The organism is Arthrobacter sp. UYCu712 (assembly GCF_040547005.1).
GTDB lineage: Bacteria > Actinomycetota > Actinomycetes > Actinomycetales > Micrococcaceae > Arthrobacter.
The window spans coordinates 57,175-114,845 of record NZ_JBEPOZ010000009.1 but is presented as its reverse complement, the minus strand read 5'-3'; the positions used below and the strand labels follow the sequence as shown (position 1 = coordinate 114,845).

The following is a 57,671-nucleotide window of genomic DNA, read 5'->3' as shown; positions in this document are numbered from 1 at the left end:
CGCGCTGGCCGCGGACTGCGGCGCCCTGGCGGGCTCAGTTTCCCTTCGCGATGACCTGTCCCTTGAAGAACTCGGGCCGGACCTTGTACATGACCAGCATGAGGACCACACCCAGCAGGATCACTCCCATGCCGAGGACGAAGACCAGGCCCAAGCCGCCGACGGACGACCCGGAACCGTATTCCGGGTCCATGGAGTCATAGGCGGTCTTGAAGAACATCACCAGCAGGATGACGCCGCCGACGAGCGGAGAGAAGAACTTGAAGAAGAACGCCCGGGCCCCGCTGAAGGCCTCGGCCCGGAAGAACCAGACGCAAGCCAGGGCGGTGATGCCGTAGTAGAAGCAGATCATCATGCCGAGGGCGGTGATGGTATCCCACAGGGCGTTCTCCGAGGTTGTCCGGGTGATCACATAGAACGCTGCAGCGGCGATCGCTGCCGCAATTGTCGCGTAGCTCGGGGACTTGTACGTGGGGCTGATCTTGCCGAACTTGGCCGGCAGCGCCTTGTAGTGGCCCATGGAGAGGAGCGTCCGGGCCGGTGAAACGAAGGTGGACTGCAAGGACGCGGCCGAGCTGCTGAGGATGGCCAGGGACATCAGGATGGCGAAGGGCCCCATCACGGGCCCGGCCAGGACGGCGAAGATGCTGCCCTGGTTCTCCGGGTTTCCGGCCCCGAGCCCCTCTTCACCGATGCCCGCGTAAGCCAGGGTGGCCAGCGCAACCGTCATGTAGATGACGACGATGACCAGCACCGTGACGGTGGCGGCTCGGCCAGGCGTCTTTTCCGGGTTCCGGGTTTCCTCGTTCATGGTCAGGGTGACGTCCCAGCCCCAGTAAATGAAGATGGACAGCGAGACGCCGGCGGCGAAGGACGAGAAGGAACTGACCGCGAAGGGGTTGAACCAGTCCGGCGAGATGGCAGTGGCGTCGAAGGCCGTGCCGTTGGCGACGTGGCTGAACGCTGCCACGGCGAACCAGCCCAGCACCAGGAGCTGGAAGGCGACCAGCACGTACTGCACGCCCTTGGTGGTTTCCATGCCGCGGTAGGAGATCCAGCAGGCCAGCGCGATGAACACCAGCGTCGTGGCGATGTTCAGGGGCAGGTTGGTGGTCAGCTCGGCCAGTTCCGGGTTCCCGAACAACTGGGCCAGCATGAGGTAGAAGAAGTCCACCGCCACGGCCGCCAGGTTGGAAAGCACGATGATGGTCGCCGCGATCAGCCCCCAGCCGCCCATCCACCCGATCCAGGGGCCGAAGGCCCGGGAGGCCCAGGTAAAGGAGGTTCCGGCGTCGGGCATGGCGTTGTTCAGTTCGCGGTAGCCGAAGGCCACCAGCAGCATGGGGATGAACCCGACGAGGAAGATCGCCGGGAGCTGGACACCCACCTCGGACACCGTGGGGCCGAGGGCGGCAGTCAGGGTATAGGCGGGAGCGATGCAGGATACGCCGATGACGACGGCGCCGATCAGCCCCACGGATCCGGCCTTCAGGCCCTTGGCGCTCAGTCCTTTGTCCTGTTCGTGTTGCGAGGCCTGGGCCATCGCGCGTTCGGTGCTCATTTCTGTGCCTCTCCAAGGGATACATCCGATGCCAATTGCGACGGTGAAGACGGTGAATAACCGGGCTGTTTCAGTGCGTAGTCGCTGGGGACAACCACCATCGGCACGGGCAGGGCGCGGAGGATGCGGTTGGCCGTGCTCCCGAGGAAGATGGACCGGCTCCTGGCAAGCCGGCTGGATCCGATCAGCAGGACCTCGCCGTCTTCCCAGTCCAGCCGGTCCACAGCCTCCTCGACGCTCCGGCCCTGGGCGACGACGACCTCCGTCTTCGCCTCCACCTGCACTCCGGCCTCAGCGGCGGGCAGGGCGGCGGCGAGGTGCTTCGCCGCGTAGTCGCGGGCCGCTTCGGCCGCCCCGTCCGAATCGCCGGCGTGGAGCGTCAGGAGCGACACCACGCGCAGCGCGACTTCCCGGTTCAGAGCCATCCCGAGGGCAAAGCCAAGGAGCTTCTCGGCGCCCGCCCGGGTGCCGAGTCCGCAGCTGATCCGGGTCAGGGACTCCTGGCGGTGGTAGCCGTGCGGGGCGAGGGCCACCGGAACCGTGGCCGCGTGGAGCAATGCGCTGGCCACCGAACCGATGGTGAACCGTTTGAACAGCCCGTTGCTGGTGGCGCCGATGATGAGCATGTCCGCCTCCAGCTCCTCGGCCGCCTCGATCAGCGCCTGGGCGTCGGACTCACCGCCGCGGATGTGCGCCTGCGCCGGCACATCGGACGGCACCAGCGCCAGCGCTTCGTCTAGCCATTGCCGGGCCTGCTCGTGGAGCAGCGTCTCGAATCCGGTCTTGGGCGCGTGGGCGGCCCCGAACTGCGACACTTCAGGAACCACCAGCACAAGAACCAGGCCGGCGCCCCGGCCGCGGGCGAGCGAGACGGCCAGGTTGACCGCATCGTGGCCTCTGGCATTGGCGGAATACCCTACTACGTAGCGCATCTGGCCGGTCCTTTCTGAGCTCTTGGCTGGGTTTCTAGGGCGTGACGGACGCGCGGTCCGCCGCGGTGACGATCCGGGCCGCCGTCAGGCGTCCCATCCGCACCGCGCCGTCGACATGCTGGTAGCCCTCGGCGGCGAGGTCAGAGGAGGACCAGTAGATCGGCCCGACAGGCGCGTGCTGGTCCTTGCCGTAGCGGTGCAGGCCGCCGAGGTCATAGCTGGAGGCGTAGGCTCCGCGCGTCCATTCCTCGGATCCCCAGTCCGACTCGTAGTAGACCTCGGGCTCGAGGGCCTTCGGACCGAGGAATCCGGCGATGGATTCCAGGATGGCGCGGCGGCGGTCCTCGGCGCTTAGTTCGAAGACGGCATCGGCTTTCTCGTCCGAGATGAAACCCACCAGCGTGCCGCGGGGATCCTCATGGTTGGTGTTGTCGTAGACCTCCTGAACCAGCGCCTCGGCGCCGAAACCGGTTCCGGACAGGCCCTCCTCCCGCCAGAACGGTGTGCTGTAGACGGCGTGGACCTTGATGACCAGGCCCAGGGACTGGTGCTGGTGCATCTGGTGCTGGCGGCGCGGCAGCGGCGGGTTGAAGGAAACGCGGGAATACAGGTTCGGCGGCACCGCCATGATCACGAACCGTGCGTTCACTGTGGCGCGGTCCGAAACTGCGGTCACCCGGTAGCCGGCGGCGTTTTCGCTGCCGTTGCCGTTGCCGCCGCTGCCTCCTGCGGGGGCCGGCGCCCAGTTGATCGTGCGCACCGGGCTGCCGAGGACGACGTCGTCGCCCAGTTCGGCTGCCTGCAGCAGGGATACCTGCTGCATCCCGCCGATGACCCTCTTGTCGAGGATGAAGTCCTCGTCAGTGAGGTGTGTGAAGGACCCGGCGGAGGCCGCCATCAGCACGGCCTGCAGGGCCGAGAAGGCGTGGGCGGGCTTGGTCAGCATGCCGCCGGCGATGAAGAGGCCGATGTTGTTGCAGGCTTCCTCGTCGGAGGAGTTCTGCCGCAGCCAGTGATGGAAGGAGATGGTGTCCAGCTCCCGGGCCTTGGGGTGCGCCCAGGGCTCGGTGGGCCCGATTTCCGCGGCGAGCCGATCCAGCAGGGCGGTCAGCTTGTCCATTTCAGCGGCGGTGGTGCCGCTGACCGGGAAGGTGTCCCCCGTGTACAGGGTGCGTTCGCCGTCGGCGCCGACATAGACGGACTGGCCTTCGCGGAAGCGCGAATAGGTCTTCAGGCCGAGCTCCTCGAGCAGCGCCAGCAGTTCGGTCTGGTCCGGGGAAACCCACTGGCCGCCGATTTCGAGCATGGCGCCGTCGATGGTGTCCGTCCAGGTCCGGCCGCCCACGCGGTCCCGCGCCTCCAGCACGGCCACGCTCAGGCCGGCCTTCTGCAGCACGCGGGCTGCGGTGAGCCCGGCGGGGCCGGCTCCGACGATGACGACGTCGCGGTCAAGTTCCAGCATAATGTCCTCTCTGTGGTCGCAAGAGTGATGCTGACCACTAAATGAATGACGTTCATTTAGTAGCGACTATAGCCCTTTCCGCTGCAGCGGGGAAGAGCGTGGGGCAAAGAACTTCGCTGGCGGAAATGGCGGCGCCAGGAGGGCACAATGGAGACACCCCTGCACACCGCCGCAGAAAGGCCAGGAATGCCGGCAGCCACGAGTGCCCCCACGGACCCGCACCGACCCGACGCCAAACCACGCCGCCGCGCGGGCAGGCCGCCTGCTGCAGTCTTGGATCAGGACGGCATCACCGAAGCTGCCCTCCGGCTGATCCGCAAGAGCGGCTACGACGGCTTCACCATGGCCGCCCTCGCCCGGACGCTGAACGTGGCGCCGTCGGCCTTGTACAACCACGTCTCCTCCAAGCGGGTGGTCCTGGTCCTGGTCGAGGACCACCTGACCTCCCTCGTGGATGTCTCGGCGTTCGAGGCGGAGCCCTGGGACCAGGCGGTCCGTGACTGGGCCTGGAGCTACCGCGACGTGTTCTCCAAACACACGCCGCTGATTCCGGTCATCGCCGTACTCCCTGTGACTGACGCGCCGAAGACCCTGGCCATGTACGAGGCCGTCAGCACCGGATTCAGCCGTGCCGGATTCCCGCAGGAGCGAATCATCTCCGCGATTGTGGCGCTCGAGTCGTTCATCTTCGGCTCCGCCTACGACGTCACGGCACCGGCTGACATCTTCGATTCCGGCACCATGGCCGAGTCGACGCCAAACTTCACCTCCGCCGTCGACCGCTTGGCGGAGAAGGGCTACGAGAAACCGGCCGACGTCGCCTTCAGCCTGGGCCTCGAGGCGCTGATCGCGGGCTTCGGCGCGCTGCGGAAATAGCGCCGGCAGGCCGCTGCAGATTCAGCGGATGGCGGGACCCTGCCGTTTCAGCTTCTGACGCCAATGCCGTAATTGACCACCCGATAGCCGACCGGGCACCAGACCCATGCTGTCTGGTGGCTGCCAGCGGGTTTCCAGTCGCTCTCGACAAACTTCCCGTCGTACGGCCAGAAGTTCTGCTTGCACGCCGCCCAGACCTGGTAGGAGCCCGTCCCGCCGGAACAATATGCCGTGGCGTACGGGAACCAGACGCCATCATTCGCCCAGCAGCCCGTTGGTGCGGCGGTCGCCGGCGCGGCGCTCAAAGGCAGCAGCAGCAGGCCAAGCGCAGTGGCGGTCAGCGCCATTCGTTTCGTTCGTTTTTTCACAGCTGACCCCATTTACAGGCTGGCCGAGGCGTCGCATCAAGTCCCAAGTAGGCACATGATATGGCCCTGACCGGTCGTCGGCAATAGGCCAGACCAGATTTCACCGAAGATGCACGGGTGAAGGAAAACCGGCCGGTGTTCGGTTAAACCAAAAGAACCCCGGTCCCAAGACCGGGGTTCTTTCATTTGCGTGCGCGAGGGGGGATTTGAACCCCCACGCCCTTTCGGACACTGGCACCTGAAGCCAGCGCGTCTGCCGTTCCGCCACTCGCGCGCAACTTCTTTTACCCGGAAGTGGCCCGATTTCCGGACCGCCAACCTCGTAAAAGCAGCGAGATCAAGCATAACGGACAACCGCCGGAAAACACCAATCGGCGCCTGCGGTCACGGTCCGGCCGCACTTTTGGGGGCATTCCGGCCGGTCCCGTACACCCCGGACCGGCTCAGGCAAGGTCCCGCCGCCCCTTCCGCGGCCACGCCTGCGGCGTTGGCATCACCGCACGTCAGGACGCGTCCTCGGCAGCTTTCCCGCGCGGAGTGGCTGCGCTCATTAGGGTCATTCCCAGCCTTGCCCAGTAGTATCTGATGTATGAGTGCCCGTCTACGGCGGGCTCCAGAAATGTTGGAAAGCGAGTTCCGGAACGAATGCTGCCCTGCAGCCGTCAGGAAAGGAGAAGGACCATGGGATTGCTGGACAAAGTCGAGCGCGGCATCGAAAAGGCCGTCCGCGGAGTCTTCTCCACCGGTTCCCGCGCCCAGGTTGAGCCCGTCGAGATCGCCAGCCGCCTCCGCCGGGAAGTGGACAACAAGTCCCTCACGATCGCCGCGGGACGCACCCTTGCCCCCAATGTTTTTGATGTCCTCCTCAGCGATGACGACTTCCAGCGGGCCCAGGAATGGGGAACCCCGCTCGCGGAGGAGCTGTGTGATGTGGTCATCAACCACGTCCGCAGCCAGGGCTACACCCTGCAGGGACCGGTCCGGATCAGCTTCCGCCGGGACGACGAGCGCCGGGCCGGCGACTTCGAGATCACCTCCCGGACCGAAAAGGCCTCCGCCCCGTCCGCCCCGGTTCATCCCGGAACGCAGGGCGCCATGCCGGCCGCTCCGACCCGCCAGCCGTCCCGGCTCCAGCCGGTGCTGGACATCGATGGCCAGCGGTACTCGCTCAACGCTCCCTCTGTTGTCCTCGGGCGGTCGTCCGAGGCGGACATCCTTGTCGACGACACGGGCGTATCGCGCCGGCACCTGGAAATCCGCACCGGCCCGGGCACGGCACAGGCCGTCGACCTGGGTTCCACCAACGGCAGCTACGTCAACGGCCACAAGATCGTGGGCAGCTCGGAACTCACGGACGGCTCCACGATCACGATGGGACGGACTAAAATCATTTTCCGCCTTCTGCCCGCCAACCCAGGCGGTCGCCCGTGAGTGAACTGACAATCACCGCCCTGCGCTTCGGGTTCCTGCTGCTGCTGTGGGTGCTGATCTTCAGCATCGTGTCTGCCATGCGCCGGGACCTGATGATCGGGCGCAAGGCAGCAGCCGGCGCCCCCACCGCCCGGCAGGTCCGCAAGAACCCGGCACTGGCCGAATCTGCCCCTGCCCCCGTGAAGCAACAGGCCCGCCAGCTCGTGGTGACCGAAGGTCCGCTCAAGGGCACCACTATCGCCCTGGCGGCCAGCCCCATCCTGCTCGGCCGGGCCCAGGAAGCAACACTTGTCCTGGAAGATGACTACGCCTCCGGCCGGCATGCCCGCCTGTTCCCGCAAGGCAGCCGCTGGTTCATCGAGGACCTGGGCTCCACAAACGGCACCTATCTGGCAGACCAGCAGCTGACCCGGGCCCTGCCGGTAGAGCTTGGTGTCCCCGTGAGAATCGGCAAGACGGTCATCGAATTGAGGCCGTAGCCATGGCTGCCCCCGAGATTCCCGCCGACGAGTTGCGCGCCCCGAAGCGGCCCCTCATCATGCGCTACGCCGCGCGTTCCGACGTCGGACGCGTGCGGGCAAAAAATGACGACTCGGCCTATGTCGGGCGGCACCTCGCCGTCGTGGCCGACGGCATGGGCGGCCACGCCGGCGGTGACGTCGCGTCCGCGGCCACCGTCCTGGACATGATCCATCTCGATCACGACAACTACGACGGCGACGCCGGCACCGTCCTGGCGGACGAGATCCAGACCGCCAACTCGCTGCTCTCCGAACTGGTCCACATCAATCCCAAGCTGGCGGGCATGGGCACCACGGTCACGGCGCTGCTGCTGGCAGAGGGCAAGCTCCATTTCGCCCATATCGGCGACTCCCGCGCCTACCGCCTGCGGAACGGCGAATACGAACAGGTCAGCATCGACCACACTTTCGTCCAGCGCCTCATTGATGAAGGCCGCCTGCGTCCGGAAGAGGCGGAAACGCATCCGCACAAGAACGTCCTCATGCGTGTCCTGGGCGACGTCGACGCGAGTCCGGAGCTGGACCTCGCCACCCTTGAGGTCCACGCCGGGGAACGGTGGCTGCTGTGCTCCGACGGCCTGAACTACGTTGCCGGGCACGTCGTCGAACGCACGGTGCGCGAGACCAAGGACCTGCGCGAGTGCGTCGAACGCCTGGTTGAGCTGACCCTCGAAGCCGGCTCGCCGGACAACGTCACGGTCGTCATGGTGGATATCGCGGAACAGACGACGGACGATGTGCGCACAGCCGCCGTCGACATCGTCCCGGCACCGGCGACGGCCGCCGCGGTTACGGCCGCCGCCACGCCCGGCCAGCACACCGGGAGCACGTACGGCGCCCCGGAAGCGCAGAACCCGGACGACGCCGGCAAGTCCGCGAAGGCCGCGGACAGCACCAAGACCGGCGACGGCGAAGAATCCGACGCCGGGGCGAAGTCCTCCCCCGCGGCCGGATCTGCAGACAGCAACAGCAAGTCCCCCGGTGCCAACGGGACCAAGGCAGAACCCGAACCGACCACCGACCCGCACCTTGGCGAGCACCTCTCGGTCGCAGTGTTGAAGGAAGAACTCTCCAGCCGGCCCCACGAACTCGTCGGCGCCGCCGCGGCAGCCGCGGAATCAGGCTCCATTCCTTCCATTGCCGGACGCACCGTGGCGCGCCGGGCAGCGACGGTCCTGACGCACAAGTCCGAACAGACCCGCGACGACGCCGAGGAATACCGGCCGCCCGTCCGTCCCCGGCGCTGGCTGACCTTCTCCATCGCAGCGGCCATCGTCGCTGTCCTCACTGTCGGCCTCTGGCTCGGCTACGCCTGGACCCAGACGCGGTACTACATCGGGGAGCATAACCAGCACGTGGCCATCTTCAACGGGGTCTCCCAGCGCCTGGGGCCCATCCAGCTTTCCACCCTCGAAGCGGAGACCGAAATCCGGATGTCGGACCTGCCCGAATTCTCCCAGCAGCGTGTCCGCCAGACGGTGCCCGCGCGGGACCTCTACGACGCCCAGCGCATCGTCAAGAACCTCGAGCGCACCGGCACCACCGCCCCGGCGGACGAATGCCTCACGCCCTCGCCATCAGCAACAGCAACAGCGACAGCGAGTGCCGCCGCCACGCCCAGCCCAGGGGAAAGCAGCATAGCCCAGCCGTCCGCCTCACCCACGCAGACAACTCCAATTTGTGAGGGGGCCAAATGACACAGATCGAGTCGACGCCCAAGCCGCGTCGCAACGTGGAACTGGTCCTGCTCATTCTCGCCCTCGGCGTGGGCATCGGGGCCAACGCCCTCGTCGGCGTGGACCGCGAAAAAGCCTTTGACACCGACTTCTGGTTCCAGTCCGGCCTCCTGACGGCCGCGGCACTGGCTTTCCACCTTGTGCTGCGCATCCGCGCCAAATATGCCGATCCGGTAATACTTCCGATCGTGGTGGCGCTCAACGGGCTGGGCCTGGCCATGATCCACCGTCTGGACCGGGTCGGGGAAGACACCGGCAACAACCAGCTGCGCTGGACCCTCGTGGCCATGGCCGTGGCGATCGCCGTGATCTGGTTCCTCAAGGACCACCGGATCCTCCGCCGCTTCACGTTCATCTCACTGGCCGTGAGCGCGGTCCTGCTGATCCTGCCCCTGGTTCCCGGCATCTCCGCCGGTGAGATCCTGGGCGCAAAGGTGTGGATCAGGATCGGCTCCATGACCTTCCAGCCCGGCGAAATCGCCAAGATCACGCTGGCCATATTCTTCGCCGGCTATCTTTCTTCGAACCGGGACCTCATCCTGCTGGCCGGGCGAAAGGTCGGGCCGCTGCAGTTCCCCCGCTTCAAGGACATGGGACCCATGATCGCGGCCTGGCTCGTGAGCATCGGCGTGCTGATCTTCCAGCGGGACCTCGGCTCCTCGATCCTGTTCTTCGGCCTGTTCCTGGTCATGATCTACGTCGCCACGAGCCGCATCAGCTGGGTGATCATCGGCGTCGTCCTCATCTCCGTCGGCGGCTTCGTCGCCTCCCGCGTCTTCTCGCACGTGGCGCTCCGGATCGACGGCTGGCTCAATGCCTTCACCGACGAGGTCTACGGCCGTGAATTCGGCGGCAGCCTGCAGATCGTCGAGGGCCTGTTCGGCATGGCCAACGGCGGGCTCGTCGGCACCGGTCTCGGCCAGGGCCGGCCCAACCTGGTGCCCTTCGCCAACAGCGACATGATCATTGCCTCCTTCGGCGAGGAACTGGGGCTGATCGGGATCTTCGCAATCGTCCTCATGTACCTGTTGCTGTTCACCCGCGGCTTCCGCGCTGCACTCGGCACCCGGGACGCGTTCGGCAAGCTTCTGGCCTGCGGCCTCTCCTTCGCGATCGCGCTGCAATGCTTTGTGGTGATCGGCGGCGTCACCCGGCTGATCCCGCTGACCGGCCTCACGACGCCGTTCCTCGCCGCCGGCGGCTCCTCGCTCCTGGCCAACTGGATCATCGTCGGCCTGCTGCTGATGATTTCCCACACGGCACGCGGACCGGTGGACACGACGCCGCTGGCTCCCGGCCAGGAACCGAGCGCCCGGAAGGATGTCCCCGCCATGCCCTCGAAGCCGGCCCCGACGCCCGGCCCCCGTACCAGTACCGACGCACCTACCGAGGCGGTGAAGCAGCTGTGAACCAGGCCATCCGGAACTCATGGATTGCCGCGATCGCGATGTTCGCGTTGATCTTCGGCGCGCTCAGCTACGTGCAGGTGGTGGGCGCCGACGAGCTCAAAGACAATCCCTGGAACAAGCGCACCCTCCTGCAGAACTACTGCAACGACCGCGGTGCGATCATCGTCGGCGGCACCCCCATAGCAGAGTCGGTGGCCGCCACGGAGAGCTGCAAGTTCCAGCGCACCTACACGCAGCCGCAGCAATACGCCGGGATCACGGGCTATTTCTCCAGGAGCTTCGGTGTGACCGGGCTGGAGAAGGCGATGAACAAGGAGCTTGAAGGCAGCTCGGACCAGCAGTTCCTGGACCGGATCGGCCAGCTCTTCCTGGGCAACCAGCCCAAGGGCGCCTCGGTGGAACTGACGCTGGACCCCAAGATCCAGAAGCTCGCCTACGACCTCATCCCCGATGGCCAGCGCGGATCGATCGTCGTCACGAACCCGAAGACCGGAGCCATCCTGGCGATGGCCTCCAAGCCGTCCTACGACCCCAATCTGATCGCCAGCCAGGACCCGGTGGCCGAGGCCGCCAACTTCGCCGAGCTGAACAAGGTCCCCGGGATCAACCTGAACCAGAACGTCAGCGGGCCCACCGGCGCACTGCTGGCGCCCGGATCGGTCTTCAAGCTCATTGACACGGCGGCGGCCCTCAACTCGGGCAAGTACAACAAGGACAGCGAGCTGCCCAACCCGGCGGAGATGTCCTTCCCCGGTATCCAGTACAAACTCCCCAACTACGCCGGCGGCAACTGCTACACCCGGGACACGGCGTCGTTCGCGTTCGCCCTGCAGCAGTCCTGCAACACGCCGTTCGCCAGCATCGCCCTCGACCTGGGGCAGGCGGCCATTGCGGACCAGGCGGAGAAGTTCGGCTTCGGCCAGGACTTCGGCGACCAGCTGAAGCTGGACTCCGCTCCGAGTCTCTTCCCGACCGATCCGCTGGACGACGCGTCGCTGGCGCAGTCTGCGATCGGCCAGCGAGACGTCCGGGCCACCCCGCTGCAGATCAACACGATGACTGCCGCGATCGCCAACGGCGGAGTGCAGATGCAGCCGAACCTGATCAAGGCCGTACGCTCCCCGGACCTGAGGCCCATCAGCGAGCCGAAACCCCAGGCCCTGCGGACGTCCACCACGCCGGAGATTTCCCGGCAGATCACCGAGTGGATGACCAGCGTTGTCAGCCAGGGCATCGGGCGCGGCGCGGCGGTTCCCGGCGTCCAGGTCGCCGGCAAGACCGGCACCGCGGAACTCGGGGATGGCTTGAACAACTCATGGTTTACCGGGTTTGCCCCGGCGAATGACCCGCAGGTGGCTGTCACGATCGTCATGCAAGGCGTAGACATCACCACCGGCGCAAAGCTAACCAGTCCGAACGCGAAGAAGATTTTTGAGGCGGTGTTGAATAAGTGAGGCCTTCATCAGGAATCACCCTCGGCGGCAGATTCCAGCTGACCACGCGCATTGCGATCGGCGGCATGGGAGAAGTCTGGAAAGCCAAAGACCTGATCCTTGGCCGCATCGTCGCCATCAAGGTGCTCAAAGAGGAGTACACCGGCGATCCGGGCTTCCTCCAGCGGTTCCGGGCGGAGGCCCGCCACACTGCGCTCCTGAACCATGTGGGCATCGCCAATGTCTTTGACTACGGCGAAGAGGACGGCTCCGCCTACCTCGTGATGGAGCTGGTGCCCGGCCAGCCCTTGAGCAGCATCATCGAACACGAGCAGGTGCTCTCCCCCGACCGCACGCTGTCCATGATCGCGCAGACCGCTCGGGCCCTCTCGATCGCCCACGCGCAGGGCCTGGTGCACCGTGACATCAAGCCCGGCAACCTGCTGATCACTCCTGACGGACGGGTCAAGGTCACCGACTTCGGCATCGCCCGCCTGGCCGACCAGGTTCCGCTGACCCAGACCGGGCAGGTGATGGGCACCGCCCAGTACCTGGCGCCGGAGCAGGCCACCGGGCAGACCGCGACGGGCGCCTCGGACATCTATTCGCTCGGCGTGATCGGTTACGAGTGCCTCACCGGGCACCGCCCGTTCTCGGGCGAATCCCAGATCGCCATCGCGCTGGCCCAGGTCAACGATGCTCCGCCGCCGCTGCCGGATACGCTGCCCAAGCCGGTGCGGGCCCTGCTGATGTCGATGCTCGCCAAGGACCCGAAGAACCGTCCGGCCGATGCCATCAAGCTGTCCGAAGCCGCCGAGGCCATCCGCAACGGCGACATCTCCGCGGCCCACGCCGCGGTACCCGGCATGCTGCTTTTCGAGGCGACCACCGGGCCCATCACGGCGCCCGTCGACGTCCCGACGGCCGCGACCGGCGTCATCGGCGCCAGCGCGGCTGAGGACCGGTCGACGTCGGCCACCTCGGCACTGCCGGTTGTCGGCGCCGCGGGCGCGGGCGCCGCAGCCGGGCTGGCTGCCGGTGCGGCAGCGGCCAGCGCCTACGGCGCACGCAATACCCTCTCCCGCGCCGATGCCCTCGCGGTGGAACGCCAGTGGGTGCAGGAGGACGACGACGAGTTCGACGAGCCGGTCGACGAGCCCGCCCGCCGCGGCCGGAGCCCGTGGACGTGGCCGCTGATTGCCTTGATCCTGCTGGTGCTCTTCTCCCTTGTGGGCGTCATCCTCACCCAGGCCGGCATTCTGTTCCCGCCGCAGGCACCCGCCAGCAGCAACGCCGCATCCACGAGCGCCGGACCCGTCAGCTCGAGCCCCAGCACCTCGCCGACGTCCACCAGCGCCACCCCCACCACCAGTTCGGCGACGCCCACAGAGTCCACGCCGGCGGCCATCAACCTGATCCCGGACGCCTACCGCGGGCAGCAGTACAACGACGTCCGCAACAAACTGATTGGAATGAATCTCCAGGTCGAGGGCCTGGAGATTGCCAATGCGGCGGCGCCCGGGACGGTCATCGACATCAATCCGTCCGGTCCCGTCCAGCCGGGCACCACCATCACCGTGAGCTACTCCAAGGGGCCGGAAATGGTCTCGGTTCCCGCGATCCCCTCCGGTTCCTCGGAGGCAGAAGCACAGCAGGCCATCCAGGCCGCCGGGCTGCGCTGGGTCAAGGGCGCCGACGTCGCGCCGAGCACCAAGAAAGAGGATGCCGGAACCTTCGTCAGCTCTGAACCTGGCCAGGGGCAGAAGGTGGCCTCAGGCTCCGTGGTGACCTACCACCTGGCGGCCAAAACGGCGTCCCCGAGCAACTCCGCTTCAAAGGGACCGTAGGTCACCGTGTCTAATTCACCCCGCACACCGTCACACAGGGAGGACCGCGGGCCCGTGAACACGCAGCGCGTCCTCAGTGGGCGCTACGAGCTGGGTGAGCTGATCGGGCGCGGCGGCATGGCTGATGTGTTCCGCGGAATGGACACGAGGCTGGGGCGCACCGTGGCCGTCAAGCTGCTCCGCCCCGACCTCGCCAGGGACCCCCAGTTCCAGGCCCGCTTCAAGCGCGAGGCGCAGGCCGTGGCCGCGTTGAACCACCCCTCGATCGTTGCCGTCTACGACACCGGGGACCACGCTGTCCCAGGTGACCACGACGACAGCGTCAGGGTGCCGTACATCGTGATGGAGTTCGTTTCCGGAAAGACGATCCGCGACCTCGCCCGGGCCAAGGAAGTCAGCATCGACCAGGCGATCGACTTCACCCTGGGCGTCCTCGGGGCCCTCGACTACAGCCACAAGGCGGGCATCGTCCACCGCGACATCAAGCCGGCGAACGTGATGTTCTGCCCGGACTCGAACAGCATCAAGGTCATGGACTTCGGCATCGCCCGGGCCATGGCTGATTCGTCCGCGACCATGACGCAGACCCAGGCGGTCGTGGGGACGGCGCAGTACCTCTCGCCCGAGCAGGCCCGCGGCGAAACGGTGGATGCCCGCAGCGACCTCTATTCGGCAGGGTGCCTGCTGTACGAGATGCTGACCGGACGTCCGCCCTTCGTCGGGGACAGCCCCGTTTCCGTGGCTTACCAGCATGTCCGGGAGATTCCGGAACTTGCCAGCAGCCTGAACCCGGAAATTTCCGAGGCCCTGGACAGCGTGCTGATGAAGGCCCTGCAGAAGAACCGCGCAGACCGTTTCCAGGACGCGGCGGCTTTCCGCCGTGCCCTCCGCGCGGCCCGCAGCGGCGTGGGAGTGGCTCCGCTGGCGGCCAGCGAGGCGCCGACCGATCCGAACGACACCGTTCCTGCGCGCGACGGTACTCCGACCGCAGCCTTCCCGATGACCGGCGCCAAGTTCCTCGATGATGTACCCGGCGGCAGGCTGCGGCCGACGCAGGAATCCCTCGGCCAGGACGACGCCCTGACAGCCCAGTCCGCCGCCTATGACGACGCGGACACAGGCAGCCTTCCATTCGTACTGCCGGCCGAGCGGGAACACACCACGCGGCAAAAATCCCGCCGGCGGACCTGGATCGCCACCCTGATGGTGCTCACTTTGCTGGTGCTGGGTGGCGGTGGCCTGTGGCTCTACAACATGACGAACCAGGCCCCGCCGCCGGTGGTCAAGGTCGATGTTCCGCCCGTAGCGTCCCTGACAGAGTCCGAGGCACTGCAGAAGCTCTACGGCGTGGGCCTCAGGCCGCGGATCACCCGGTTACAGCACGAGACAGTGGCCAAGGGCATCGCCATCGGTACCGCACCCGTACCGGGCACTGCCCTGGACCCCAATTCGGAGATCACGCTCAACATTTCCGAGGGTCCCAGCGTCGTCGTGATCCCTGCGGACCTGCCGGGCCGGACGGAGGCTGCGGCCCGTGACGTCCTGCGGCAAAAGGGCCTGACAGGGGCCCCGGCCACCATCATGAACAACAGCCCCACCGTGCCGGCCGGCATCGTCATCACCACCAATCCCGCCCCCGGACAGGCTGTTGCGGTCGGAAGCGCGGTGGAACTCGTCGTCTCCACCGGCAAGGTTGCCATGCCCCAGCTGATCGGGCTCCCGCAGGCCGAGGCTGAGGCGAACCTGAAGGCCCAGGGGCTGCTCATCAGCGTGACGGAAGCCGAGAACTCCCAGGTGGAACCGGGCAGGGTCACCGCCCAGAGTGACGCGGCGGAGGCCCTGGTGGAGCAGGGGAAGACCATTTCCGTGATCGTCGCCAAGGCCCCTCCGCCGCCGCCAACCACCACACCGAGCCCCAAACCGAGCTCCACGAAGGGGTCCAAGGAGAGCGGGACGTCAGGTCTTTTCCCTTAACCCATCAGGTTGCCCGGACCTCCGGTCCGTGCTCGGCGTCTGATCAGTGTTTGATGAGCGGGCTCAGCGCCGCGGCACGGTGGGCGGCACCGGCCATACCGAGCGACTCCAGCCAGTTTCCCAGCATCTGGTAGCCACCTTCCGTCAGCACGGACTCCGGGTGGAACTGGACCCCGTGCAGCGGGGCATCGCGGTGCTGCAGTCCCATCACGACGCCGGTGCCGGTCTCCGCGGTGATCTCCAGGATGTCCGGGATGCTTTCCCGGACAGCGGCCAGGGAGTGGTAGCGGGTTGCGGTGAACGGGGACGGGATTCCGGCAAACACACCGGTTCCGTGGTGCTCCACGAGTGAGGTCTTGCCGTGCATCAGCTCCGGGGCGTGTGTGACCGTTCCGCCATAGGCTTCGGCCAGGGCCTGGTGTCCCAGGCACACGCCCAGCATCGGTTTGCTGTGGCTGCCGCACCATTTGATCAGCTCAATGCAGACGCCTGCTCCTGCCGGGGTTCCCGGGCCGGGGGAGATGAGGACGCCGTCGCGCGCTTCCGCCATTTCGGTCGCCTCGGCGAGCGTGACGTCGTCGTTGCGGACGACGGTGGTCTCCGCGCCGAGCTCCTGGAGGTATCCCACCAGGGTGTACACAAAGCTGTCGTAGTTGTCGACGACGAGGATTTTGGTTGTGCTCATGGGTGCCTTGCTGAACCAATCGTTGAATCAGTGAACTGGGTGAATTGTGCCATCCAGGGAAAAAGGAACTGAACCATCAATACCAGCCCGCCGGTGACAAGCACCAGCGCGGTGGCAATGCGGAGCCATAGTGGGCCTGGGAGATGGCGGAGGATCCATGCGTACACGGTTCAGGCCTTCCCGATGGCGAGCTGGACCTGGCCGGCAATTTCGGCCGGCGGCCCCGCCGGGGCCGGCTGCCAGTGTTCCATCAGCGCGTAGGCAATGAAGCGTTCCTGCGAGCCGAAGCGCGGATTGCAGCTGGTCATGGTGAGGTAGCTTTCCGTGGGTGTTGCCGCTGGCTGCGTCGGGACCGGCAGCAGCACGTCCGTGCGGCCGGGGAGGACGATCTCGCTGTTCCGGAACACGTAGACGTAGTAGCCTTCCCGGGTCTGGATGTAGATTCTGTCGCCGGGGACCAGCGCATCTATGTTGTCCAGGACGGCGCCGTGGGTCTGCCGGTGGCCGGCAACCGCAAAATTCCCGATCGCACCCGGCATGGACGTGCCCTCGTAGTGGCCGATGCCCAGGCTGTCGAGCACGGCAGGGCCGGTTCCCTGGACGATGGGCCGCGTATAGTCCGCACCGAACCTGGGAACGTACAGGATGCCGATGGTTGCGCCGTCGACCGGCTCCGCGGAGACAGCCGGCGCCCCGTAGCCCACGCCGGGGGCGGACGATGGCGCAGCCGGGGTTCCCTGCGGCACCGTGCTGTCCGGCTCCAGGGGGCCGTTGAATTGCCGGGCGAAGTCCTTTACGGCCCCGCGCTGGCTCGCGTCGGACTCGACGTTGGTCCACCACAGCTGCCATGCAATGAAAAGCAGGAGGACCACGCCGGCCGTGATGAGCACTTCGCCCAGGACGCCGACGGTGCGGGTGATCCGGCCGGCGTTGCCGGCAGTCCCCGGATCGGCTCTATCCTGCAGCGGCAGCACTGTGGCTTCTCCTCCTGGTCGTTCGCGGCGGACGCCTGTGTGGCCTGAACTACAGCTAGAATTGGCTGCGAGCAAGAATTCACACTTGACCAAGAGCGCGTTGACCGCCGGCGTTTTCCTTCTTGCAGGATATCAAGCCAAGGTGCCGCTCCTGGTCCCGCCCGCCAAGGAGGACCCGTGCCCGAGTCGAAACCGCGAAAAAGGACCGTCCGCGCGTCGCAACAGGCATCCGCCGCGCAGACCGACAAGCCGAACGCGGTGTGGTTCAAGCCGGTGATGTTCGGCCTGATGATCATCGGCCTGCTGTGGATCATCACGTTCTACATCAGCGAAGCCACTATGCCGGTCGGCGCATGGGGCTCGTGGAACATCGTGGCAGGCTTCGGCATCGCCATTGTGGGATTCCTGATGACAACCCGCTGGCGTTCCTGAACCACACCGAAAGCCCTCATTCAGGGATCTGGATGAGGGCTTTCGCGCTTAATGCTCCCGGGACGGCAGCACTCGGAGCAGACTGCCGGTTCCTGGGCCCGAGGCGATGCTTCTTCCGGGAACTTCAGTCGCCAAGGAGGCGCCTTTCGTGGGCGAATGCGATCAATTGCAGCCGGGTGCGCAGTTTCAGTTTGTCCAGCACGCTCCGCAGGTGGGTCTTCACGGTGGCCTCGGAGACGAACAGGCTCTCCGCCATTTCGCCGTTGCTGAGTCCCTTCGCCGCGAGCAGGAAAACGTCCCGTTCCCGCGGGGAGAGTACGTCGAGGATGGCCAGGTCCGGCCCTGATGCGCACCCGGTGCGGGCGGCATGTTCGAAGAGGGAATGCACAGATCCCGGTGCGATGACGGAGTATCCGGAGTGAACGGTGCGGATGGCTGCGAGCAGGAATTCCGGCTCGGCGCTCTTGAGGAGATACCCGCTGGCCCCTGCCTGTACTGCCTCGACAACCGCCTGATCCCGGTTGAAAATGGTCAGCGCAATGATCTTTGGCTTCTCAGCGCCGGCAGCATCGGCGTGCCGAACGATTTTCCGGGTGGCCGTGACCCCGTCCATGACTGGCATGCGAAGGTCCATCAGCATTACGTCCGGCCGCCGCTCGCTCGCCAGTGCCACCGCCTGCTCCCCGTCGCCGGCCTCTCCGGATAGTTCCATGTCCGCCTGGCTTTCAATGAGCATACGGAGACCTGCGCGGAACAGGGGCTGATCATCCACAAGGGCCACGGTGATCCGGGAGCCTGCATCAGCCACGGTGACCCGCATCCCGTTCCAGCATTGCCGCCCTCGGCAGGCTTATACCGGCCAGAATCGGCTGAATCTGGAATCTTTCGGCCGCTGCAGCGAAGTCCCCGGTTGCAGCCACATCGGCAAGGTCGCCCGGGCTGGCTTCCCGTCTTCCATACGGGATAAGGACAGTCACCCGGAAGTGGTCCCCGTCAGGTCCTGCTGTCATCCAGCCACCGGCCATGTGGGCACGTTCGCGCATGCCGGGAATTCCACGGCCGGTTCTGGTCCGAGCCGGGTTCCCGTCGCCGGCCTGGTCGGCTCCGGCCAGCACCGAGGCCACGTGCAGGGTCAGGCCCGGCCCGCTCCAGTCAATGTGGAGCCGCACTTCAGTGCCGCGGCCGCCGTGTTTGAGGGCATTGGTCAGGCATTCCTGAACGATCCGGAATACCGCCATCTGCTGTCCCGTGGAGAGCTCCACGGGCGGCCCGGACTCGCTGGCATGGATCGTCAAACTGCCCCGCTGCATACCCTCAATAAGCGCCTTGATGTCGCTTAGCCTCGGCTGCGGGGTCACCATTCCGTCGTCGCGGACCCCCTCAATCACGCGTTGAGCATCCACCAGAGCGCTGCGGGCCGACCGGGCGATGGTGTCGAGTGCGTTGAGGACGGCCTTGGGCTGGTCCTTGCTCAGGTACCGGGTGCCGTCGGCCTGGGCGGCGATGACCGCGAGGGAGTGGGCGAGGACGTCGTGCAGATCCCGGGCAATGCGCGTCCGTTCCTGCTCCACGATCAGGTCGATCTCGGTTTCCTTCAGGCTGCTCTGGGCCAGCTCCCGGGCCCGGAACAGACTGCCCCGTTCCTGGTACAGCGCCAGCAGGAGTCCGGCGGCGGCACAGGCCCCGGCGATCAGCAGGAGGAGCGCAAACAGCTGCCAGCCATAGTCCTGCAGCATCCACCGGTCACCGGCGTAGGCAGGGCGGTACCAGCCGACACCGTCGCCGTATCTCCATGAAAGCATCAGGAACGCCATGATGGCAGCGGCGACCACGTTTGTGCCCGCAGCGATGTACCGCAGCCGTGCCGGGGCAGTCCACAGCATAAATCCAAGAGAGACAAAGGAGCCCAGGTAGATGGCCCAGTGATTGGAATACATCGGCGGCAGGGCATGACTTAGCTGTCCGGCCAGGAGTGCAACGGTGAACCCAAGGGAGACCAGGGGTTTCCAGGCGGCCGTAGCAATTGCCAATGTCATCAGCACCAGCGGCCAGTTCCCTGACCATGTCAGCCAGGACCCTCCCATCCTTCCTGCCTCGGCCACACACCACAGGGAGAAGAAGATGGCGGCCGTCACAGGGGCGCCCCACCGCCGGACATATTTCAGAACTGGTTCCATGCAAGTCACCATATCCACGGCACTCCCACGCACCCTCCGCGACAGGGCAATCTCAACCTAAAAGCCAGAAGTTTCATCCATCGAGCCAGCTCGGGGTGGATATCCTCGGGACGTTGGGCCGGACTGTGCTTGCCCGCGGGTGTTAGCCCACCGCTACCGGTGACAGATAATGCTGGGAAGGGCACAACCACAGGAGAGGACCCCAGATGACCCCGGCTGTCACCACCGGCTCGATCATTGGCGACGACGGATTGGCGCGCCCGCCGTGGGCCGCCGTCGACCCTCTGATGCGCGAGTACTACGACACGGAGTGGGGTCTGCCGGTCCGCGATGAGCAGGGCCTGTACGAGCGCATCAGCCTCGAGGCGTTCCAAGCGGGTCTGTCCTGGGCCACTATTCTCCGGAAAAGGCCCGCCTTCCGGGCCGCTTTCCACGACTTCCACCCGGAGACGGTCGCCGCCTTCGGACCGGCCGATGTTGAACGCCTCATGCTGGACGCGGGCATTGTCCGGAACCGGCTCAAGATCCAGGCCGCGATCACAAACGCCCAGGCAACCATCGCGCTCCGGGACGACTGCGGCCTCGTGGACTTCGTCTGGCAGTTCCAGCCGGTGACTACCCCGGTGCCCACCATGCACGAGCACATCCCCACGACGTCGCCGGAGTCGATTGCGCTCTCCAAGGCGCTCCGGAAGCGGGGCTTCGCCTTTGTGGGCCCCACCACCATGTATGCGCTGATGGAGGCCATCGGCATGGTTGACACCCACCTGCTCGACAGCCACCGGCGCGGCAGCTCGGGTGTGTGGCCGCACTGAGCGGTTGTGCACAACTCGCCCAAAGTTATCCACAATGTGGATAACGTACGGCCTTGTTCGGGCCGGAACCCCAGAAATCCGGCCGCACGGCGCCGTTGTGGAGCCGATCCGTTTTCTCGGCACTGTGAATATCAGGCCTGTAAGTTATTAACAGTGTGGATTGCCTGTGGATAAGTAATCCGGCTGGCCCCGCCGCACCGCCGCCGCCGGCGAAATCGCCGGAAGGCTGCGAATTCGCCGGAATGTTACGGCGAATTCGGCCGTTTCCGGCGACCTCGGCGGTCCGGGCGCGGGCCGGAAGCCTGGATGCGTGAAAAGCGGCCGTGGCGGTAGTTATCCACTTAACAACAAGCAACTACCCACAAGTTATCCACAGTTGGGGATAACGCCTAACGTCGACGCCCGAGAAAGCCGATCTGAGCGCCCGAGGCGGGACTTCCGGTTCCTGATACTCAGAGCATCAAGTTATTAACAGTGTGCATAAGGCTGTTGAAATCAGATGTAACTTCTCGGTGCTGCCGGAGGGGCTGTTTAGCCAGGCACTGCCGGTTCTCTCCGCGCCATGCGGAACGCCGGGTTCCACGGTCCGCGGCGCGTGGAGTTGTCCACTTAACCACAGGGGAACCCACAGCTGTTATCCACAACTGTGGAGATCTGCGAGGCCCCGAGGGGAAAATCGCCAGCACGGGCGGACAGAACGGGATAGCCGGCTTGAACTACATCGATGTAAGTTACCAACAGTGTGGATAACCCCTGTGGACAACTTCCGGCTGGGGAAGGGGTGGCGGCAATCCAAGATCCCACGGACAGGGGAATCAGCCGAGGCCCGTCGAAGAAGCCCCCTGAAGGCAGGACAATGGCCGGGCATGGGTGGCGCGCAGGTCAAGACATGCACGTCAAGAGCGCAGGCCCAGAGCGCGCTGACCCGTGCAGGGAAGCGGCACGTAGGGGGCGCGAAGGGCTGAACGGGAGCGAAAGGCGGCCACCGGGGAAGCGGCGCGTAGGGGCGCAAAGGGGCGCAACGCGAGCTAGAGAAGCCCGCCGGGAACGCAGCACAACGGCCGGGGCCGGGCGAAGGAACAGATGGGGCGCCCCAACGGGCGCGCCGGATGCTGCGGGGCGGGCTTAGGCGCTTGCCACGCGCAGGGCGGACACGGCGACCAGCAGAGCGAGCACCAGCAACAGGCCGCTGGCCTGCAGGAGGCCCTGCCGCGGTCCCCGGGGCGTGTACGCGATGACGGCGGCGCACAGGGCGCCGGTTATGGCGCCGCCGAGGTGGGCCTGCCAGGCAATCTGAGGTACCAGGAATCCGATCACGCCGTTGATGGCGATCAATACCCACAGTTGCCTGGTATCGCCGCCACGTTGGCGCTGGACCACCAGCATGGCGCCGAAGAGGCCGAAGATGGCGCCGGAAGCGCCCACAACGCCGCTCAGCGGCTGGCCCGGGACGTAGCCGGGCGTCAGCAGGAGGTAACCGACCGATCCGCCCAACGCGGAGAGAAGATAGACCGCCAGGAAGCGGATGCGGCCCAGCAGGGGTTCCAGGGCCTGGCCGAACATCCACAGCATGTACATGTTGAGAACGATGTGGAGGATAAAACCCTGGGAATGAAGGAAGGCCGAGGTCACCATGCGCCAGGGTTCGAACACGCCGAACTCCGGGGACGCATATACGGTGGCGAACGCGAAGTCCTGGTAGATCCCGTCATTGGGGACCAGCCACTGGAGTACGAAGACCACGGCACACACCGCGATGATCGTGAAGGTCACTAGGGGTTTGCCGGTGGCCACGGCGCCGCCGTAGACCGTCTTGACGTCCGGCGTCGTACGTTTTGTTTCGTTGACACAGTCAACACACTGGAATCCGACGGCGGCCGCCCGCTGGCAGTCGGGGCACGCAGGGCGCCCGCACCGCTGGCAGCGCACATAGGCGGGCCGGTCCGGGTGCCGGGGGCACACCGGGATCTGCGCGGACGGCTCTGCCGCCGGAATTCCGTAGCTCATGGCTGGAGCTTAGAGCTTTTCTACGTCAATGCTGTTGATGGTGACGTCCTCGACGGGGCGGTCTCCCGTGCCGGTGCGGACACCTTCGATGGCGTCAACAACCTTTTTGGATTCCTCGTCGGCCACTTCACCGAAGATGCTGTGCTTGCCCTGCAGCCAGCCGGTGGGGATGGTGGTGATGAAGAACTGCGAGCCGTTGGTGCCACGGCCCATCTGGATGCCGGCGTTGGCCATGGCCAGTTTGTACGGCTCGTTGAAGGTGAGTTCCGGGTGGATCTCGTCGTCGAATTTGTAGCCCGGTCCGCCGACGCCGCGGCCCAGGGGGTCGCCGGCCTGGATCATGAAGTCTTTGATGATGCGGTGGAAGATCGTGCCGTCATACAGCGGCGTGCCGGTCTTGTCCTCGCCCGATTCGGGGTGCGTCCAGGCCTTCTCGCCGGTCGCCAGGCCGACGAAGTTTTCGACGGTCTTGGGGGCGTGGTTGCCGAAGAGGTTGACGACGATGTCGCCCTGGCTCGTGTGGATGGTTGCTTTTGCAGTTGCGATGGCAGTCATGGGCCTATTCTTCCATGACAGGCCCATCCAGAGGGGGCCTGCCATGGAGTTCCGCGCTGGGTGAAATCCGCCCGAAATCGGCCCGAGGAATAGCCGGTGAGGTCTGGGACACGTAGGCTAACTCCAGAACCGTCACATTAATCGGGAGGTAGTTGTGAAAAAAACGGATCGTATTGCCCGTGAGCTGGAGCAGTCAGTCAGCACCGGAGTAGAGAACGCCAAGGACTGGGCAACCCCGCGGGTGGAAGCGGCAGTCAACTGGGCCGTTCCGCGTCTTCAGCAGGGCCTGGATACCGCTTCTCCCAAGATCCAGGAGGGGCTCAAGTCGGCAGCCCACAATCTGGCCGACGGCGTTGCCACCGTGACCCCGCGACTCCAGGACGGTCTGGCCCAGCTCGCTCCGAAGATCCACGACGCTGTTGAAGGCGCCACTCCGCGCCTCCACGAGGTGCTGGACAAGGCGACTCCGGTGATCGCAAACGCACGCGACCGCGTGGTCGTCGAGTACCTGCCCAAGCTGTCGGACCAGATTGGCTACGCCTCCGAAGCCGTGCACCGCACGCTGGAAAGCGCGCCGGCTCACGTTGATGCCGTCGCCCAGAAGCTTGGCGAGGTGGGGATTATCCACAGTGTCCAGGAGCAGGCGAAGACGGCCGGCAGCCACATCAAGGTGGCAGCCAACGAGGCCAGCAAGGCTGTCAGCGGCCAGCTGGCCCAGCCGAAGAAGCCCAAGCACCGCGGGCTGCTCATCTTCGGTGTGATCGCCGCGGCCTTCGCCGCAGGAGTGGCGGCCTGGAAGGCCTCCAAGCCCGCCGAAGACCCGTGGAAGACCCCTGCGCCCGTAACGCCCGCCCCGGTACCGGCCACCACCGTCCACGAGGTCAAGGACACCGCCGCCACGGCCGGCGCGGCAACAGTTGCCGCGGCCGACAAGGCAGCGGATGCTTCCGGCGATGCTGCAGGCTCCGTGGCAGCGGCCTTCTCCGACGCCACCGAGTCCGCCAAACACGTGGCGGAGGATGTATCCGAAAACGTCAAGGACGCCGCCGCCACGGTGGCTACCGATGCGAAGACCGCAGTGCGTAACATCGCCGCGAGCCTGAACAACGGCGCGGACAAGAACACCGGCAGGTAGTCAGCCGCCAGGCCGCCGAACGGCAGCCAACGAGGGAGGGATTCCGCCACCGGCGGGATCCCTCCCTTTGGTTTTCCGGGCGGGGCTGGATTCCCCGCCGCCGGAGAGCCCGCCGCCGGAGGGATTAAGTGCCATGGGTGCTAAATTTGAGGGGATGTCACCCGATAGATCCTCCGAGGATGCTTTACGCGATGCCGTGCCCCTACCGGCCGTATCCATTGTCATCCCCGCGTACAACGAGGAAAGCGTCATCCGGCAGTGCCTGATCGCAGCGGTCTACCAGTCCGTTCCGGCGCACGAGATCATCGTGGTGGACAACATGTCCAAGGACCGCACCGCCGGGATTGTGCAGCAGATGCAGCTCGAATACCCGGAGAGCCCCATCATCCTGCTCAGCCAGGACAAGGACCAAGGGCTCATTCCCACCAGGAACTTCGGTCTGGACCACGCAACCGGAGATATCCTCGGCCGGATCGACGCCGATTCCGTGCTTGAGCCGGACTGGGTTGAACAGGTCCAGAAGGCGTTCACTGACCAGTCCGTACACGCCGCCACGGGTCCGGTGGTCTATTACGACATGCCGATGCGCCGCTTCGGCCTTAAGGCTGACGACAAGATGCGCCAGCTGATGCTCAGGCTCGCCAAGCACCAGTACCATTTCCTCTTCGGCTCCAACATGGCACTGCGCCGTTCAGCCTGGGAGGCCATCCGCGCGGAGACCTGCCGGGACGAGAAGGATGAGATGCATGAGGACATCGACCTCTCGCTGCATCTGGCCGACCATGAACTCCGGATCCAGTACTGGCCCCAGATGGTCTCCGGGATGTCGGCGCGGAGGCTGGAAGATTCCCCCCGCGACTACCGCTATTACGTGACCCGCTTCGACCGCACCTACAAGGCCCACAACGTGAAGAAGATGGCCCTGAAGGCACCCATGGTGGTGTTCTTCTCGGTGTACTTCCCCGCGAAGCTCCTGCGCGCCATCCACACGGTCAACACCGCCCAGCCGGCCCGCCGCGGCGGACAGTAGCCCCTGGCCCCGTCGGCCTAGTCCGTCCCGAGCTCGGCGAGCCGGGCGGCGTCGCGGCGCGCGGAGCGTGAGCTCCGCTGCCCCAGGACCACAACGGCGAGACCCACGAGGATCAGGCCGAGGCCGGCGTAGGTCCCCGCGGGCAGCTTCTCGGCCAGGAACGCCGCAGCCAGCAGGGCGGCTCCCGGGATCTCCAGCAGGATGATCATGGACACCAGCAACGGGCTCATCGTGGCCAGCAGATGGTTGAACGCGGTGTGGCCGATCAGCTGGGCGCACACAGTGATGGCCAGGATGCCGAGCCAGCCGGCGGCCTCGAAGCCGGCCAGCGGCTGCTGGGACACCAGCGCCAGGACCGCGACGACGGCCGCGCACATCCCATAGCAGAGGGTTGTGTAGACCCCTGTCCCCATCGTCTGGCGGGCCTTGCCGCCAGCGAGGGTGTAGATCCCGGCGAGGGCGCCTCCCGCGAGGGCCAGGAGGTCCCCCAGGAGCGCATCCGGGGATGTGCCCATGTCGAATCCGGTAATCGCGATTACGCCGCCAAAGGCGATCCCCAGGCCCGCCAGGACCTGCCACCGGTGCCGCACGCCCCTGAAGAGCTGGAACACGGCGATCCATCCGGACTGGAGGCAGACCAGAGCGGTGGCAGCCGCTACCGACGTCAGCTGCAGGGAGGTGATGAAGCAGGCGAAGTGGAGTGCCAGCGCAACGGCGGCGGCGAGGGACCAGCGGAACTCGTTGCCTGTCACCCGGGAAAACTGACGCGGATCCCGGACCAGGACCGGGCCCGCCATCACGGCTGCCCCGATCGCATTGCGCCAGAAAGCGATGGCCAGGGCGCTGACGGACGTGGCACCCAGGGTGGCGGCGATGAGGGGCCCCGAGGAGGCCACACCCAGCACTCCGAGGGCGGCAAGGAAGAAGTTCACGGTCCAACACTAGTAGGGCCGGGAGGGCGGCAGCGGACAGCGCATTCATCCTTGACCGCGGCAGGTGGCGGTGCCACTCTTAAATCCGGCCTCACCCACCCACAAAGGAGACCATGATGGCGTCGATCATCCGCAAGAGCCTCGATAAGCCGGAAGAAACCCGACCGGTCAAAGACGGTAAGGGCCAGGTGGAGCTCGTCAACCTCGACGCGGGCGCCGTGGCACGTGCGACCTTCCTGCCGGGGTGGAAATGGTCCCAGCACGTCAAGCCGATCGCGCAGACGGAGAGTTGCATGGTTGCTCACAAGGGATATACCGTCTCCGGCCACCTCAAGGTTGTAATGGATGACGGCGAAGAGAACGAATTCGGTCCGGGCGACTTCGGCATCATCCCGCCAGGGCACGACGCGTGGGTGGTCGGGGACGAGCCCTACGTCTACATCGACTGGCAGGGTATGGAAGAGTACGCCAAGGCCAAGGAGTGAGTTGACCCCATTTATGGTCCGGGGACGGGCATGCAAAAAGCCCCGGACCGCGTTTCCGCGGTCCGGGGCTTTTCTTATGGTGGAGGCACGGGGACTCGAACCCCGAACCCCCTGCTTGCAAAGCAGGTGCGCTACCAATTGCGCCATGCCCCCATAAGAAGCAACCCGTCAATCATACCCTAGTCTGGGGAGCTGCTTTCCAGCTCCCGTACCGGGTGTCCGCGCTAATCAACCGTGTCGGTTGACTCGCTCCAGACCGTTTTCCGGGCTTCAGACTCCTGCACCTTCCGGTAAAGCAGGACGCCTGCGATCGTAGCTGCAACAACCAGCAACTTCTTCACATGCACACCGTTCCGGTCCCGGGAAAACCCGGACCATCACTAAACTTCCACCGAAACCTGTACAGGTTCCGTGGGCGTACCAGGACTTGAACCTGGGACCTCTTCGTTATCAGCGAAGCGCTCTAACCGCCTGAGCTATACGCCCCGATGCCTCATCGGGCCGAGATACGACTTTACAGCACATCCCGGCCCGATCTCAAATCGAGGCATTTCCCGGGAAAATATCCGGGAAAAGTGCGGGATTTAGTCGTCCGTCAGCGTGACGCCGATGCCGCCCACGAGAGTGGCGGAGATGTTGTACAGCACGGCCGAAAGCATCGACAGGGCCGTCAGCAGCACGACGTTGATCACGGCGATGATGGTGGCGAAGGACGCCACCTGGCCCAGTGAGGCCACCTTCTTCAGTTCGAAGCCGCCGCCCTCGGAGCCGGCCAGGGTGCCCAGCAGGCTGTCGACTTGGTCAAAGATGCCGGTCAGGTCAAGAACGGTCCAGAGCACGATCGCTGCCACTACCGTGACGATACCCAGGGCCACGGACAGCAGGAACGCCATCTTCAGCACGGACCAGGGCTCCACCTTGCTGACCAGCAGCCGGGCGCGCCGTACCTTGGCCTTCGGGGCGGGCTTGATCAGGCCGGCGGTGTTTTGCCCGGTGCCCGTCGGACGGCCCTGTGCGGGGCGCTGCCCGGGCGCCGGCGGGCGCTGTGCTGTGCCAGCCGCTCCGCCCTGCGCGCCCGGGCGCTGCTGGGGGCGTGACGGCGCGCTTACGCGCGGTGCGGATGCTGGCTGCCGCGTTCCGCCGGGACTGCCGCTGTTCGGCGTGGGATATGAGTCGGGATTACTCACTCGTTACCTCCGGTGTTGTCTTCGTCCAGCTCGGCATTGCCTGATGACTCATCTGACTCCGGGGCCGGTACTGATTCTGCCTCTACGGACCCTTCGTGCGATCCGGTATCTTCAGCCAACGTTACGTCATCCTCGGCGGGTGACTGACTTTCCTCTTCAGTTTCGAGGCCTCGTTCGCTGTTGCGGGCGACCTCAATGATGCGGTCATTCTTGTCCGGCTTGGCAAAGATTACGCCCATCGTGTCGCGTCCCTTGGCCGGAACACCGGCCACCGAGGAACGGACGACCTTGCCGCCTTCCATCACGACGAGGACCTCGTCTTCGGCCTGCACAATCAAGGCGCCGACGAGGTGTCCGCGCTCCTCCTGGTACTTGCCGACCTTGATGCCGAGGCCACCGCGGCCCTGGAGCCGGTATTCCTCCACGGCGGTGCGCTTGGCGTAGCCGCCCTCCGTCACGATGAACACGAAGGAGCCGTCCGTGACGACGTCGGCCGCGAGCAGCTCGTCATCCTCGCGGAACTTCATCCCGGTGACGCCGGAGGTTGCCCGGCCCATCGGGCGCAGGGCTTCATCCGTCGCGGTGAAGCGGATGGACTGGCCCTTGCGGGACACCAGCATGAGGTCGTCCGTTTCCGAGACCAGCTGGGCGGAGACGAGTTCGTCGCCGTCGCGCAGGTTGATGGCAATCACGCCGGCGGACCGGTTGGTGTCGTAGTCCTCCAGCCGGGTCTTCTTGACGAGGCCGCGCTTAGTGGCGAGCACGAGGTACGGTGCGTGCTGGTAGTCCCGCAGGTCCAGCACCTGGGCGATGTGCTCGTCCGGCTGGAAGGCCAACAGGTTGGCCACGTGCTGGCCCTTGGCATCACGTCCGGCCTCGACCAGTTCGTACGCCTTGGCCCGGTATACACGTCCCAGGTTGGTGAAGAACAACAGCCAGTGGTGCGTCGTGGTGACGAAGAAGTGCTCGACGACGTCGTCGCCGCGCAGTTGCGCCCCCTTGATGCCCTTGCCACCGCGCTGCTGCGAACGGTAGTTGTCGCTGCGGGTGCGCTTGACGTAGCCGCCGCGGGTGATCGTGACGACCATTTCCTCTTCAGGGATCAGGTCCTCCATCGACATATCGCCGTCGAAGCCCAGCAGGACCTTGGTGCGGCGTTCATCGCCGTGCTTGGCCACAATCTCGCCCAGCTCCGTGCTGATGATCCCGCGCTGCCGTTCCTCGGAGGCCAGGATCGAGTTGTACTCGGCGATCAGGGTTTCCAGTTCCGAGTGGCGGTCCTGGATCTTCTGGCGCTCGAGGGCCGCGAGCTTGCGCAGCTGCATGTCCAGGATGGCGCGGGCCTGGTCTCCATCGATGTCCAGCAGCTGCATCAGGCCCTCGCGGGCGGCCTCGGTGGTGTTGGACGCACGGATCAGGGCAATGACCTCGTCCAGCATGTCCAGCGCCTTAAGCAGGGCACGCAGGATGTGCGCTTCCTCTTCGGCCTTGCGCAGCCGGTAGCGGGTCCGGCGCGCAATGACGTCCATCTGGTGCGTGACCCAGTGCCGGATGAAGGCATCGAGGCTCAGGGTGCGGGGCACCCCGTCGACGATGGCCAGCATGTTGGCCGCAAAGTTGTCCTGCAGCTGGGTGTGCTTGTAGAGGTTGTTCAGCACCACCTTGGCGACGGCGTCGCGCTTAAGCACGATCACGAGGCGCTGGCCGGTGCGTCCCGAGGTTTCATCGCGGAGGTCGGCGATGCCGGAGATCTTGCCGTCCTTGACGAGTTCGGCGATTTTGATGGCCAGGTTGTCCGGGTTGGCCTGGTACGGCAGTTCGGTGACCACGAGGCAGGTCCGGCCCTGGAGTTCCTCGACGTTGACGACTGCCCGCATGGTGATGGAGCCGCGGCCCGTGCGGTAGGCGTCCTCGATGCCCTTGTGGCCCAGGATCGTGGCGCCGGTCGGGAAGTCGGGGCCCTTGATGCGCAGGAGCAGCTCTTCGAGCAGTTCCTCGCGGCTGGCGGTCGGGTTGGACAGGTACCACTGGACGCCGTCAGCCACTTCGCGGAGGTTGTGCGGCGGGATGTTGGTGGCCATACCGACCGCGATGCCCGAGGATCCGTTGACCAGGAGATTGGGGAACCGCGCCGGCAGGATGGTCGGTTCCTGGTTCTTGCCGTCATAGTTGTCCTGGAAATCGACGGTTTCCTCGTCGATGTCCCGCACCATTTCCATGGCCAGCGGAGCCATCTTGGTTTCGGTGTACCGCGGTGCTGCCGCGCCGTCGTTGCCGGGCGAGCCGAAGTTGCCCTGGCCGAGGGCCAGCGGGTAGCGCATGGTCCAGTCCTGGATCAGGCGGACCAGCGCATCGTAGATGGCGGTGTCGCCGTGCGGGTGGTACTGGCCCATGACCTCGCCCACCACACGCGCGCACTTGTTGAAGGAGCGCTCCGGGCGGTAGCCGCCGTCGAACATGGCGTACAGCACGCGGCGGTGCACAGGCTTGAGCCCGTCGCGGACGTCCGGCAGGGCACGTCCGACGATCACGGCCATGGCGTAGTCGAGGTAGGAACGCTGCATTTCCGTCTGCAAGTCCACCTGTTCCACGCGGTCCGTCAGCACATCGCCATTCAGGACAGTGCCTTCCAGCACGGGCTCGCCGGCGGCAGAGCCGGCCGGGACCTCGGGTGTTTCGTCACTCATAGTCTATATTTTCCGTTTCAGGTATATATCAGTCCGGGAATATTCAGGGCGGCGGGCCGCTAGATATCGAGGAACCGAACGTCCTTGGCGTTCTGCTGGATGAAGTTTCTGCGGGATTCGACGTCCTCGCCCATCAGGGTGGAGAAGGTCTGGTCCGCGGCGAGGGCATCGTCCATGGTGACCTGCAGGAGGGTCCGGTGGTCCGGGTCCATCGTGGTGTCCCAGAGCTCGGTGTAGTCCATCTCGCCAAGGCCCTTGTAGCGCTGGATTCCGTTGTCCTTCGGAATGCGGCGGCCGGCGGCCTGGCCGGAAAGCAGCTTGGCGTCGCGTTCGCGGTCGCTGTAGACGTAGTCGTGCGCGGCGTTGGACCACTTGATCCGGTACAGCGGCGGCTGTGCAAGATAGACGTAGCCGTTTTCAATCAGCGGCCGCATGTAGCGGAACAGCAGCGTCATCAGCAGCGTCGTGATGTGCTGGCCGTCCACGTCGGCATCAGCCATCAGGACGATCTTGTGATAGCGCAGCTTGGCGATGTCAAAGTCCTCGCCGATTCCCGTGCCGAAGGCCGTGATCATGGACTGGACTTCGGCGTTGCCGAGTGCCTTGTCCAGCCGGGCCCGCTCCACGTTCAGGATCTTTCCGCGGAGGGGCAGGATGGCCTGGGTCTCCGGGTTGCGCCCGCGCTTGGCGGAACCGCCGGCCGAGTCGCCTTCCACGATGTAGACCTCGCACTTGGCCGGATCCTTCGAGGAGCAGTCCGAGAGCTTGCCGGGCATGCCGAAGGATTCCAGCGGGCTCTTGCGGCGGGCGTTGTCGCGGGCCTTGCGAGCGGCCATCCGGGCCTGGGCCGCGGAAATGGCCTTGCGGATGACATCGCGGGCGGGGCCGGGGTTGCGTTCCAGCCAATCGCCCAGACCGTCGGTGACAACGCGCTGCACGAAGCCCTTGACCTCGGAGTTGCCGAGCTTAGTCTTGGTCTGGCCCTCGAACTGCGGCTCGGCGAGCTTGACGGAGATGACTGCCGTCAGGCCTTCGCGGATGTCGTCACCGGTGAGGTTGTCGTCCTTTTCCTTGATGATGCTCTTCTCGCGCGCGTAGCGGTTGATGAGCGATGTCATCGCGGCTCGGAAGCCCTCTTCGTGGGTGCCGCCCTCATGGGTGTTGATCGTGTTGGCGTAGGTGTGGACACTCTCGGAATACGCGTTGGTCCACTGCATCGCCATTTCCAGCGCGATGTGCCTTTCCGTGTCCTCCGTTTCGAAGGCGATGACGTCCTCGTGGACCACATCAACCTTCTTGCCGGAGTTCAGGTGCTTGACGTAGTCCAGCAGGCCGTCGTCGTACTGGTAGACCACGGTGTGGAACTCGGCCGGGACTTCGCCCTCGGTGGGGACAGTGTCCAGGTCCAGGTCGTCGTCCTCGGACGGTTCCGCCGGCGCGCGGCGCTCATCGGTCAACGTGATGCGCAGCCCCTTGTTAAGGAAGGCCATCTGCTGGAAGCGGGCGCGGAGGGTTTCGAAGTCGAAGTCCGTGCTCTCGAAGATGCTGGCGTCGGGGTAGAACGTCTGAGTGGTGCCGGTCTCGGCGGCCTCTTCGCCCTGGATCAGGCCGCCTTGGGGCTTGCCTCCGTCGGCGAAGGACATCCGCCAGACGTGGCCCTGGCGGCGGACCTCGGTGTCGACGCGGCTCGAGAGTGCGTTGACCACCGAAATGCCGACGCCATGCAGGCCGCCGGAGACGGCGTAGCCGCCGCCGCCGAACTTGCCGCCGGCGTGGAGGATCGTCATAACGACTTCCACGGTGGGTTTGTGCTCGGTGGGGTGCATGTCCACGGGGATGCCGCGGCCGTTGTCGACCACCTTGACCCCGCCGTCGGCCTGCAGGACGATTTCGATGTGCGTGCAGTAGCCGGCCAGGGCCTCGTCCACGGAGTTGTCCACGACCTCGTAGACCAGGTGATGCAAACCGCGGGGGCCGGTGGAGCCGATGTACATACCCGGACGTTTCCGGACAGCTTCCAGGCCCTCGAGCACCGTGATGTCGCTGGCGCCATATTCACGGGGGGTCACGGCCTCGGGCGGGGCTTTGGCCGTCATGGCTTCTTCCGCTTCGGGTTCCGTTGCCGGGATCTCTGCATTGTCGTTAGCCACAGGCGCTTTCGACTCCTCTATGTTCGTTGAAGGCCGGCTGTTGCCGATCCGGAAGGATGGCTTCTGCCAACAGGCACGTCACTGACCGCCGGTGAGGCGATTGAGCCGAGGAGCCGTCTGCCGCGCGCAGAAATTGCGTCGGAAACGGACTCAGTCAACGTTTCACCGGCGCCCAGTTATCTACCATGATTCTACCGTGTCAGGGTGTGCAAACCCGCATTCAGGAGGCCCAAACGAGGAGGAATATGCCGCTGGGAGGCCGTTGACTCTGCCTGCAAGCCTCCGGGGGTACCGTCCTAGGGTTCCTATACGCCCCCGGGGCGTCGGAGCGCCCTACACACCGTTTCCAGATTTTTCAATAGTTTTGCAAGGAGTGCTTCAGATCCGGCGGCCGCCAGGGGTCCGTGCCCTATCCGTACGTGTCGCGGGGGCCGCGTCCGTTGACCGTGCGCGCGCCCTTCCGCCAGCTCGGGGCGGCCGGTCCCAGCACCTGGATTTTGGTCACGACGCCGTCGCCGAGTTCGGCACGGAACTTCTCCAGCAGGCTGATGCTGAGCAGCCGGAGCTGGGTGGCCCAGGCAGTGGAATCGCACCGCACGTGCAGGGTGGTGTTCTCGAAGCTCTCGGGCGTGCAGTGCGCTGAAATTTCGGGCCCCACCAGGGCTCCCCACTGGGCCATCACCGAACCCACTGCCACCGGTGAGCTCCAGCCGCGTTCGGCGACGAGCCGGCCCACCACCTTCCCCAATCCGAGCGGGTCGCGGCCTGTGCCATGGAATTGCCCGAATCCCCGGGTTCCCCCGGCGCTGCGGGCGGGTTTCTGCGGGCTGGTGCCGGGGCGCGGCGGTGCTTTGCGCCGGATTTCCCCCCGCGCCGCGGCGGCATCGCGCATTCTGTTCAGTGCTGACTGGGCAGCGTCGATGTCATCGGGGTCGCGGCCCGGCTGCAGACCGCCGTCGGTATCCTTATTCATCGATATTCCGGCTCATCGATTCCTCCCGGGATGACCTTCACCCGCCGTCCGGTCAGTTCCACCGGGATGTCATCCTCGACGGCGGCCGTCACGAGCACCTGCTCGGCACCGGATACTATTGCCGCCAGTTTACGCCGTCGCTGCACGTCCAGCTCGGCAAAAACATCGTCCAGGATCAGGATCGGAGCCGATCCACCGGTACGGGCGTCGTCCAGCATCACGTAGTACGAGGCCAGCCGCAGGGACAAACACATGGACCAGGTTTCGCCGTGCGAGGCATACCCCTTGGCCGGAGCCTGTCCCAGCACGAGTTCGAGCTCGTCACGGTGCGGCCCGACAAGGGAAATCCCGCGTTCCACCTCTTTGCGGCGGGAGGCCGCGAAGGCCTGGATGTAGCGGTCCGTCAGTTCGTCGACGGACAGCAGGCGCAAATCCTCCACCGCTGCAGCCGCTGTACCGTCCGGTGCCGCGAGGCCGGCCGGCGACGCGGCGCCGTCGTCCTCGATCATGTCCTGCAGCGTCGAACGGTAGACGGCTCCGGCCTCTTTGGATCCGTCGGTGAGCTGCGCGTAGGCGCTGTTGAGGTGCGGCCGGAGCCGCTCCACGAGTTCAAGCCTGGCGTGAAGCAGCGAGGCGCCGGCGCGCGCCATGTGCTGGTCCCACACATCGAGCGTCGCCTCGTGCCCGGCGGTGAATTTTCCTGCCCGGGCGGATTTGAGCAGCGCATTGCGCTGTTTAAGCACCCGGTCGTAGTCGCTGCGGGTCGCGGCATGGCGTGGCATGAGGCTCACCAGCAGCTCGTCGAGGAAGCGACGGCGGTTGGCCGGATCCCCCTTCACGAGGGCCAGGTCCTCCGGCGCAAAAAGCACGGTCTGGCAGATGCCGAGGATGTCCCGGGCACGGACCGGATTGCTGCGGTTGATGCGGGCACGGTTGGCGCGGCCCGCGTTGATTTCGAATTCCAGCACCGTCGACTGTTCGCCGCGGACCAGCCGGGCCCGGATGAGTGCCCGTTCCGTGCCGAAGCGCAGCAGCGGGGCATCCGTGCTGACCCGGTGCGAGCTGAGCGTCGCCAGGTAGCCGATCGCTTCCATCAGGTTGGTTTTGCCGATGCCGTTGGATCCCACGAGAACCGTGACACCGGGCTCCAGGCTGAGGTCCACCTGGGCATAGCTGCGGAAATCGGTCAGCGAAAGGTGTTCTAGGTACACGCCGGGTTCAGGATTTCAGGGCAGGACTATTTAGCCGGACGGGTGGCATGCCCGCCGAACTGGTGGCGCAGCGCGGAGACCATCTTCATGGCCGGCGAGTTGTCCTCGCGGGAGGAGAAGCGGGCAAACAGTGCTGCCGTAATGGCCGGGGCAGGGACGGCGTTGGCGATCGCTTCCTCCACGGTCCAGCGCCCTTCGCCGGAATCCTCGACGTAGTCGTCGATCGATTCCAGTCCGGGATCTTCATCCAGGGCCTTGACCATAAGGTCCAGCAGCCAGGACCGGACCACTGTGCCCTTCTGCCAGGCCCGGAACGTGCCGGGAAGATCGGTGATAATGTCCTTCGCCGCCAGGAGTTCGTAGCCTTCGGCGTAGGCCTGCATCAGGCCGTACTCGATTCCGTTGTGGACCATCTTGGCGTAGTGCCCGGCACCGACGGCACCGACGTGGACGAAGCTGCCGGCGCGGTCACCTTCGGGGCGCAGGGCATCGAAAACCGGCAGGGCCCGTTCGATGTCGGCGGAATCACCGCCGGCCATCAGGCCGTAGCCGTTCTGGAGGCCCCAGACACCGCCGGAAACGCCGCAATCGGCAAAGCGGATGTCCTTTTCGGCCAGGGCTGCCGCGTGCTTCTGGTCTTCGGTGAACCGGGAGTTCCCGCCGTCAATCACCAGGTCACCGGCGTCGAGCTTGGTGCCCAGTTCGTTGATCACAGCGTCAGTAATGTCTCCGGACGGAACCATGACCCAGATCAGGCGCGGCGCGGGGACGGCGGCAATGAGCTCGTCCACGCTGGCCACGTCCGTGATGTCCGGATTCCGGTCAAAGCCGGTGACTTCGATTCCACCCTTTCGCAACCGTTCGCGCATGTTGAAACCCATTTTTCCAAGGCCGATCAGTCCGATATGCACGGTGGGAACTCTTTTCTGCGCTGGGTTTTTCGGATGGATCGCTACTGGCCCGCTCTAGTTGCCGTTCCGGGTCGCAGAACGGCAACAGCTGCCGGCTAGTTGGGCAGGCGGACCGGCATGACGAGGTAGCGGTAGTCGCCCTGGTCATCGCCGTCGGCGTCATGCTGGGCCGTGATCATGGCGGGCTTGGGTGCCGAGGTGAAGGAGAACCGCACGTATTTTGTTTCGATCACGCTCAGGCCCTCGACCAGATAGTGCGGGTTAAAGGCGACCGTGATGTCTTCGCCGCTGAGCTGGGCCTCGAGCTCCTCGGAAGCCTGGGCATCCTCACCGGTGCCGGCATCGAGGTGCAGCTGGCCCTGTGTGAAGGCGAGGCGGACCGGGGTGTTGCGTTCGGCAACCAGCGAGACGCGTCGTACGGCCTCGACGAGTTCCTGGGTCTGCACCACCGCGTGGATCGGCGTGGAATCCGGGAACAACGAGCGGATCTTGGGGTAGTCGCCGTCGACCAGGAGGGACGTGGTGGTGCGTCCGCCGCTCTCGAATCCGATGAGGCGGCTGTCGTCATCGGCAAGGGCGAGGTTGATGTCGCCGCTTCCGCCGAGCGTCTTGGCTACTTCGCTGAGCGTCTTGGCCTTGACCAGCGCACTCGTGGAAATGCCGGGGGTTACGGGCTTCCACGGGACTTCGCGCATGGCAAGCCGGTAGCGGTCCGTGGCCAGGAGGGTGATGAGGTCATCCTCGATCTCCATCCGCACGCCGGTGAGGATCGGCAGGGTGTCGTCCTTGCTCGCGGCGATGATCACCTGGGATACCGCCTGGGCGAAGGAGTCGCCCGGAACGGTTCCGCTGATGGGCGGCAACGCCGGCAACGGCGGGTATTCGGCTTCCGGCATCGTGGCGAGGTGGAAGCTGCTTCGGCGGCAGGTGAGGGTGACTCTGTTGCCGTCCGTCTCAACATCCACGGGTGCCGAGGGAAGGCTGCGGCAAATATCCGCGAGCAGCCGCCCCGAAACGAGGATGGTGCCCTCGGTGGTGATGTCAGCGCCGATTTCCAGCCTGGCTGACGTTTCATAGTCGAAGCTCGAGAGGCTCACAGTGCCGGCTTCGGCTTTGAGGAGCAGCCCGGAAAGTACGGGTACTGGCGGCCGCGGAGACAACGACCGGGCGGTCCATGTCACGGCTTCTGCCAGGACGTCCCGTTCGACTCTGAACTTCACGGAAGGGTGCCGCCTTTCATTACTGCTGATATCGCAAAATCGCCGGACTGTCGCGGGTTCCGGCGGGGAAGCCGGACTCCGTCAACAAAGGATGTGCTTGTTCCCCGGGCTCCATGGCCCAGCTGGGAACCACAAAAGAAGTCCGGGACGGACGCACTGCAGACAGCTTAGCCCCAAGAAGCGGGTTTCTCCCATCCCCGGGTTACATCCGTGTGGTTCGGCCCGGTTGCCCGGCGCCTGGTTTCCAAGCCCGGTCCGGAACGGTCCTGGGCTGCGTGAGTCGGTCGGATCGAAACTGTTATTTGAGGGGATTTCATTTTCTTGGGATTAGTAGTGTTAATAACTGCTGTGGAAACTGTGGATAACCCTGTTTCGTGGTGCCGTTCCGGGGTTAAGCCCTGTTCATGGACTGTGGGCGGAGCAGGTCTTAAACAGGGTGTGGATGGGGATAACATTTTTGGCCGTTTCGCTGATCCACAGATGCCTTTAGGGTTTTAAGCCCATTAAGCGCAGTTGTCCCCTTAACTATCCACAGGGTTGTCCACAGCCCCCTGTTAATAAGGTAGGAGTACGCGGCCGGATGGTTCAGGAATTGCGCTGCTGCTGCTTGATCCGGTTGGTCAGCTCGGTCACCTGGTTGTAGATCACGCGACGCTCAGCCATCAGTTCACGGATCTTGCGGTCGGCGTGGATCACCGTGGTGTGGTCCCGGCCTCCGAGCTCCTGGCCGATCTTGGGCAAAGACATGTCCGTGAGCTCACGGCACAGGTACATGGCGATCTGCCGGGCGGTCACCAGTGTCCTGGTCCGCGACTTGCTGCAGAGCTCTTCCATGCTGAGCTTGAAGTAGTCGGCCGTCTGCGTGAGGATCTGCGCCGAGGTGATTTCCTGGGCACCGTCATCGGTGATGAGGTCCTTGAGGACCATTTCGGCCAGGGCCACATCCACCGGCTGGCGGTTCAGGCTGGCGAACGCGGTCACGCGGATCAGGGCGCCCTCAAGTTCGCGGATGTTGCTGGAAATCTTCGACGCGATGTACTCCAGGGCATCGTCCGGGGCTGAGAGCCCTTCGCTGAGCGCCTTCTTCCGGAGGATGGCGATACGGGTTTCGAGTTCCGGCGGCTGGATATCGGTCAACAGGCCCCACTCGAACCGTGACTTCATCCGGTCCTCGAAGCCCGCGAGCAGCTTCGGCGGCTGGTCCGAGGTGATGACCACCTGCTTGTTGTTGTTGTGCAGGGCGTTGAACGTGTGGAAGAACTCCTCCAGCGTGCGGTCCTTGCCGGCCAGGAACTGGATGTCATCGATGAGCAGGACATCGACGTTGCGGTACGTGGTCTTGAAGCTCGTGCCTTCATCGTCACGGATGGAGTTGATGAAGTCGTTGGTGAATTCCTCGGAGTTCACGTACCGGACCCGGATGCCGCTGTAGAGCCTGCGGGCGTAGTGGCCGATCGCGTGCAGGAGGTGGGTCTTACCCAGTCCGGAGTCGCCGTAGATGAACAGCGGATTGTAGGCCTTGGCCGGAGCTTCAGCCACGGCGACCGCGGCCGCGTGGGCGAAGCGGTTGGAGGAACCGATGACGAAAGTGTCGAAAACATACTTCGGGTTGAGGCGGCCAAACTCGTGGGAAGTGCTCGGCAGCATCGGCTGCGGCTTCAGTTCCACGGTCGGATCGGCGGCGAGGGAGAGCTCGACGGCGGGTTCCGGCTCGGTGTGCAACGGCACCAGATCAGTGTCGACGTCGATGGCGCAGCGGATCTCGTCTGAGAAGACATTGCGGAGGGCGTCGTCGAGGGCTTCCTTCACCTGGGTCTGCAGGACCTCGCGGGTGAGCTCATTGGGAACTGCGACCAGGAGGGTCGAACCGATCAGTCCCTGCGCCTGGGCGAGGACAACGAAGCCGCGCTGCCGGGGAGAAACACGGTGGTCGTTCTCGAGAAGGCTCACTACCCGCCGCCAGGAACTTCCGACAGTGTTGGCTTGGTTGGCTTCGTCTACTGTCATCAATCAGTTCCTCAAACTTGCTTGCCTGCATTACCTGCAGCCACAAGGCCCGAACCAGTGCGCTGGCGCCGGCTTAATCCACAGGGTTATGCACAGTCCGTGGATAATTGGCTACTGGGACACTCTAGGGGATGAAAAACCCAGAAGATAGCTAGGGTATGTCCTGTGGATAATCACACGGCTGTAGTTCGAAATTGGGGGTCGTGGCGCAGTTCATCCACAGGCTCGGGCGCAGGTTAGCCACAGCTGGGGAAACTCTGCCAAGCGTCCCCCGGTTTGACTCTGGAGGGCTGTAACCCCTAACGTTGTGAAGTCCCATGTGTACGCTTTTCGCCTCATCTGAATCTCTCCCGACGCCCCGCGTCTTGCGAGTCCGAGGGAAGCGGAACATACAAAACTTAGCGTCGACCAGTTCTTCCCCTTGATCGGGTGGGCGCACCTTTGATCCACTGGAGTAACTAACGTGAGCAAGCGGACTTTTCAGCCGAATAACCGCCGTCGAGCCAAGAAGCACGGCTTCCGCCTTCGTATGCGTACCCGTGCCGGCCGCGCCATCCTGGCAGCCCGTCGTGGCAAGGGTCGCACCGAACTGTCGGCCTAGATACTGACTCGTCGGTCCACCCCCTGTGCGAGTTGAACGGTGCTAGCCACCCGGAACCGTCTGCGGACATCAACCGATTTTTCAACAACTGTACGTTCCGGCGTCCGAAATGGACGCCGGAACTTAGTGTTATATACGGCAGCTCTCGCTGCCGATGAACCAAGCCGGATCGGATTCATCGTTTCCAAGAGTGTTGGGAACGCTGTTGCCAGGAATCTCGTTAAGAGAAGACTGAGAGAAGCCGGCGCATTGTCCTTGCGCAAGTACGACAGTGGGCTCGCCATCGTAGTCCGGGCCCTGCCCGCTGCGGCCGGCGCCAGCTGGGATCAGTTGCTCTTGGACTATGACGCCGCTTTGGAGGCAACTCTGAAACGGCTGGGCAGCCGCCTTCCACAGGCTGGTTCTTCAGTTTCTAACGAGACAACACAGGAAGGGACACCGCGTGCGTAACTCTGCTGCCGCCGTCGTCCCGCATCCTGAACCTGCCCTGAAATCGGGAGCGGTGTGGCTGGGCCGGGCAATCTGGAACCTGCCCCGCAATGTCCTTATTCTGCTGCTCTTGGCCTACCGCAAGGTGATCTCACCGCTGTACGGCCAGGTCTGCCGCTTCTTCCCCACCTGCTCGGCCTACGCCCTCGAGGCGATTACGGTGCACGGCGCGGTCAAAGGAAGCTGGCTTGCGGCCAAGCGTCTGTTGCGCTGCCATCCCTGGAACGCCGGCGGAGTGGACCATGTCCCCGCCGGTACATGCGAGTGGCCCGCGGACCGCACCCCCACAATTGTTGTGCTGAACAATCCGGACAAGTACCTGGCTGCTCAGACTGATGGAGCAGGCCGCTCAGCGGCCTAACGAATAGGGATATCGTATGGACTTCTTTGAAACAATTATGTTTCCGTTCAAGTGGCTTGTGTCTGCCATTATGGTGGGCTTCCACGATGGCCTGAGCGCCATCGGCATGCCGCCTGCCAATGGCTGGACGTGGACGCTGTCCATCATCGGGCTGGTGTTGGTTATCCGTGCCGCCCTGATTCCCGTGTTCGTCAAGCAGATCAAGGCCCAGCGCGGCATGCAGCTGCTGCAGCCTGATCTGAAGAAGCTGCAGGACAAGTACAAGGGCAAGACCGACCAGCTGTCCCGCCAGGCCATGGCGCAGGAACAGATGGCGATGTACAAGAAGCACGGCACCAACCCGTTCTCCGCATGCCTTCCGATGCTGATCCAGATGCCGTTCTTCTTCGCACTGTTCCAGGTGCTGTCCGGCATCACCACGAGTGCGGTGGCGGGCAAGGGCATCGGCGCCATGAGCCACGAGCAAGTGGTGCAGTTCGACCAGTCGAGCATCTTCGGCGCCCCGCTCTCCGCATCGCTGCTGCACGGCGGCATCCCCGGCACCAACCAGGTTGCGGTCACCATCCTGACGATCGTGATGATCCTGGCCATGACGGCTTCGCAGTTCATCACGCAGAAGCAAATTATGGCCAAGAATATGTCCGAAGAGGCCATGGCCAGCCCGTTCATGAAGCAGCAGAAGATGATGCTCTACGTCCTGCCGATCGTCTTCGGTGTGGGTGGCATCAACTTCCCCATCGGTGTCCTGATCTACTGGACCACCACCAACCTCTGGACCATGGCGCAGCAGTTCTTCGTGATCCGCCGCATGCCGACGCCGGGTTCCCCCGCCGCCAAGGCCCTTGCTGAGCGACGCGCTGCCAAGGGCCTGCCTTCCCTGCCCCTGTTGGGTGCGAAGAAGGTTGACGCCGAGGCCGCGGAGGCTGCTGCTGCCGCCGCCGCTGTTGCCGAGGCCAAGACCCAGCGCGTCCAGCCGCAGCGCAAAAATAGGAAGAGGAAGTAATGTCCGCCGAGAGCACCGAACACGCTATTTCCACTGAGGCCATCGAGGACCAGGACGAGTCCCAGCCGGAAGTGCTGGACTCCGAAGTCAACCCGGAGAAGGGTGCTTCCGCCAGCCGTCTGGAAGAAGAAGGCGACGTTGCGGCGGACTACCTTGAGGAACTGCTGGACATCGCCGACATCGACGGCGACATCGACATAGAGGTACGCAGCGGCCGCACCTACATCTCCATTGTTGCCGAGGAAGAGTCGGCCGGCCTGGAGAACCTCGTGGGCACCGACGGCGAGGTCCTCGAGGCCCTCCAGGAACTGACTCGGCTGGCCGTTCTGTCGGCAACGGAGAACCGCTCCCGCCTGGTGCTGGATATCAACGGTTACCGCTCGGAGCGCGCCGGTGAGCTGCAGAAGATCGCAGATGATGCTGTCGCATCCGTCAAGGAGTCCGGAGAGGCCGTGGCCCTCGCCCCGATGAGCGCCTACGAGCGCAAGATTGTGCACGACGCCGTGGCTGAGCTCGGCTTCGTCAGCGAATCCGAAGGCGAAGGTGCCGACCGGCACATCGTCGTGTCCGCAGACTGAATCCGATAGTTTGATGGTTGAAATTACCGCGGCCGAACTCAAGGCCGCAGAGTCCATCTTCGGCGACCGGCTGGACCTGGCGAAACGCTACGTGGAACACCTTGCTACCTCCGGCACCGAGCGCGGCCTGATCGGGCCGCGTGAAGTGCCCCGGCTGTGGAGCAGGCATGTCCTGAACTGCGCTGTCATCGAGAGCCAGATTGCCCAGGGAAGCCGCGTGGCCGACGTCGGAAGTGGTGCCGGGCTGCCCGGCCTGTGCCTGGCGATCGCCCGGCCGGACCTTGAACTGACCCTGATCGAGCCGCTCGAGCGTCGCGTGATCTGGCTGCAGGAAGTAGTGGATGACCTGGGGCTCGCAAATGTCACCATCATGCGCACCCGCGCCGAACTTGCCGTGGGTATGGTCGATGCCGACGTCGTCACCGCCCGGGCCGTTTCCGCGCTGACGAATCTTGCAGGACTGACCATTCCGCTGTTGGCCGGCGAGGGCGAAGTCGTTGCCATCAAGGGACGCAGCGCGGGTGAGGAAATTGAGAAGGCTGCCAAGGTGATCCGTAAACTTGGCGGCACGCAGACGTCGGTTGTGGTGGTAGGCGAGGACGTCCTCGAGGAACCGACAACCGTTGTTCGAATCGTTGTGAATAAGCCTCAAAAGATTTCCTAGCATCCGCCCGGTGCCGTCGGAGTTCAAGGGCAAGAGGTTAGGCTAGTAACCGGCAGCAAAAGCCGAATGAGAGTGAGTGTGTCACAGTGACAAGTAGCGAAGCCTCCACACAACGGATCCCCCCGTTTGTGTCCCTGGGGTCCGCACGGTCCTTTGTTGCGCCCACTACCGCTTTTGGTTTTTCCGGTAATCACACCGCATCGGTTGTGAAGGGCGCCGGGATGGCCAGCGTTTCACGTGAAACCGCCGTTTCCTCCAGCGGCAACGTGTTGGATTCCATCGATGATTCCAGTCCCATCGCCCGCGAGCTCGCGCACGAGAACAAGCGCCGCGAACGCCTCCTGGGCCGCGAACTTCCCAAGCCGGAGAAGACCCGGATCTTCACCGTCTCGAACCAGAAGGGCGGCGTGGGCAAGACCACCACGACCGTCAATATTGCCGCCGCCTTGGCCGCCGCGGGCCTGAACGTCCTCGTGATCGACATCGATCCGCAGGGCAACGCCTCCACCGCCCTCGGCATTGAACACCACGCCGACGTCGACAGCATCTACGACGTGCTGATCAACGATCTCCCGCTGAAGGACGTCGTGGCACCGTGCCCGGATATCGACAAGCTGATCTGTGCCCCCGCCACCATCCACTTGGCCGGCGCCGAGATCGAACTCGTCAGCCTCGTGGCCCGGGAGCAGCGCCTTCGCCGCGCGATTGACGTATATGCCAAGGAGCGCGCCAAGAACGGCGAGGAGCGGCTCGACTACATCTTCATTGACTGCCCGCCGAGCCTGGGCCTGTTGACCGTCAATGCCTTTTGCGCGGCCAACGAGGTCCTCATCCCCATCCAGTGCGAGTACTACGCGCTGGAGGGCCTGAGCCAGCTCCTGAAGAACATCGAAATGATCCAGAAGCACCTGAATGCTGATCTGGTTGTATCCACCATTCTTCTGACCATGTACGACGGCCGCACCAACCTCGCGGCCCAAGTGGCCGCCGAAGTGCGCGAACACTTCCCGGAACAGGTCCTCGGAGCAGTTGTCCCCCGCTCCGTCCGCATTTCTGAAGCACCCAGCTACCAGCAGACCGTGATGACGTACGACCCGTCGTCGAGCGGCGCTCTGTCCTACCTGGAAGCCGCAGCGGAAATCGCTGAACGTTAGACTCTGTTCAAGAATTGCACTAACTAGAGCCCGGCAACGCCCGGCTCTTCCAATGGAGGGATGTAGCCATGAGCGATAAGCGACGCGGCCTTGGCCGTGGACTTGGGGCACTCATTCCAGGTTCCGCCTCGGTTAACGGTTCCGGAAACGGTTCAGCGCCGTCTCGTCCCGTGGATCTCTTCTTTCCCGAATCCAGGAAGAGGAATGCCCCGCCCGAGACTGCCGGCACCGACGCCGTCCTTCTGGCGGAAGGCGCAGCTGAGTCACAGGCCGCGACATCCTCTGCAGACTCCAACGGGGACTCCGGCAACGCCGCTCCTGAGGCTCCGGCCAAGAAGTCGCCGGCTCGCAAGCCGGCCGCCAATAAAGCACCCGCGAAGACCGCCGTCGACGCGGCTGCCGTTGAAGAGTCCCCCGCGCGGGAATCCGAGCAAGAAGCGGACGATGCGGACACCGGCGTGGAACTCGTTGAGGTGCCCGGCGTCCGTTTCGCGGAAATCCCGGTCACTGACATCCACCCCAACCGCAAACAGCCGCGTTCTGTCTTCGATGAGGACGACATGGCTGAGCTGGTCCACTCCGTGCGGGAAATCGGCGTGCTACAGCCAATTGTGGTCCGTACTTCAACCGAAAAGGGTGGAGAGCCCTACGAACTGGTCATGGGTGAGCGCCGCTGGCGTGCAGTGCAGGCCGCGGGTCTCGAAACTATCCCCGCGATTGTCCGTGACACGACTGATGACGACCTCCTCCGTGATGCCCTGCTGGAAAACCTGCACCGCAGCCAGCTGAACCCGCTGGAAGAGGCGGCCGCGTACCAGCAGCTACTCGAGGATTTTGGCACCACCCACGAGCAGCTCGCAGACCGCATCGGCCGCTCGCGCCCGCAGGTCTCCAACACGCTCCGCCTGCTGAAGCTGCCCCCGCTTGTCCAGCGCCGCGTGGCCGCAAGTGTGATTTCGGCCGGCCACGCACGTGCCCTTCTGGCCCTCCCTGACGCAGCCGCCATGGAGCGCCTCGCACAAAAGATCGTTTCCGAGGGCATGTCCGTCCGCGCCACGGAAGAGGCCGTGACGCTTTACCAGAGCCCCACTGCCAATACGAAGAACAACATTCCCCGTCCAGGTGCCAGGCACGAGCGGCTGGACTACCTCGCTTCGTCACTTTCCGACCGGCTGGACACCAACGTCAAGATCTCCTTGGGCGCACGGAAGGGCCGCGTGAGCATTGAATTTGCGAGCGTGGAGGATCTGAACCGGATCATGGACGTCCTCAGCCCGGGTGAACCCGGCTAGTACGACGCCATTGCGCACTTCCCAGAGGGGCCCTGTTTCACGTGGAACAGGGCCCCTCTATTGTGGGTGGCTGTACCGTGCGGTGTCGGATACCGGACGCTGCCTGGCCTGTAGCCGCAGGAGGGTCCCGTAGTTCTTTTGGTGGTCTGCCCCGGCCGGAACTGCGGTCTTGAACATCCCGAGAGAGAACTTGGGTTGATACTCGGCGTCCGCTCGTCTCTCGTGGCGGATATCAAGCGACCCAGGGTGCCAGCGCCCGGCAGATGGTTCAGTCCCAGGAACCGGAAATGACCAATCAAACATCTCCCAGCGAACCATGCAACCCTGTCGGAATGCTGGACTATGCGAGGACGTCCTGGCTAGACGTTCGTGGCAGGCGGCAGAGTGATTTCGCCGTCCAGGACTCAGAGTGTTGTCGGTACGAGTCGCCGCGATCGAGGTGGTGCTGGCCCCTTGTGGGCGTTGATGTGCATCCCGAACCCGCGGTTCGGCGCTACCCGGTTGCTGCAGTGAACCTGTCAGGTGCTTGTTTGCGACGCGCCCTCGTTACACGACCACGCGGCTGACTGCTGCCCTAGGAGTTCCAAATGATGGTGGGGGGCTTGTGCGGTCAGACTGCGCATCGTTTCACGTGAAACGCCGTGACTGATTGGTGTGTCGCTCTGCGTTCAAAATTTCCTCACCTCGTGGCAGATAGTGCACGGCGCACGCCTCTGGAATTCACCGCCTGGGGATGAACAGTCAGTAGATCGCCGGCACTGTAAGCGGCCGGACACTTTGGGGGCTCTGAGTCGGTGTCCGAATCGGCGGGTGGGGCTAACGGCGGCAGCGGGAGCCCGTCGTGGGGATGGTGTGAACGTCAGCTTTTGGAGTCTGGGTTAGAGTGTTGTCTCGTCCTCGTCCCCATCCCTCGTGGCGGATGAGTGGACAGGACCAGGCGATGCACTGTTTCACGTGAAACACCGAGGGCAATACGCGGCGGCAGCTCTATCAAATGCTCTAGGTTTCCAGCGCACGGCAGCCAGTCCAACTAGGCTTCCAGGCGCGGCTGTGCAACGCCCGGGCGGCCTCCTGCCTCGACTCCCGCGCATGTGCAGCCGTGGCCGACGATCCAACTGCATCCTGTGGACTAGCGGAGGGAGATGTGCTGCGAGGAAGGAGGGCAGGGACTGCCGGCGGAAGCTAGCCCGAGCGACGTTCACGGGCTTTTCGTTTGGGAGCGCGGATCCATGTCGGCCAACTGTCCTTGCTGCCTGAGCCCGATGTCTCTGGAGATTGGATTTCGGTTCAGTGCACCGGTGACAGGTGGGTCCTATGGCCCGAACAATCCATGGGACTACAATCGGGACCGTCGCCGCTATGATGCACAGCGGGCCCCGTGGTAGCCCCGCTGCCTTGCCCATGGGCCGGGCGCCGGCGGGGTACTTGCTGGGCGCTCGGCCGCTGGACCGCGATTCAGATCCGACCGGTGATACCGGCATGCGGCACCGGTGGTCGAGGGCCTGGCATAGACGAGCCGAATCACGGTCTGGCGAATCGACTCCTGCAACGGGGCCTTCCCGTCGAGCTCGCGGGACTGCTGCATCCGTGTGTCTGTGGAAGGTCCGCCCGCAGCGAGTACGGGGGCCAGTGCGCGCTGGTCGTGCAGTGATGTCGTCCGTGGACGCTTGCAGTAGGACAGGGGTCTGCGGGCGGGTTCCGAACGGCACCACCATGGTCGGAGCCCATGGAACCAGGCAGGTTCAGGATTGGGATGGGAGTCGATCGGTGCCACGCCCCGAAGCCGTGGGTACAGTGGTCCCGACTCGTGAGGTCACCATCAACTGTCAGTGCTGGTGCTGCTCCATTGGGGGCCGCTGTGTCGTGTGAATGGGGCAGAGTGCCGGGCGCGGTGCCCGCAGTCTCTGAGTGCTCCGGTGGGTGCCGTCCGTGCAGTGGGCGAGGCTACGCGTCTCGAGACCCGACTCCCGTGTTCCGCGAGGATCGGTAGACCTGCAATCGGGCGCGGTACGACCCACGTTGCACCTGGCGGCTTGCTTCCCCGTAGCGGGCGTCAACGTCCCTTGCGTCGGCTCTCCTGCGGGATCAGTACTCGCCCCTGCCGCGTAGCCGGCACGGGGCGGTGATGGGGCCATGTGACTGTGCAGATGGTCGCCCGACACCCGGGTCATTGCAGACCGGAGGCAGATTCGGCTGGCGCACGAGATGGACCGTGGACCCCCGCATGAGTACGCGTGTCAGCCCCGCAGCACCGGACAGCACCGTGCCCCTGGTGAAGTCGAGATCCAACTGAGCGGCAATCTTGGCCACCCGGTGGAACCGAAATTGGGCGGGCCCTATTCGGTGTTTTCCGGCATGACTCTTGTGTACTGGCCCGGGCGGCAAGTTGTCCTGGGTGAGCGAAAGGTCGTATGTGCTCCCGCCAGCCGGCCGCCTATGTGGTCGCAGCTCAGTGTTTCGTCGGTCCGGCTCCTTGGTAGTTGGAGGCGCGACACCGGCTCGTATCGCGCTATCAACAGTCCCGGCACACGTGGATAAGTCAGTGGATATTGCTGTGGATAACTTTGTGGATTACATGCGTACAGAACCTGGCCGCGGCAGCTGCCGGCAGCACGCGACAAAACCGATCTCCCCCGCCCTGATAAGCCACCCATCTTTCTCCGCGGCTGTTTCACGTGAAACATCTGGGGCCACGCTCAGGGTGAACGGGTTCACACTCGAGCGTGCTTTCTAAATCCCTAGAATCCGGTTAATTTTTTACATATTTGCGCGGTTCCAGCCGATGACTCCCCGCTTGCGACCGTCACGGCCGGCTGACCCTATGTGCAGGGAATTGTCCATCGCAGAGCAGGCGACTTTACGGAATCATTGTGCGGCTCGGCAGGGTGATGATTGAGGCGCTACCAGCCCTGGGAGAAATCACTTGCCCCCTGTGGATAACGGTGTGCATAACTTCTGTGGAGAACCACCGCCGGCCACAACTCTCCCGCGGGTTGATGGCTGTGATCCGGCCCCGGAACGTCCTGGCGGTAGGCTTGCGGGCGGCACGAACGGGCACCAGCGTCGCCGGCTACCGAGCGACCAAGGGCAGCCGAAGCGTCCGCACAGTCGCCCCTGCCACGCATGCTGGAGCCCCGCGGAAAGCTCCGTTGAGCACCGTAGTAAACGCCACGCGCGCTACCCGTGATCCGGATGCGTTCCTTGCCGGCCTTGGCGGTGGATTCTAATGCAGCTTCATTGTGACCGGCCTGCCCATTCCGTGTGGGCCAGTCGGCCCCGCTGACAACTCAGCCCGGCCGGTGGCATACCGGCGACAACATCTGTTCTGCCGGCTCCTGGACGGCCGACTCCCCCGGGTCTTTACCTATGGCGAAGGCCTTCCAAACCGCAGCACCGAACGGCGAGACTCCTAGAGCCGGACGTGGCATTCAGGGCGGCTCGCCGGCGGCATGTGCCGTGCGCTGTGACGGCAGCGATCCGTCCGAAAGCCTGCGGTCCAGTGATGGCAAGACTCGGGATGCCTCCAAGGCCGCGGCATCCCGTGGTTCGAATGAGGCTACATGATGCGACGATTCTCCCGGAGCAGCCGTCCCGCGTCGCCCCGGAATCCGGCGGCGGGACACCGCCCTAGCGCCGGCCCGGGATGCTTGTGCCTCAGGGACCTCACACCGCCCAACGCTCCGGAAGAGAGCGGCCGGTGGGATGCGATGGGGACAACGGAGATTGTTCCCGGGTTACTGTTTCAGTGAAGAACCGCGAGATGGGTCACGGGCGTCCCGAAAGTGTTCACTTGCAGGCGCACATTGGCTTGGAGTCCAGCCGAAGTGGCGACCCGATATCAGGGGCATTCGGGGCGACCCTTAGCCGAGGATGTTTCACGTGAAACTGGATACAGCGGTCTCCGAGTTGTCTGAGTGGCCCAACCCAGACCTTCAGTGCGTGCCCTGGTGTGCGTACTTGGGACGTGTCAGAACCCCCTGCAGCGCCTCCCGCGCCGTCCGCGTCTACCACCAGCAGACCGGTAGGCCGAAGCGTTTGCTTTCCGCCGCAGCGGGGCGGCGCTGTTGAGGCCGAAGTCCACCGAAGGCGGCGTGGCGAGCAAGTGGCGCCGGTGCGCGGGTGCGGATTGCCGCAGGATCGGACTGGGATTTCGCACGAGAATCCCCCCAGTGGCATTATTTGATAGTCATCTATCAGGTGCCTAGTCGGCAGAACTCAATCAAATCCGATTGGGTTGACCTGAAGATCCGTCCGTTGCGGGCGTCGCCGCATGGGTGCGGAGTGAACTCGGACGGAACGTTTCACGTGAAACACGACCCGTGCCTCGCTCGGTCCTGCTCTCCGGACGCAGTTCAGAGAAAGGGAAGCTTTGGGTTTGAGAGTCTGGGAGCTTGGGGCCTCCCACTTTCGTGCGCGACTCAATTCTTCCCTGTGATGACGGGCTGCGCCGGAATTATTTTGTCAGTAGGCCGCGAACCTGGGAACCAAGGTTTCACGTGAAACACCAGTACCGTGGTAAGTCCCGGCAGTCGGTGCGCCGCGTCATGCGACGTCGACAGGTGCCGGGTGGCGTTGGCGAAGTTCCGTTGGAAGGCCCATTCCCTCTCCTCTTGTTATGCCTGGAGAACTGCCCGCGCGCAACTCGCTTTGGACACTCGTGGGAACTAGACCCCGAAATCATAAACGGGGCCTCGGGCCGCTAGAGTCTTGCGCTCTACGTCTGCGGACTCGTTGATCCAGTCACCCTTTAGAGCGGGACCGCATGGATCCCACGTGCAACATCGAAATCACTAGGCCGAACCGTTTGTCGTTGAGATTCGTGGGTGCTTTGACAGGAATGCTGGGTGCGCGTCTTACCGGTGACGTTTCACGTGGAACATTCTGATCGGTTCAAGCCTCTTCACGCGGCTTTTGCGGTTTGCGTTCTGAACCGGCTCCACGACCACCTGACTAACGAGGTTTCACGTGAAACGCCGCAGCCCCCTCACCCTCATTCCATGGGCGGGGGGATACTTGCATCTGGTGGCGACCACGTGGATACTCGCACGGTTGCCGTGTTTCACGTGAAACACGGCCGCCTGCTGGAGTCACTCCCGGCAGCATGCGGTGACCGCCTACCCCAGCAAAGGGCAAATAGTGGACGCAAATGCAGGCTTGGCAGGGAAAGGTCGCCAAAGAATCCAACCGCGAACTGTTGCCTTGACAGGCCAACTTTGAATTTGCGTCTCCGGTGACACCAGGTTCCGGGGGGAGGCCTCCCCTGCCCCGCAGCCGGCGCCGTACTCGGCCCACAACGAGAAGAGGCCCCACTTCCAGGAAGTGGGGCCTCCGACGTGCGCCGTGATATCCGGCAGCGATGATGCTAGGACAGAACGTCCGCGAATTCCTTCTCGAAGAACTGCTTGGGCCTGGCGCCGATCACGGTGCTCTTTACCTCGCCACCGAGGAACAGGTAGACGGCGGGGATGGACGTGATGCCATACTCGGCAGCGATGGCCGGGTTGTCGTCCACATTGACCTTCACGACGTTTACCTTGTCGCTGTACTCAACGGAGATCTCATCGAGAATAGGTCCCAGCTTGCGGCAGGGCCCGCACCACTCGGCCCAGAAGTCCACGATGACGGGCTTGTCGGCAGCCAATACATCAGTGCTGAAGCTTGCGTCAGTTACATCTTTTGCGTTGCTCATAACCCTGTCTCTCTCTTCGGTTGGTTGCTGCGCGCCGTTTAGGCGTGGAAGTCGGCGAGGTAGTGCTCGACGTCGAGGGCGGCCACACAGCCCGACCCCGAGGCCGTGATGGCCTGGCGGTAGGTGGGGTCAATGACATCGCCAGCGGCGAAGACACCCTTGAGGCTGGTCTTCGAGGTACGGCCTTCGACGGCGATGGTCCCCTCGGCGGTCAGATCCAGCATTTCCTTGACCAGATCCGTGCGGGGGTCGTTGCCGATCGCCACGAAAACGCCGGTCACGGCCAGCTCTGTCTCAGTTCCGTCAACGAGGTCTTTCAACCGCAGACCGGTGACTTTGTCTTGGCCCAACACGTCTTCGACGCCGGCGTTCCAGACGAACTTGATCTTCTCGTGTGCCAGCGCACGGTCGGCCATGATCTTGGAAGCCCGCAGGGTGTCGCGGCGGTGCACGACGGTGACGGACTTCGCGAACTTGGTGAGGAAGAGGGCTTCTTCCATGGCAGAGTCTCCGCCGCCGACAACTGCGATGTCCTGGTCCTTGAAGAAGAAACCGTCGCAGGTTGCGCACCAGCTTACGCCGTGGCCCGAGAGCCGCTTTTCGTTCGTCAATCCGAGCTCGCGGTAGGCCGAGCCCATGGACAGGATGATGCTCCGGGCCCGGAACGTCTCCCCCGTTCCGATGGTCACGGTCTTGATGTCGCCGTCGAGGTCCAGTTCGGTGACGTCCTCAAACTGGATTTCAGTGCCGAATCGGGCAGCCTGTTTCTCGAAGTTTTCCATCAGGTCCGGTCCCATGATGCCCTCAGGGAATCCGGGGTAGTTCTCGACGTCGGTGGTGTTCATCAACTCGCCGCCGGCGGTAACGGATCCGGCAAGGAGCAGCGGCTTCAGGTTAGCGCGCGCCGTGTACACCGCGGCGGTGTAGCCCGCGGGGCCGGAGCCTACGATGATGACATCACGTACATCGGACGCGGTGTTTTCTGCGTTGCTCACTAAACGGTGAACCTCTTCCTTTGTCGATGCGCCCGCCTGGGTGGCCGGCCACATGGCACAACTACTACTACGTGCCGAATATTCCGATGATGAATCCGGGCATCCACAACAGGACGCCACCATTCAGGGTACCGTCCGGCTCTGGAGACCGGCTGGTTCCGGGGCCGGATGACGGGACGGTGCTAGTTGACCTTGATCTCCGCCAGGCGCAGGCCGAATCCGTAACGGGTCTTGGGCGCCGCAAGCTTGGGAAGGGTCTTGATGGACACGATTACGTACTCTGCCGTGACAGGTTCCTGCAAGGAAATGGTCAGGTCCGGGGACGTGAAGCTGTTGCTACCCACCTGCTTGGCTCCGTCCAGGGAAGGGCTGTCGTTGGTGAAGACACTGATGTTTCCACCGGATGCTCCCAGCTGGCTTAATGTCACGGAGGAAACCTCGGAGTTGTCTTTCAGCTTGACCACCAGCGGGACCTCACTGGCGAGTCCTCCCCAGTTGTCCGTGGCGAATTCCATGTCAGACCAGTAGCTGGCGCCGTTTCCGTCAAAGGTCTTGCCGAGGTCGACGTCATATGTTCCGGCGAAGTCGAAGTTGCCAATCCGCGTGACGCCTTCGATCGCCGGCGGACCGGCCGCGGCTGCAGTACTTGCGCTCGAGGACGGCTTTCCGGAGCCGGTGGCCGGGGTGCTAGTCGGCGAGGTGCCGCCGCCTGCGGCGGGCGGCGGGCTGCTCTTGAAGAGGCTGCCCAGGTTGGTCACGGCAAAAATCAGTCCTACTACCAGGGCGGCGGCCAGGAGGCCCCCAACGAGCCAGCGCATGGACCGGGGTTCACGGCGCGGCCCCTCGTCCTCTTCGTAGTAGTCCTCATCCTCTTCGGTGTTCCGGGCCGCGGCCGGGAAAGTGCGCGGGCTGCGGTCCCGCTCCGGCGGCAACTGGCCGGCGCCGGCGGCATTCGCGGGGACCTCCGCGTCGCCCTGCTGGGAGGTGTGGTCTTGCTCCGTCGCACCGGTCTGGCCGTAGTCGTCGTCGGACCACAGGGAAACTTTGGGCTTGCCGGCGGCTGCGGCCGGAGTGGCGTCAGCCGGCTGGCCGGCGCCGCCCTGGACGGGTTGGGGCGCAGTCACATGCGGGGTTGCCTGCTGGGGCGCGGTCTTCGGGGACTCCGGAGCGGCGGCGGCGCCCGCAGCCATACCGGCTGCGCCAGCGGCCGCAGCACCGGCGGCCGGGGACGACGACGGGCGTGACGGCGCCTGGGCGGGCCGCGCCGGCGGGGTAGCCTGCTGGGCAGCTTTCTGCCCGTAGTCGATGTACCCGGCGTCGACTTCCTCGTCGTCGTAGAGTCCGTCGTAAGTCTCGGGTTCCTTGGAGCGGGCCTGCCCGAAGATCTCGCTGCCCAGAGTGTCCGTGAAGAACGGCTCGACGTAGGGCGGGTTTGAGGAGACAACAAGATCCAGAAGGTCGGCCGCCGACGTGTGATTGGTGATGAGGTACGTCGTCAGATCGCTGACGCCCAGATCGAGGATCTGCACGTGGCCGGGACGCTCGCCTGTGGCCACCTCGCGGGCACTCCGGGCCACCTGGTCGGCGTTGTCCGGGCCGGCTACGAGGATGCTCACGGCACGGTTCAGAACCTGGTCGACACCGTCCAGCACCAGATCCTGGTCATGCGAAGTCAGTACGGTGGCAGTGACCTTATAGCGGCCACCTAGTACTGATCCGACATCGATCGGGTGGGACACGGGTTCCTCCTAGACTGTCCGGGAACTGCCGGCCTGACCACTGCATCAGTGACCGCAAGTCCTCCGATAAAAGCCGGATGACCCCTGGTCTGCAACTCCCCTACTTAGTCTTCGATCCTATCCGATCCCGTGTCCGCGCCGCGGAAGCACGGCCCGGTGACACTGTCCCGGGTTATTTTTTCTTCTTACGGCCGAATGGGAAATACGGATTGTGCCCGGCCGGGCCCTGGTAGGTCCGGCGGCCCGGCAACGGAACGTCGCCCTTCCCCAGGCCGCCCTCGGCTGAACTGGGCTGGTCCTCGGCCGGCAGGTAGCCGCCTTCCGGCCCGGCGGGCCAGCCGGAGCGTTCGTCGCGGTCCCGGATGTCGGGACCGGCACGGAAGGACGTCGCATCGAACTCCCCCGAAATCCTGGGAATCAGGCCCGTATCCACCGATATGGTGGCGCGTTCCGGCCTGGGCCGCGGCGTCCCGGCATCCTCGGCCGGCACAGCGTCGCCGTCGTCTTCGCCGGCGCCTGCAGCCTTGCCGCGGCGGAGGCGACCCAGCAACGGTTCCAGCAGGTCCCGCAGTTCGGTCACTCGGAAGAGCTTGAGCAGGAAGAAGTACACCGCCAGCATGACGGGCCCAACGACGACGATCGTCACCAGGGCCGCAATGGTGCTGCTCCACGCGAAGCCGTCCCGGTGGTAACTGCCCAGCAGCCACAGGGCCAGGGCACCCGCGAGGGCGGATCCCAGCGCCGCATAGCCCATCCTGATGTACGAGTTGGCGATCCGCGGACCATCCAAATGGCCCAGGAGCCGGCGCAGGAAGAGCGCGCTGACCACCACGGAAAGGATGTTGCCGCCGGTATAGAGGAGCGCGATGGCGAAGATGATCTGGTCGAACGGCAGGTACTGGATCAGGAAGGCAGCCACCACATTGACCAGGGCCAGCACCAGCTGGATCAGGAACGGCGTCCGCGCATCCTCATTGGCGTAGAATACCCGGGACATCATGAAGTTGGCGCTCATGAACGGCGTGCTGAGCGCAAGGATCGTCAGCGTCTGGGCCAGCATGACGCCGTCCTGGCGGTCCCCGCCGGAGAAGAACATGCCCAGCGGTCCGGCCAGCGCAAACAGCGCCAGCGCGCCGAAGACGGTGGCCACCGCCATGGTCCGCAGCCCGTGGGAGAGCGCGTTGCGCAGCGCGGCCCGGTCGCCGTCCTGGGACGCCCGGGTCATCCGGTTGAACAGCACCGTGGCGAGTGAAAGGGCGATGATCGAGTGCGGCAGCAGGTACAGCTGGCTGGCGACCTCTAGCACGGCGTTGCCCGGCAGGGTGTTGGCGGCAGGGTCCCCTGCCTGTTCCAGGCGGAGGCGTTCCGCGCCGGGGATGGTGGCGATGCGCATGACGTAGAGGAAGGCCAGCTGGCCGACGGCGGCCGTGGCCAGGGTCCAGACGCTCAGCCTGGCGGCCTGGCCCAGCCCCACCCCGCGCCAGCCGAAGCGCGGACGCAGGCCCAGCCGGAGCCTGAAGACCGGGACCAGCAGGATGGCGGTCTGGGCCACCACACCGATCGTGGAGAAGCCGGCCACGAGGAACGTCTGGGAGGAGCCCCAGTTGTCGATTGTGTGGGGGTTGGCAGCGTTGGTGCCCATGATCCCGATGAACATGCCAAGCCCGGCAATCGCCACGATGTTGTTCAGGATCGGCGCCCACATCGCGGGTCCGAACGCCCCGTTGGCATTGAGCACCTGGGTGAGCAGGGCATACAGGCCATAGAAGAAGATCTGCGGAAGGCACCAGAACGCGAAGGAAACCGCGAGGGCCTTTTGCTGCGGCGAATAGCCCTGGGTGGTCAATTCGATGACCCAGGGGGCCAGCAGGGTGACCAGCAGCGTGAGGGTGAGGAGCACCAGGACGGCCAGCGTCAGCAGCCTGCTGACATAGTCCGCTCCGCGGTCGGGGGCCTTGCTGGCCTTGATGATCTGGGGAACCAGGACGGCGTTGAAGACGCCGCCTGCCACGAGCAGGAAGATCAGGTTTGGCAGATTGTTCGCGTTGATGAAGGTGTCATTGACTGTGGAGCCGAGGCCGAGGGCGGCCGCCAGCATCCAGGTCTTGCCGAAGCCCAGGAAACGCGAGACGAGGGTTCCCGCGGCCATGATGGCGCTGGAACGGGCTTCTCCGGCATGGTCAGCCGGGGAATTGGCGGGTCCGGAGGGCGAGGGAGTGGATTTGGCAGATGACATCGTCTTCATCGTCTCACCCGGCCGCGGCTTTACGCGCTTTCAGGGGCCGGTCCCGGCCGCCTCGGCGCCCTCAGCGCTGTTCCGGGAGGACTTCCTTGGCAAGATCCGCGATGCGGCGCTCATTCGGAAAGGAGAGCTTGCGTGCCAGTTCGTGGATGGGAATCCAGGCCACGTCCACGGCTTCCTTGTCGGGATCGTTCTCGATGGTGAGTTCCCCGCCCGTGGCCTGCAGGAGGTAGTGGTGGACGGTCTTGTGGACGCGGTGCCCGCTGACGGTAAACCAGTAATCGATGCTTCCCAGCGGGGCGAGGATCTTGCCTTCGATCCCGGTCTCCTCCGCGATTTCCCGCACGGCGGCTTCCTCGTTGCTTTCCTGGCCTTCCGGGTGGCCCTTGGGCAGGCACCATTCCAGCCGGCCGCCGCGGTTGAGGCGAGCGATGATCGCAACCCTCAGTTCGGCGTCGGACGTGTCCACAACGACGCCACCGGCGGAGATCTCCTCCACGGTCGGCAGCGAGGCCTGTCCCGAGTGCTGGACGGGCGCCACATTGGCACCGATTGCCGATGGCAACGGTGGGTTTGTCCTCCTGCCGGGAGCGCTGGGTACGGGATGGGCCATGAAGTCCACTCTAACGACTCTTCCCCGCTGTTGATGACCTCAACATGACAGGAAAGTGGACGGCCGGGAAAGTGGATTGCCGCCGCTGCCCGGGTGGTCGCGCCCCCGCGCGGGACTTCGGGACGGGTCATTGTGCCGGGGGCGCGGTTTTCTGAAGGGTCCGAGAAACTATGCTTAAGAAACTATGGCGCACGCACATCACAAGACCGACCCGCACACTGTCGATTTCCAGGTGGACCCGGTGGTCCTGGAACTCGGGCAGCGGTTCGTCGACGCCGGCCACGAGCTCTCCCTGGTGGGCGGACCCGTGCGTGACCTCTTCCTGGGCCGGGTATCCCCCGATCTGGACTTCACCACGGACGCCACCCCGGACCAGACGGTCGCACTGATCAAGAAGTGGGCAGATAACTACTGGGAGATCGGCCGGGCCTTCGGCACCATCGGGATGCGCAAGGCCGGTCACCAGATCGAAATCACCACCTACCGCGCCGAAGCCTACGATCCCGACTCCCGCAAGCCGGTGGTGGCCTTCGGAAATTCCTTGACCGATGATCTGCTGCGCCGGGACTTCACCATCAACGCCATGGCCCTCCGCCTGCCGGACCTGGAGCTGGTGGACCCGTTTGGCGGCGTCCGCGACCTGCATGCCTCCGTCCTTGCCACCCCGGGAACCCCGGAGACGTCCTTCTCCGATGACCCGCTCCGGATGATGCGGGCCGCCCGCTTCGCAGCCCAGCTGGGCGTGGCGGTCCACGAGGACGTCCGCGCCGCCATGACCCGGATGGCCGAACGGATCACCATGATCTCCGCCGAACGGGTACGGGAGGAGCTGGTCAAGCTCATCTGCGGCGCACATCCCCGGGCCGGCGTGGATCTGCTCGTGGACACCGGGCTGGCCGAATTTGTACTGCCGGAGGTCTCCGCCCTCCGGCTGGAATCCGATGAGCACCACCGCCACAAGGATGTCTACCAGCATTCGCTGCAGGTCCTGGAGCAGGCCGCGGCGCAGGAAACGGACGCCGGCGGCGCCGTACCCGGCCCGGATTTTGTGCTGCGGTTTGCGGCCCTGATGCACGACGTCGGCAAGCCGGCGACGCGACGCTTCGAACCCGGCGGCGCGGTGAGCTT

Annotated in this window: 47 protein-coding genes and 3 tRNA genes (1 of these 50 running past the window's edge); 22 read left to right on the top strand and 28 right to left on the bottom strand. The window is 64.7% G+C overall.

Going from position 1 to position 57,671, the window contains the following annotated elements:
- Window positions 1–34: 34 nt before the first annotated feature.
- From ABIB51_RS11205 to ABIB51_RS11195, 3 genes are read right to left on the bottom strand one after another with little or no spacing between them, the layout of a single operon-like run.
- A complete protein-coding gene (locus tag ABIB51_RS11205; protein WP_354188008.1) occupies window positions 35–1,561 on the bottom strand; it encodes an APC family permease in 1,527 nt (508 codons plus the stop codon).
- Window positions 1,558–2,493, bottom strand: a complete 936-nt coding sequence (locus ABIB51_RS11200; RefSeq protein WP_354188007.1) for a universal stress protein — start codon at window positions 2,491–2,493, stop codon at window positions 1,558–1,560. The genes ABIB51_RS11205 and ABIB51_RS11200 overlap by 4 nt, the downstream gene beginning before the upstream one ends.
- Before the next feature lie 34 nt (window positions 2,494–2,527).
- Window positions 2,528–3,955, bottom strand: coding sequence for a flavin monoamine oxidase family protein (locus tag ABIB51_RS11195; RefSeq protein WP_354188006.1), 1,428 nt, complete (start codon window positions 3,953–3,955; stop codon window positions 2,528–2,530).
- A gap of 186 nt (window positions 3,956–4,141) precedes the next feature.
- Between ABIB51_RS11195 and ABIB51_RS11190 the strand changes: the two genes are divergently transcribed.
- Complete coding sequence (locus ABIB51_RS11190; protein ID WP_354188062.1) at window positions 4,142–4,831, top strand: TetR/AcrR family transcriptional regulator; 690 nt, start codon at window positions 4,142–4,144, stop codon at window positions 4,829–4,831.
- A 47-nt stretch (window positions 4,832–4,878) separates the two neighbouring features.
- On the opposite strand, the gene ABIB51_RS11185 is transcribed toward ABIB51_RS11190, so the two are convergent.
- Together ABIB51_RS11185 and ABIB51_RS11180 are read right to left on the bottom strand one after the other, a co-directional pair.
- Window positions 4,879–5,178: a hypothetical protein gene (locus ABIB51_RS11185; protein ID WP_354188005.1), complete on the bottom strand. Its 300-nt coding sequence runs from the start codon at window positions 5,176–5,178 to the stop codon at window positions 4,879–4,881.
- Window positions 5,179–5,390: 212 nt separating this feature from the next.
- Window positions 5,391–5,473, bottom strand: a tRNA-Leu gene (locus ABIB51_RS11180).
- A gap of 407 nt (window positions 5,474–5,880) precedes the next feature.
- Between ABIB51_RS11180 and ABIB51_RS11175 the strand changes: the two genes are divergently transcribed.
- The 7 genes from ABIB51_RS11175 to pknB are packed head-to-tail and all read left to right on the top strand — an operon-like array spanning window position 5,881 to window position 15,550.
- Window positions 5,881–6,630: an FHA domain-containing protein gene (locus ABIB51_RS11175; protein WP_354188004.1), complete on the top strand. Its 750-nt coding sequence runs from the start codon at window positions 5,881–5,883 to the stop codon at window positions 6,628–6,630.
- A complete protein-coding gene (locus ABIB51_RS11170) occupies window positions 6,627–7,109 on the top strand; it encodes an FHA domain-containing protein FhaB/FipA (RefSeq protein WP_354188003.1) in 483 nt (160 codons plus the stop codon). The genes ABIB51_RS11175 and ABIB51_RS11170 overlap by 4 nt, the downstream gene beginning before the upstream one ends.
- A 2-nt stretch (window positions 7,110–7,111) precedes the next feature.
- Window positions 7,112–8,848: a PP2C family protein-serine/threonine phosphatase gene (locus ABIB51_RS11165; RefSeq protein ID WP_354188002.1), complete on the top strand. Its 1,737-nt coding sequence runs from the start codon at window positions 7,112–7,114 to the stop codon at window positions 8,846–8,848.
- Entirely contained in the window at window positions 8,845–10,296 is a 1,452-nt protein-coding gene (locus ABIB51_RS11160) for an FtsW/RodA/SpoVE family cell cycle protein (RefSeq protein WP_354188001.1), read from the top strand. Before ABIB51_RS11165 ends, ABIB51_RS11160 begins: the two co-directional genes overlap by 4 nt.
- Window positions 10,293–11,750, top strand: a complete 1,458-nt coding sequence (locus ABIB51_RS11155; protein ID WP_354188000.1) for a peptidoglycan D,D-transpeptidase FtsI family protein — start codon at window positions 10,293–10,295, stop codon at window positions 11,748–11,750. Before ABIB51_RS11160 ends, ABIB51_RS11155 begins: the two co-directional genes overlap by 4 nt.
- The gene (locus tag ABIB51_RS11150) at window positions 11,747–13,576 is read left to right on the top strand and encodes a protein kinase domain-containing protein (protein ID WP_354187999.1); all 1,830 of its coding nucleotides are present in this window, start codon (window positions 11,747–11,749) and stop codon (window positions 13,574–13,576) included. The genes ABIB51_RS11155 and ABIB51_RS11150 overlap by 4 nt, the downstream gene beginning before the upstream one ends.
- 6 nt (window positions 13,577–13,582) lie before the next feature.
- Window positions 13,583–15,550 (top strand): Stk1 family PASTA domain-containing Ser/Thr kinase, encoded by a 1,968-nt coding sequence (gene pknB / locus ABIB51_RS11145; protein WP_502916117.1) that lies wholly within the window; start codon window positions 13,583–13,585, stop codon window positions 15,548–15,550.
- Between the two features lie 43 nt (window positions 15,551–15,593).
- Here pknB and ABIB51_RS11140 read toward each other — a convergent pair whose 3' ends face one another.
- A complete protein-coding gene (locus tag ABIB51_RS11140; protein WP_354187997.1) occupies window positions 15,594–16,235 on the bottom strand; it encodes an aminodeoxychorismate/anthranilate synthase component II in 642 nt (213 codons plus the stop codon).
- Between the two features lie 170 nt (window positions 16,236–16,405).
- Complete coding sequence (locus ABIB51_RS11135) at window positions 16,406–17,206, bottom strand: class E sortase (protein WP_502916118.1); 801 nt, start codon at window positions 17,204–17,206, stop codon at window positions 16,406–16,408.
- Window positions 17,207–17,386: 180 nt separating this feature from the next.
- On the opposite strand from ABIB51_RS11135, the gene ABIB51_RS11130 reads away from it, so the two are divergent.
- Window positions 17,387–17,641 (top strand): cell division protein CrgA, encoded by a 255-nt coding sequence (locus ABIB51_RS11130; protein ID WP_354187996.1) that lies wholly within the window; start codon window positions 17,387–17,389, stop codon window positions 17,639–17,641.
- 124 nt (window positions 17,642–17,765) lie between these two features.
- On the opposite strand, the gene ABIB51_RS11125 is transcribed toward ABIB51_RS11130, so the two are convergent.
- Both ABIB51_RS11125 and ABIB51_RS11120 read right to left on the bottom strand, forming a co-directional pair.
- Window positions 17,766–18,449 carry a response regulator gene (locus tag ABIB51_RS11125; RefSeq protein WP_354187995.1) on the bottom strand — a complete coding sequence of 228 codons (684 nt, stop codon included), beginning with the start codon at window positions 18,447–18,449 and terminating at the stop codon, window positions 17,766–17,768.
- Window positions 18,442–19,818, bottom strand: coding sequence for a sensor histidine kinase (locus tag ABIB51_RS11120; RefSeq protein ID WP_354187994.1), 1,377 nt, complete (start codon window positions 19,816–19,818; stop codon window positions 18,442–18,444). Before ABIB51_RS11120 ends, ABIB51_RS11125 begins: the two co-directional genes overlap by 8 nt.
- Window positions 19,819–20,024: 206 nt before the next feature.
- On the opposite strand from ABIB51_RS11120, the gene ABIB51_RS11115 reads away from it, so the two are divergent.
- Window positions 20,025–20,633, top strand: a complete 609-nt coding sequence (locus ABIB51_RS11115) for a DNA-3-methyladenine glycosylase I (RefSeq protein WP_354187993.1) — start codon at window positions 20,025–20,027, stop codon at window positions 20,631–20,633.
- A 1,125-nt stretch (window positions 20,634–21,758) separates the two neighbouring features.
- Here ABIB51_RS11115 and ABIB51_RS11110 read toward each other — a convergent pair.
- Both ABIB51_RS11110 and ABIB51_RS11105 read right to left on the bottom strand, forming a co-directional pair.
- A complete protein-coding gene (locus tag ABIB51_RS11110) occupies window positions 21,759–22,640 on the bottom strand; it encodes a rhomboid family intramembrane serine protease (RefSeq protein WP_354187992.1) in 882 nt (293 codons plus the stop codon).
- 9 nt (window positions 22,641–22,649) lie between these two features.
- Entirely contained in the window at window positions 22,650–23,195 is a 546-nt protein-coding gene (locus ABIB51_RS11105; RefSeq protein ID WP_354187991.1) for a peptidylprolyl isomerase, read from the bottom strand.
- A 154-nt stretch (window positions 23,196–23,349) separates the two neighbouring features.
- On the opposite strand from ABIB51_RS11105, the gene ABIB51_RS11100 reads away from it, so the two are divergent.
- Window positions 23,350–24,330: a hypothetical protein gene (locus tag ABIB51_RS11100; protein WP_354187990.1), complete on the top strand. Its 981-nt coding sequence runs from the start codon at window positions 23,350–23,352 to the stop codon at window positions 24,328–24,330.
- 154 nt (window positions 24,331–24,484) lie between these two features.
- Window positions 24,485–25,360, top strand: a complete 876-nt coding sequence (locus ABIB51_RS11095; protein ID WP_354187989.1) for a glycosyltransferase family 2 protein — start codon at window positions 24,485–24,487, stop codon at window positions 25,358–25,360.
- Between the two features lie 17 nt (window positions 25,361–25,377).
- On the opposite strand, the gene ABIB51_RS11090 is transcribed toward ABIB51_RS11095, so the two are convergent.
- Window positions 25,378–26,292, bottom strand: a complete 915-nt coding sequence (locus tag ABIB51_RS11090) for a DMT family transporter (RefSeq protein WP_354187988.1) — start codon at window positions 26,290–26,292, stop codon at window positions 25,378–25,380.
- Between the two features lie 113 nt (window positions 26,293–26,405).
- On the opposite strand from ABIB51_RS11090, the gene ABIB51_RS11085 reads away from it, so the two are divergent.
- The gene (locus tag ABIB51_RS11085) at window positions 26,406–26,777 is read left to right on the top strand and encodes a cupin domain-containing protein (protein ID WP_354187987.1); all 372 of its coding nucleotides are present in this window, start codon (window positions 26,406–26,408) and stop codon (window positions 26,775–26,777) included.
- Between the two features lie 77 nt (window positions 26,778–26,854).
- Here ABIB51_RS11085 and ABIB51_RS11080 read toward each other — a convergent pair.
- From ABIB51_RS11080 to dnaA, 11 genes are all read right to left on the bottom strand, one after another.
- Window positions 26,855–26,930, bottom strand: a tRNA-Ala gene (locus ABIB51_RS11080).
- 71 nt (window positions 26,931–27,001) lie between these two features.
- Window positions 27,002–27,118 carry a DLW-39 family protein gene (locus tag ABIB51_RS11075; protein WP_282378815.1) on the bottom strand — a complete coding sequence of 39 codons (117 nt, stop codon included), beginning with the start codon at window positions 27,116–27,118 and terminating at the stop codon, window positions 27,002–27,004.
- Window positions 27,119–27,189: 71 nt separating this feature from the next.
- Window positions 27,190–27,263 (bottom strand) — tRNA-Ile (locus tag ABIB51_RS11070).
- Window positions 27,264–27,361: 98 nt separating this feature from the next.
- Window positions 27,362–27,964, bottom strand: coding sequence for a DUF3566 domain-containing protein (locus ABIB51_RS11065; protein WP_354187986.1), 603 nt, complete (start codon window positions 27,962–27,964; stop codon window positions 27,362–27,364).
- A complete protein-coding gene (gyrA, locus tag ABIB51_RS11060; protein ID WP_354187985.1) occupies window positions 27,961–30,651 on the bottom strand; it encodes a DNA gyrase subunit A in 2,691 nt (896 codons plus the stop codon). The genes ABIB51_RS11065 and gyrA overlap by 4 nt, the downstream gene beginning before the upstream one ends.
- Window positions 30,652–30,710: 59 nt before the next feature.
- Window positions 30,711–32,801 carry a DNA topoisomerase (ATP-hydrolyzing) subunit B gene (gene gyrB, locus ABIB51_RS11055; RefSeq protein WP_354187984.1) on the bottom strand — a complete coding sequence of 697 codons (2,091 nt, stop codon included), beginning with the start codon at window positions 32,799–32,801 and terminating at the stop codon, window positions 30,711–30,713.
- A 409-nt stretch (window positions 32,802–33,210) separates the two neighbouring features.
- Window positions 33,211–33,774 (bottom strand): DciA family protein, encoded by a 564-nt coding sequence (locus ABIB51_RS11050; protein ID WP_354187983.1) that lies wholly within the window; start codon window positions 33,772–33,774, stop codon window positions 33,211–33,213.
- Window positions 33,771–34,985: a DNA replication/repair protein RecF gene (gene recF, locus ABIB51_RS11045; protein WP_354187982.1), complete on the bottom strand. Its 1,215-nt coding sequence runs from the start codon at window positions 34,983–34,985 to the stop codon at window positions 33,771–33,773. Before recF ends, ABIB51_RS11050 begins: the two co-directional genes overlap by 4 nt.
- Before the next feature lie 26 nt (window positions 34,986–35,011).
- On the bottom strand, window positions 35,012–35,896 hold the full coding sequence (gnd, locus tag ABIB51_RS11040) for a phosphogluconate dehydrogenase (NAD(+)-dependent, decarboxylating) (protein ID WP_354187981.1): 885 nt from the start codon (window positions 35,894–35,896) through the stop codon (window positions 35,012–35,014).
- Between the two features lie 95 nt (window positions 35,897–35,991).
- Window positions 35,992–37,116 (bottom strand): DNA polymerase III subunit beta, encoded by a 1,125-nt coding sequence (gene dnaN / locus ABIB51_RS11035; RefSeq protein WP_354187980.1) that lies wholly within the window; start codon window positions 37,114–37,116, stop codon window positions 35,992–35,994.
- 585 nt (window positions 37,117–37,701) lie between these two features.
- Window positions 37,702–39,123 carry a chromosomal replication initiator protein DnaA gene (gene dnaA / locus ABIB51_RS11030; RefSeq protein ID WP_354187979.1) on the bottom strand — a complete coding sequence of 474 codons (1,422 nt, stop codon included), beginning with the start codon at window positions 39,121–39,123 and terminating at the stop codon, window positions 37,702–37,704.
- Between the two features lie 463 nt (window positions 39,124–39,586).
- Between dnaA and rpmH the strand changes: the two genes are divergently transcribed.
- The 8 genes from rpmH to ABIB51_RS10990 all read left to right on the top strand — a co-directional run bounded on the left by rpmH (window position 39,587) and on the right by ABIB51_RS10990 (window position 45,265).
- Complete coding sequence (rpmH, locus tag ABIB51_RS11025; protein ID WP_003800212.1) at window positions 39,587–39,724, top strand: 50S ribosomal protein L34; 138 nt, start codon at window positions 39,587–39,589, stop codon at window positions 39,722–39,724.
- Window positions 39,725–39,763: 39 nt separating this feature from the next.
- Window positions 39,764–40,174, top strand: a complete 411-nt coding sequence (rnpA, locus tag ABIB51_RS11020; RefSeq protein WP_354187978.1) for a ribonuclease P protein component — start codon at window positions 39,764–39,766, stop codon at window positions 40,172–40,174.
- Entirely contained in the window at window positions 40,167–40,574 is a 408-nt protein-coding gene (gene yidD / locus ABIB51_RS11015; RefSeq protein WP_502916116.1) for a membrane protein insertion efficiency factor YidD, read from the top strand. The genes rnpA and yidD overlap by 8 nt, the downstream gene beginning before the upstream one ends.
- Before the next feature lie 16 nt (window positions 40,575–40,590).
- Window positions 40,591–41,577, top strand: coding sequence for a membrane protein insertase YidC (yidC, locus tag ABIB51_RS11010; RefSeq protein ID WP_354187977.1), 987 nt, complete (start codon window positions 40,591–40,593; stop codon window positions 41,575–41,577).
- Window positions 41,577–42,155: a Jag family protein gene (locus ABIB51_RS11005; protein WP_354187976.1), complete on the top strand. Its 579-nt coding sequence runs from the start codon at window positions 41,577–41,579 to the stop codon at window positions 42,153–42,155. Before yidC ends, ABIB51_RS11005 begins: the two co-directional genes overlap by 1 nt.
- Window positions 42,156–42,168: 13 nt before the next feature.
- Window positions 42,169–42,819 (top strand): 16S rRNA (guanine(527)-N(7))-methyltransferase RsmG, encoded by a 651-nt coding sequence (rsmG, locus tag ABIB51_RS11000; RefSeq protein ID WP_354187975.1) that lies wholly within the window; start codon window positions 42,169–42,171, stop codon window positions 42,817–42,819.
- An 86-nt stretch (window positions 42,820–42,905) separates the two neighbouring features.
- Window positions 42,906–43,973, top strand: a complete 1,068-nt coding sequence (locus tag ABIB51_RS10995) for a ParA family protein (protein ID WP_354187974.1) — start codon at window positions 42,906–42,908, stop codon at window positions 43,971–43,973.
- A 68-nt stretch (window positions 43,974–44,041) separates the two neighbouring features.
- Window positions 44,042–45,265 (top strand): ParB/RepB/Spo0J family partition protein, encoded by a 1,224-nt coding sequence (locus ABIB51_RS10990; RefSeq protein WP_354187973.1) that lies wholly within the window; start codon window positions 44,042–44,044, stop codon window positions 45,263–45,265.
- A 5,362-nt stretch (window positions 45,266–50,627) separates the two neighbouring features.
- On the opposite strand, the gene trxA is transcribed toward ABIB51_RS10990, so the two are convergent.
- From trxA to ABIB51_RS10965, 5 genes are all read right to left on the bottom strand, one after another.
- Window positions 50,628–50,954 carry a thioredoxin gene (gene trxA, locus ABIB51_RS10985; protein WP_354187972.1) on the bottom strand — a complete coding sequence of 109 codons (327 nt, stop codon included), beginning with the start codon at window positions 50,952–50,954 and terminating at the stop codon, window positions 50,628–50,630.
- Between the two features lie 38 nt (window positions 50,955–50,992).
- Window positions 50,993–51,949 (bottom strand): thioredoxin-disulfide reductase, encoded by a 957-nt coding sequence (gene trxB / locus ABIB51_RS10980; protein ID WP_354187971.1) that lies wholly within the window; start codon window positions 51,947–51,949, stop codon window positions 50,993–50,995.
- 182 nt (window positions 51,950–52,131) lie between these two features.
- Window positions 52,132–53,688: a protein kinase family protein gene (locus ABIB51_RS10975; RefSeq protein WP_354187970.1), complete on the bottom strand. Its 1,557-nt coding sequence runs from the start codon at window positions 53,686–53,688 to the stop codon at window positions 52,132–52,134.
- A 172-nt stretch (window positions 53,689–53,860) separates the two neighbouring features.
- Entirely contained in the window at window positions 53,861–55,924 is a 2,064-nt protein-coding gene (gene murJ, locus ABIB51_RS10970; protein WP_354187969.1) for a murein biosynthesis integral membrane protein MurJ, read from the bottom strand.
- Between the two features lie 70 nt (window positions 55,925–55,994).
- A complete protein-coding gene (locus ABIB51_RS10965) occupies window positions 55,995–56,543 on the bottom strand; it encodes an NUDIX hydrolase (RefSeq protein WP_502916115.1) in 549 nt (182 codons plus the stop codon).
- 184 nt (window positions 56,544–56,727) lie between these two features.
- On the opposite strand from ABIB51_RS10965, the gene ABIB51_RS10960 reads away from it, so the two are divergent.
- Window positions 56,728–57,671 carry the 5' portion of a CCA tRNA nucleotidyltransferase gene (locus tag ABIB51_RS10960; protein WP_354187968.1) on the top strand. 553 nt of this gene lie beyond the right edge of the window, so only the first 944 of its 1,497 coding nucleotides appear in the window; its start codon is at window positions 56,728–56,730; the stop codon falls past the right edge of the window.

What these genes read in the sequence shown, in the direction of transcription:
- ABIB51_RS11160 (WP_354188001.1), top strand. Translation starts at nt 8,845, where the DNA reads ATGACACAGATCGAGTCGACGCCCAAGCCGCGTCGCAACGTGGAACTG.
- gyrA (WP_354187985.1), bottom strand. Translation starts at nt 30,651, where the DNA reads ATGAGTGACGAAACACCCGAGGTCCCGGCCGGCTCTGCCGCCGGCGAG.
- ABIB51_RS11110 (WP_354187992.1), bottom strand. Translation starts at nt 22,640, where the DNA reads ATGAGCTACGGAATTCCGGCGGCAGAGCCGTCCGCGCAGATCCCGGTG.
- dnaA (WP_354187979.1), bottom strand. Translation starts at nt 39,123, where the DNA reads ATGACAGTAGACGAAGCCAACCAAGCCAACACTGTCGGAAGTTCCTGG.
- rsmG (WP_354187975.1), top strand. Translation starts at nt 42,169, where the DNA reads ATGGTTGAAATTACCGCGGCCGAACTCAAGGCCGCAGAGTCCATCTTC.
- ABIB51_RS11165 (WP_354188002.1), top strand. Translation starts at nt 7,112, where the DNA reads ATGGCTGCCCCCGAGATTCCCGCCGACGAGTTGCGCGCCCCGAAGCGG.
- ABIB51_RS11050 (WP_354187983.1), bottom strand. Translation starts at nt 33,774, where the DNA reads ATGAATAAGGATACCGACGGCGGTCTGCAGCCGGGCCGCGACCCCGAT.
- ABIB51_RS11005 (WP_354187976.1), top strand. Translation starts at nt 41,577, where the DNA reads ATGTCCGCCGAGAGCACCGAACACGCTATTTCCACTGAGGCCATCGAG.
- ABIB51_RS11105 (WP_354187991.1), bottom strand. Translation starts at nt 23,195, where the DNA reads ATGACTGCCATCGCAACTGCAAAAGCAACCATCCACACGAGCCAGGGC.
- ABIB51_RS11140 (WP_354187997.1), bottom strand. Translation starts at nt 16,235, where the DNA reads ATGAGCACAACCAAAATCCTCGTCGTCGACAACTACGACAGCTTTGTG.
- ABIB51_RS11200 (WP_354188007.1), bottom strand. Translation starts at nt 2,493, where the DNA reads ATGCGCTACGTAGTAGGGTATTCCGCCAATGCCAGAGGCCACGATGCG.
- trxA (WP_354187972.1), bottom strand. Translation starts at nt 50,954, where the DNA reads ATGAGCAACGCAAAAGATGTAACTGACGCAAGCTTCAGCACTGATGTA.
- murJ (WP_354187969.1), bottom strand. Translation starts at nt 55,924, where the DNA reads ATGTCATCTGCCAAATCCACTCCCTCGCCCTCCGGACCCGCCAATTCC.
- yidC (WP_354187977.1), top strand. Translation starts at nt 40,591, where the DNA reads ATGGACTTCTTTGAAACAATTATGTTTCCGTTCAAGTGGCTTGTGTCT.
- ABIB51_RS11175 (WP_354188004.1), top strand. Translation starts at nt 5,881, where the DNA reads ATGGGATTGCTGGACAAAGTCGAGCGCGGCATCGAAAAGGCCGTCCGC.
- ABIB51_RS11205 (WP_354188008.1), bottom strand. Translation starts at nt 1,561, where the DNA reads ATGAGCACCGAACGCGCGATGGCCCAGGCCTCGCAACACGAACAGGAC.
- ABIB51_RS11120 (WP_354187994.1), bottom strand. Translation starts at nt 19,818, where the DNA reads ATGGAACCAGTTCTGAAATATGTCCGGCGGTGGGGCGCCCCTGTGACG.
- ABIB51_RS10965 (WP_502916115.1), bottom strand. Translation starts at nt 56,543, where the DNA reads ATGGCCCATCCCGTACCCAGCGCTCCCGGCAGGAGGACAAACCCACCG.
- ABIB51_RS11190 (WP_354188062.1), top strand. Translation starts at nt 4,142, where the DNA reads ATGCCGGCAGCCACGAGTGCCCCCACGGACCCGCACCGACCCGACGCC.
- ABIB51_RS11085 (WP_354187987.1), top strand. Translation starts at nt 26,406, where the DNA reads ATGATGGCGTCGATCATCCGCAAGAGCCTCGATAAGCCGGAAGAAACC.
- ABIB51_RS11095 (WP_354187989.1), top strand. Translation starts at nt 24,485, where the DNA reads ATGTCACCCGATAGATCCTCCGAGGATGCTTTACGCGATGCCGTGCCC.
- ABIB51_RS11195 (WP_354188006.1), bottom strand. Translation starts at nt 3,955, where the DNA reads ATGCTGGAACTTGACCGCGACGTCGTCATCGTCGGAGCCGGCCCCGCC.
- ABIB51_RS11185 (WP_354188005.1), bottom strand. Translation starts at nt 5,178, where the DNA reads ATGGCGCTGACCGCCACTGCGCTTGGCCTGCTGCTGCTGCCTTTGAGC.
- ABIB51_RS11115 (WP_354187993.1), top strand. Translation starts at nt 20,025, where the DNA reads ATGACCCCGGCTGTCACCACCGGCTCGATCATTGGCGACGACGGATTG.
- ABIB51_RS10990 (WP_354187973.1), top strand. Translation starts at nt 44,042, where the DNA reads ATGAGCGATAAGCGACGCGGCCTTGGCCGTGGACTTGGGGCACTCATT.